The 47,439-nt window shown below is 61.2% G+C and carries 43 protein-coding genes and 4 pseudogenes (1 of these 47 only partly in view); 28 read left to right on the top strand and 19 right to left on the bottom strand.

Features of this window, described 5'->3' with window-relative positions:
- Positions 1–386 precede the first annotated feature (386 nt).
- Positions 387–837, top strand: a pseudogene (locus B5P46_RS24350) (helix-turn-helix domain-containing protein); the annotation flags it as partial.
- Between the two features lie 85 nt (positions 838–922).
- On the opposite strand, the gene B5P46_RS24345 reads toward B5P46_RS24350, so the two are convergent.
- The 3 genes from B5P46_RS24345 to B5P46_RS24335 form a co-directional block, all read right to left on the bottom strand.
- Positions 923–1,945, bottom strand: coding sequence for an ABC transporter permease (locus tag B5P46_RS24345; protein ID WP_129420943.1), 1,023 nt, complete (start codon positions 1,943–1,945; stop codon positions 923–925).
- 44 nt (positions 1,946–1,989) lie between these two features.
- Positions 1,990–3,531 (bottom strand): sugar ABC transporter ATP-binding protein, encoded by a 1,542-nt coding sequence (locus tag B5P46_RS24340; RefSeq protein ID WP_129420942.1) that lies wholly within the window; start codon positions 3,529–3,531, stop codon positions 1,990–1,992.
- Positions 3,532–3,610: 79 nt separating this feature from the next.
- Complete coding sequence (locus tag B5P46_RS24335) at positions 3,611–4,573, bottom strand: sugar-binding protein (RefSeq protein WP_129420941.1); 963 nt, start codon at positions 4,571–4,573, stop codon at positions 3,611–3,613.
- Positions 4,574–4,922: 349 nt separating this feature from the next.
- On the opposite strand from B5P46_RS24335, the gene B5P46_RS24330 reads away from it, so the two are divergent.
- Both B5P46_RS24330 and ilvB read left to right on the top strand, forming a co-directional pair.
- On the top strand, positions 4,923–6,011 hold the full coding sequence (locus tag B5P46_RS24330) for a LacI family DNA-binding transcriptional regulator (RefSeq protein ID WP_129420940.1): 1,089 nt from the start codon (positions 4,923–4,925) through the stop codon (positions 6,009–6,011).
- Between the two features lie 417 nt (positions 6,012–6,428).
- Positions 6,429–8,135 (top strand): biosynthetic-type acetolactate synthase large subunit, encoded by a 1,707-nt coding sequence (gene ilvB, locus B5P46_RS24325; protein ID WP_129420939.1) that lies wholly within the window; start codon positions 6,429–6,431, stop codon positions 8,133–8,135.
- A gap of 210 nt (positions 8,136–8,345) precedes the next feature.
- Here ilvB and B5P46_RS24320 read toward each other — a convergent pair whose 3' ends face one another.
- Complete coding sequence (locus tag B5P46_RS24320) at positions 8,346–8,696, bottom strand: type II toxin-antitoxin system RelE/ParE family toxin (protein WP_129420938.1); 351 nt, start codon at positions 8,694–8,696, stop codon at positions 8,346–8,348.
- Between the two features lie 2 nt (positions 8,697–8,698).
- Positions 8,699–8,950 (bottom strand): ribbon-helix-helix domain-containing protein, encoded by a 252-nt coding sequence (locus tag B5P46_RS35410; protein WP_129420972.1) that lies wholly within the window; start codon positions 8,948–8,950, stop codon positions 8,699–8,701.
- 230 nt (positions 8,951–9,180) lie between these two features.
- Between B5P46_RS35410 and B5P46_RS24310 the strand changes: the two genes are divergently transcribed.
- A complete protein-coding gene (locus B5P46_RS24310; RefSeq protein ID WP_129420971.1) occupies positions 9,181–12,423 on the top strand; it encodes an adenylate/guanylate cyclase domain-containing protein in 3,243 nt (1,080 codons plus the stop codon).
- 72 nt (positions 12,424–12,495) lie between these two features.
- Positions 12,496–13,176 (top strand): peroxiredoxin-like family protein, encoded by a 681-nt coding sequence (locus B5P46_RS24305; protein ID WP_129420937.1) that lies wholly within the window; start codon positions 12,496–12,498, stop codon positions 13,174–13,176.
- A gap of 71 nt (positions 13,177–13,247) precedes the next feature.
- Here the strand turns inward: B5P46_RS24305 and B5P46_RS24300 are convergent, their stop codons facing one another.
- Positions 13,248–13,802 carry a cytochrome c gene (locus B5P46_RS24300; protein WP_129420970.1) on the bottom strand — a complete coding sequence of 185 codons (555 nt, stop codon included), beginning with the start codon at positions 13,800–13,802 and terminating at the stop codon, positions 13,248–13,250.
- Positions 13,803–14,142: 340 nt separating this feature from the next.
- Between B5P46_RS24300 and B5P46_RS24295 the strand changes: the two genes are divergently transcribed.
- Positions 14,143–14,646, top strand: a complete 504-nt coding sequence (locus tag B5P46_RS24295) for a cytochrome b (protein WP_129420936.1) — start codon at positions 14,143–14,145, stop codon at positions 14,644–14,646.
- Here B5P46_RS24295 and B5P46_RS24290 read toward each other — a convergent pair.
- Positions 14,629–15,068 (bottom strand): annotated as a pseudogene (locus B5P46_RS24290) (YqaA family protein). The gene B5P46_RS24295 and the pseudogene B5P46_RS24290 sit on opposite strands and share 18 nt — an antisense overlap.
- A 160-nt stretch (positions 15,069–15,228) precedes the next feature.
- Here B5P46_RS24290 and B5P46_RS24285 point away from each other — a divergent pair.
- The 10 genes and pseudogenes from B5P46_RS24285 to B5P46_RS24240 all read left to right on the top strand — a co-directional run bounded on the left by B5P46_RS24285 (position 15,229) and on the right by B5P46_RS24240 (position 21,596).
- Complete coding sequence (locus B5P46_RS24285) at positions 15,229–15,627, top strand: hypothetical protein (protein ID WP_129420935.1); 399 nt, start codon at positions 15,229–15,231, stop codon at positions 15,625–15,627.
- 92 nt (positions 15,628–15,719) lie between these two features.
- Positions 15,720–15,947, top strand: coding sequence for a hypothetical protein (locus B5P46_RS24280; protein WP_129420934.1), 228 nt, complete (start codon positions 15,720–15,722; stop codon positions 15,945–15,947).
- On the top strand, positions 15,944–17,410 hold the full coding sequence (locus B5P46_RS24275; RefSeq protein ID WP_129420933.1) for a TolC family protein: 1,467 nt from the start codon (positions 15,944–15,946) through the stop codon (positions 17,408–17,410). Before B5P46_RS24280 ends, B5P46_RS24275 begins: the two co-directional genes overlap by 4 nt.
- Positions 17,411–17,423: 13 nt before the next feature.
- Entirely contained in the window at positions 17,424–18,770 is a 1,347-nt protein-coding gene (locus B5P46_RS24270) for a multicopper oxidase family protein (RefSeq protein ID WP_129420932.1), read from the top strand.
- 34 nt (positions 18,771–18,804) lie between these two features.
- The gene (locus tag B5P46_RS24265) at positions 18,805–19,284 is read left to right on the top strand and encodes a cupredoxin domain-containing protein (RefSeq protein ID WP_129420931.1); all 480 of its coding nucleotides are present in this window, start codon (positions 18,805–18,807) and stop codon (positions 19,282–19,284) included.
- Positions 19,285–19,306: 22 nt separating this feature from the next.
- Positions 19,307–19,594, top strand: coding sequence for a copper-binding protein (locus B5P46_RS24260; protein WP_129420930.1), 288 nt, complete (start codon positions 19,307–19,309; stop codon positions 19,592–19,594).
- Positions 19,595–19,650: 56 nt separating this feature from the next.
- A complete protein-coding gene (locus B5P46_RS24255; RefSeq protein ID WP_129420929.1) occupies positions 19,651–20,112 on the top strand; it encodes a DUF411 domain-containing protein in 462 nt (153 codons plus the stop codon).
- A gap of 112 nt (positions 20,113–20,224) precedes the next feature.
- A pseudogene (locus tag B5P46_RS24250) lies at positions 20,225–20,380 on the top strand (AhpC/TSA family protein); the annotation flags it as partial.
- Between the two features lie 166 nt (positions 20,381–20,546).
- Positions 20,547–20,888: a hypothetical protein gene (locus tag B5P46_RS35070; protein WP_129420969.1), complete on the top strand. Its 342-nt coding sequence runs from the start codon at positions 20,547–20,549 to the stop codon at positions 20,886–20,888.
- A 174-nt stretch (positions 20,889–21,062) separates the two neighbouring features.
- Positions 21,063–21,596 (top strand): YidB family protein, encoded by a 534-nt coding sequence (locus B5P46_RS24240; protein WP_129420968.1) that lies wholly within the window; start codon positions 21,063–21,065, stop codon positions 21,594–21,596.
- Positions 21,597–21,624: 28 nt separating this feature from the next.
- Here the strand turns inward: B5P46_RS24240 and B5P46_RS24235 are convergent, their stop codons facing one another.
- Entirely contained in the window at positions 21,625–23,133 is a 1,509-nt protein-coding gene (locus B5P46_RS24235) for a winged helix-turn-helix domain-containing tetratricopeptide repeat protein (RefSeq protein WP_129420928.1), read from the bottom strand.
- A gap of 125 nt (positions 23,134–23,258) precedes the next feature.
- On the opposite strand from B5P46_RS24235, the gene B5P46_RS24230 reads away from it, so the two are divergent.
- The 3 genes from B5P46_RS24230 to B5P46_RS24220 all read left to right on the top strand — a co-directional run bounded on the left by B5P46_RS24230 (position 23,259) and on the right by B5P46_RS24220 (position 25,764).
- Positions 23,259–24,479, top strand: coding sequence for an MFS transporter (locus B5P46_RS24230; protein WP_129420927.1), 1,221 nt, complete (start codon positions 23,259–23,261; stop codon positions 24,477–24,479).
- A gap of 116 nt (positions 24,480–24,595) precedes the next feature.
- Positions 24,596–25,084, top strand: coding sequence for a MarR family winged helix-turn-helix transcriptional regulator (locus tag B5P46_RS24225; RefSeq protein ID WP_129420926.1), 489 nt, complete (start codon positions 24,596–24,598; stop codon positions 25,082–25,084).
- Positions 25,084–25,764 carry a GNAT family N-acetyltransferase gene (locus B5P46_RS24220; RefSeq protein WP_129420925.1) on the top strand — a complete coding sequence of 227 codons (681 nt, stop codon included), beginning with the start codon at positions 25,084–25,086 and terminating at the stop codon, positions 25,762–25,764. Before B5P46_RS24225 ends, B5P46_RS24220 begins: the two co-directional genes overlap by 1 nt.
- Positions 25,765–25,778: 14 nt before the next feature.
- Here B5P46_RS24220 and B5P46_RS24215 read toward each other — a convergent pair whose 3' ends face one another.
- Positions 25,779–28,697: a M16 family metallopeptidase gene (locus B5P46_RS24215; protein ID WP_129420924.1), complete on the bottom strand. Its 2,919-nt coding sequence runs from the start codon at positions 28,695–28,697 to the stop codon at positions 25,779–25,781.
- Positions 28,698–28,876: 179 nt separating this feature from the next.
- On the opposite strand from B5P46_RS24215, the gene B5P46_RS24210 reads away from it, so the two are divergent.
- Positions 28,877–29,872, top strand: a complete 996-nt coding sequence (locus B5P46_RS24210) for a substrate-binding domain-containing protein (protein WP_129420923.1) — start codon at positions 28,877–28,879, stop codon at positions 29,870–29,872.
- A gap of 47 nt (positions 29,873–29,919) precedes the next feature.
- Here B5P46_RS24210 and B5P46_RS24205 read toward each other — a convergent pair whose 3' ends face one another.
- The 6 genes from B5P46_RS24205 to B5P46_RS24180 form a co-directional block, all read right to left on the bottom strand.
- On the bottom strand, positions 29,920–31,185 hold the full coding sequence (locus tag B5P46_RS24205) for an ABC transporter substrate-binding protein (RefSeq protein WP_129420922.1): 1,266 nt from the start codon (positions 31,183–31,185) through the stop codon (positions 29,920–29,922).
- 26 nt (positions 31,186–31,211) lie between these two features.
- Complete coding sequence (locus B5P46_RS24200) at positions 31,212–32,048, bottom strand: carbohydrate ABC transporter permease (RefSeq protein ID WP_129420921.1); 837 nt, start codon at positions 32,046–32,048, stop codon at positions 31,212–31,214.
- Entirely contained in the window at positions 32,045–32,968 is a 924-nt protein-coding gene (locus B5P46_RS24195; RefSeq protein WP_129420920.1) for a carbohydrate ABC transporter permease, read from the bottom strand. Before B5P46_RS24195 ends, B5P46_RS24200 begins: the two co-directional genes overlap by 4 nt.
- Complete coding sequence (locus tag B5P46_RS24190; RefSeq protein WP_129420919.1) at positions 32,961–34,166, bottom strand: ABC transporter ATP-binding protein; 1,206 nt, start codon at positions 34,164–34,166, stop codon at positions 32,961–32,963. Before B5P46_RS24190 ends, B5P46_RS24195 begins: the two co-directional genes overlap by 8 nt.
- Complete coding sequence (locus B5P46_RS24185) at positions 34,163–34,993, bottom strand: metallophosphoesterase family protein (RefSeq protein ID WP_129420918.1); 831 nt, start codon at positions 34,991–34,993, stop codon at positions 34,163–34,165. Before B5P46_RS24185 ends, B5P46_RS24190 begins: the two co-directional genes overlap by 4 nt.
- A 219-nt stretch (positions 34,994–35,212) precedes the next feature.
- Complete coding sequence (locus B5P46_RS24180) at positions 35,213–35,608, bottom strand: hypothetical protein (RefSeq protein ID WP_129420917.1); 396 nt, start codon at positions 35,606–35,608, stop codon at positions 35,213–35,215.
- A 157-nt stretch (positions 35,609–35,765) separates the two neighbouring features.
- Between B5P46_RS24180 and B5P46_RS24175 the strand changes: the two genes are divergently transcribed.
- Together B5P46_RS24175 and B5P46_RS24170 are read left to right on the top strand one after the other, a co-directional pair.
- Positions 35,766–36,068 (top strand): hypothetical protein, encoded by a 303-nt coding sequence (locus B5P46_RS24175; protein ID WP_206735395.1) that lies wholly within the window; start codon positions 35,766–35,768, stop codon positions 36,066–36,068.
- A gap of 144 nt (positions 36,069–36,212) precedes the next feature.
- The gene (locus tag B5P46_RS24170) at positions 36,213–36,401 is read left to right on the top strand and encodes a hypothetical protein (protein WP_029875172.1); all 189 of its coding nucleotides are present in this window, start codon (positions 36,213–36,215) and stop codon (positions 36,399–36,401) included.
- 19 nt (positions 36,402–36,420) lie between these two features.
- On the opposite strand, the gene B5P46_RS24165 is transcribed toward B5P46_RS24170, so the two are convergent.
- Complete coding sequence (locus tag B5P46_RS24165; protein ID WP_129420915.1) at positions 36,421–38,793, bottom strand: alpha-amylase family glycosyl hydrolase; 2,373 nt, start codon at positions 38,791–38,793, stop codon at positions 36,421–36,423.
- Between the two features lie 263 nt (positions 38,794–39,056).
- Between B5P46_RS24165 and B5P46_RS24160 the strand changes: the two genes are divergently transcribed.
- The 6 genes and pseudogenes from B5P46_RS24160 to B5P46_RS24140 all read left to right on the top strand — a co-directional run bounded on the left by B5P46_RS24160 (position 39,057) and on the right by B5P46_RS24140 (position 45,020).
- A complete protein-coding gene (locus B5P46_RS24160) occupies positions 39,057–40,919 on the top strand; it encodes a calcium-binding protein (protein ID WP_129420914.1) in 1,863 nt (620 codons plus the stop codon).
- A gap of 131 nt (positions 40,920–41,050) precedes the next feature.
- Positions 41,051–41,453, top strand: a pseudogene (locus B5P46_RS35550) (hypothetical protein).
- 77 nt (positions 41,454–41,530) lie between these two features.
- Positions 41,531–42,037: a winged helix-turn-helix transcriptional regulator gene (locus tag B5P46_RS24155; RefSeq protein WP_129420967.1), complete on the top strand. Its 507-nt coding sequence runs from the start codon at positions 41,531–41,533 to the stop codon at positions 42,035–42,037.
- A gap of 13 nt (positions 42,038–42,050) precedes the next feature.
- Positions 42,051–43,316: a beta-ketoacyl-ACP synthase II gene (gene fabF / locus B5P46_RS24150; RefSeq protein ID WP_129420913.1), complete on the top strand. Its 1,266-nt coding sequence runs from the start codon at positions 42,051–42,053 to the stop codon at positions 43,314–43,316.
- A gap of 81 nt (positions 43,317–43,397) precedes the next feature.
- Entirely contained in the window at positions 43,398–43,826 is a 429-nt protein-coding gene (locus tag B5P46_RS24145; protein WP_129420912.1) for a DUF4864 domain-containing protein, read from the top strand.
- Between the two features lie 108 nt (positions 43,827–43,934).
- Positions 43,935–45,020 (top strand): acyltransferase family protein, encoded by a 1,086-nt coding sequence (locus tag B5P46_RS24140; protein WP_129420911.1) that lies wholly within the window; start codon positions 43,935–43,937, stop codon positions 45,018–45,020.
- A 2-nt stretch (positions 45,021–45,022) separates the two neighbouring features.
- Here B5P46_RS24140 and tgt read toward each other — a convergent pair whose 3' ends face one another.
- From tgt to B5P46_RS24125, 3 genes are all read right to left on the bottom strand, one after another.
- Positions 45,023–46,153 (bottom strand): tRNA guanosine(34) transglycosylase Tgt, encoded by a 1,131-nt coding sequence (gene tgt / locus B5P46_RS24135; protein ID WP_129420910.1) that lies wholly within the window; start codon positions 46,151–46,153, stop codon positions 45,023–45,025.
- A complete protein-coding gene (gene queA / locus B5P46_RS24130) occupies positions 46,150–47,235 on the bottom strand; it encodes a tRNA preQ1(34) S-adenosylmethionine ribosyltransferase-isomerase QueA (protein ID WP_129420909.1) in 1,086 nt (361 codons plus the stop codon). Before queA ends, tgt begins: the two co-directional genes overlap by 4 nt.
- A 69-nt stretch (positions 47,236–47,304) precedes the next feature.
- Positions 47,305–47,439, bottom strand: the 3' end of a protein-coding gene (locus B5P46_RS24125; RefSeq protein WP_129420908.1) for a peptidylprolyl isomerase. The gene runs 375 nt beyond the window's last position; the window shows 135 of its 510 coding nt (coding positions 376–510); its start codon lies off the right edge, out of view; it ends in the stop codon at positions 47,305–47,307.

Below are 47,439 nucleotides of genomic sequence, written 5' to 3'. Positions count from 1 at the left end.
ACGATCCGGCGGTGATTGAACGCCGCAACGCGGCACTCGCAAGGCTCGACGCTGCAGAGTGAGGGGTCGATCGCATAGTCTCAAAGCTAAAGCCGAAAGCTGTCCCTCACCCGCCCCGATCTGATCTGGCAACCCGGACCAGCCGGTCAGATCGGGGCTGGTCGTCGGGCCGTGCACCAACCCAAACTGACATTTCTACTTTGCACAGAAGCGGACATTCCAACTCCTCCGCCACAATGCATGTATGTAAGGGCTATTTAGTAATGCGACAGTTGGGCCAGTTAGAGATGCGACAGTCTCGCCTCTCGACGCGCTGGTCAATGTCAACGTTGGGAGCAAGGATGACGACCTTCAGCCTGGTCGAGACCATGAGCGTCGTAGTCGTCATGTCCTGTTTGATCACCATGTCGCAGACAGAATTGCATCGCCTCGAAGTTGTTCAGAAGATCCGTGATCAGCGCCTGAGCGTCGTCCAGGCCGCCGAACTGCTTGGGCTCAGCCGAAGTCAGGTCCACAGGCTGCTGCAGGCCTATGATGAGTCCGGTGCAGCCGGGCTGGTTTCGAAGAAGCGATCGCGGCCGAGCAATCGGCGCCACAGCGAGGATTTCCGCAATGCGGCGCTGGATCTGATCCGCGAGCGCTATCTTGATTTCGGTCCGACGCTGGCTCGCGAGAAGCTGATCGAACTGCATCAGATCTCGGTCGCCAAGGAGGACGCTGCGGCAATGGATGACCGAGGCCGGCATCTGGGTATCGCGACGCGAGCGCAAGAAGCGAGTTTTCCAGCCGCGCGGCCGGCGCGATTGTTTCGGTGAGCTCATCCAGATCAACGGCTCGGTGCCCTCACCCGCGCCGATCTGATTTTGCAAAACAGATTATTTCAACGGCGCAAGGTCACAACACGCATGGCCCATGCACGGACCTAATCCTGGGCAACCACAGGCAAACTGCCTTCGTTGGAAAGACGGGTATCGGTCTGCCGGGCGGCCGAGACAAGGCGGCGCTTTGCGCGGATCGCGTGCCATTGTTGGTCGATCAGGACGCCGATGAGGATCACGCCACCCATGACAGCGAAATTCAACGACGAAGGTATACCAAGTAGATTCACGAGATTCTGCAACTCCTGGAGCAGGACCGTGCCCAGCACGACGCCGACGATCGACCCCTCGCCGCCGCGGAGCGAAAAGCCGCCGAGTACGGCAGCAGCAATCGCGTAGAGTTCGTAGAACTGGCCATGGCTCGCCGGCGAGATCGAGCGCGTGTACATGGCGAAATAAATCGCCGAAAGCGCCGTCAGCAGCCCGCAGATGACATAGGCCGACATGACCATGCGGCCGGTGCGGATACCGGAATAGCGGGCCGCCTCCTCGTTCTTCCCGATCGCGTAAAGATAACGCCCGAAGACAGAGCGATGCAGCATGATCCACATGACCACGGCAATGATGACGAGTGCGATGAAGGTGTTGGGAACGCCGTAAAACCGCCCAGCGGTCAGGAATTCGAGGTCTGGGAAATTTTGGCCGAAAGCAAAGCCCGCCGTTCCGTCGGCCGTATAGAAGCGCGCTGCCCCACGATAAATCAGGAGGCCGCAGAGGGTGACGACGAAGGGCTGCAGGTTGAGCCGGGTGATCAGCCAGCCGTGGACGGCGCCTATGACTGCGCCGAGCGCGAGAATGAGCGGCAGCGCCAGCATCCAGGACATATCCTGGACCGCGATGAAATCGACGAAGAGCACGCCGAGAAGTGCTACGAGCGAGCCGACGGAAAGCTCGATACCGCCTGTGATGATGACGAAGGCCTGGCCGATCGACAGGATGCCGAACAGGCCGATCAGGTTGGCGGTGTTGGCCAGGTTGATCGGCAGCAGGAAGCGCGGGTTGATGATGGCGACGACGATGCCGACGACGACGATCAAAAGCAGCAGTCCGAGATCTTTTTTGATCATTCGAGATCCATCCCCCGATACCTTATTTATATGGGCCGCAGCCGCTATTTTACCCTTTTGCCGACAGCAAGCAAAAGGACGCTTTCCTGGCTGATTTCGTCCTCTTCTAATATGCCGGCGATCTGGCCCTCGTGCATGACGGCGATGCGGTCAGAAACGCCGATCACCTCTTCCATGTCGCTGGAGATCATCAGGATCGCCACTCCAGCATCGGCAAGCGCTCGCATCAGGCCGTAGATCTCGTTCTTCGCGCCGATATCGATGCCGCGTGTCGGCTCGTCGAAGATCATCACCTTCGGGCTCATCGACAACCATTTAGCAAGCACCACCTTCTGCTGGTTGCCGCCGGACAGAGTGCCGGTTCGCGTCGAAACGGAGGGCGCCTTGATACCAAGGCGAAGGCGCTGCTTTTCGGCCGCCGCCCTCTCCCGCTCAGCAGAAAGCATGAAGCGGCTGGAGAGCTTGGGGAGATCGGCAAGGCTTATGTTCTGGTCGATCGGGAAATCAAGAAGAATGCCGTTGCGCTTGCGATCCTCCGGTACCAGGAAAATGCCACGAGCGACGGCGTCCCGGGCAGACCTGACCGCAATTTGCCGCCCGTCCTGCAGAATTTCTCCGCCGTAGCTCCGGTCGATGCCGAAGAGTACTTTTGCAAGCTCGGTGCGGCCTGACCCCACGAGACCTGCAAGCCCCATGATTTCGCCATACCGGATTTCCAGATCGACGGGACGGCCGGGATAGGCCTCGGTGCGCACGCCGCTTGCCTTCAGCGCAACCGAGCCGGGCGAGCGCTGCGGTTTTGCGGTCCGGGCCGCAAGCACCCGGCCGATCATCAGCTTGACCATCTGATCGTGGCCGATGTCTTTCTTGGCGAGCGTGCCCACAAGCGTGCCGTCGCGCAGGACCACGACGCGGTCTGCGACGCGCTCAACCTCGTGGAGGCGATGCGAGATGAAGATGACACTGATGCCATCGGCTTTCAGCGATTTGATAATGCTCAGGAGCCGCTCGGTTTCTGCCAACGGCAGGCTGGACGTGGGTTCGTCGAAGATGACGAGCCTGGCGTTGATGGACAGCGCCTTGGCGATTTCCACCATCTGCTGCTCGGCAAGGGAAAGCGACGCCACGGGTGTGTCGGCGGAAAAATGAGCCCCTACCCGCTTCAAGAGCGGCTTCACCATGTCTCGCAGCCGATCGCGATCGACGAGTTTGAAAGGTCCGGCCTTCAGCGGTTCGCGCCCCAGGAAGATATTGGCGGCAACGTCGAGATTCTCAAAGAGATTGAGTTCTTGGTGCACGAAGGCGATGCCGGATGCGATGCTCGATTCCACTGTGAGGAAACGTAGCTCTGCGCCGTCGAGCAGGATCGTGCCTCGGTCGGGTGCGATCACGCCGCCGAGAATCTTCATCAGCGTCGATTTTCCAGCCCCGTTCTCGCCGACGAGGCCGATGACCTCGCCCGGCATGATGTCGATCGACAGGCCCTCAAGCGCAACGACGCCCGGATAGGTCTTGCCAACGCCGGAAAGCGACAGGAATGGCGTTGCAAGCGCGTCCGGTGGCGGGATGTCGGAGCTGTGGTTCATCGCCTGTCCATGGCTGCTAATACTGTCGGCATGAGACGTCTTTCGCGGCAGCGGCAAGTGCCGCCGCCGCGAAGGAGGCTTATTTTCCAGACATAGCCTTCAGGCTGGCGGCATACTTGTCAACGTCATCCTTGCCGATGATCACCGTCGGGATGATGATCAAGCCGTTGCCGGGAACGCCGGACTTGTCGCCCTTGAGGTAGGCCGCCATCAGCTTCATGCCCTGATAGGCCCACTCGAACGGCTGCTGCACGACGGTCGCTGCGATCGTGCCCTCCTTGACGCCACCGAGCGTGATCGGATCGTCATCAAAGCCGACGACGGTGATCTGGCCGAGTTTGCCGGCGTCGCGCAGCGCCTCATAGATGCGCGGCGTATTGTAGGAGTAGAAACCGACCATGCAGGTGACGTCGGGGCTGGCCACCAGCGCGTCCTCGACGTTCTTCTTTGCGCGCGTCTGGTCGATATCGTCGCCGCGCACATCTGTCAGCTCGATCTTCGTGCCCTTCAGGCCGTCCGTCATGCCCTGGATGCGCTCCTTGGCATTGTCGGCACCGAGCAGGCCGACGAAGCCGATGCATTTGCCGCCGTCCGGCATCGCTTTCTTGGCAATTTCGGCGGCCTGCATGCCGGCGTCGATATTCGATGAGCCGATATAGGCGACGCGGTTGGTTTGCGGCGCGTCACTATCGGTGGTGAAGAGAGCAGTCTGCGAGCCGATCTTATTCAAGCCGTCCGTCTGGGTCTTGGGGTCGACTGCGGAGACCATGACCCCTTTGACGCCGGCACTGACCAGGTCTTCCATCAGGCGTTGCTGAACGGCGACCGATGCCTGTTCAGGGTATTTCAGCTCCATCTGGTAGTCCGGCATCTCGGCCTGCGCCTTCTTCACGCCCGCCTCTGCGGCTTTCCAGAAGTCGGATGCGCCATTGACGACAAATGCGAGTGTCGGCTTGTCGGCAGCATGCGATACGGCAATCGGCGCCGCGCTCAGCATCAACCCGGCGAATAACAAGGCTGCATTGCGTTTCAGCTGTTTCATAATACACCTCCCGAGGGGCCGCAGTTGCATGGGCCCGTTTCCGATTTACGGCCGGCCGGATGCGCGCCCCCTCCCAGGGCCGTCGCAAAGCGACGAGTGGCATAGGTTCCGATCGCTCCCTGACGGTATACAAGAAATTTAATTAGTAAATAGTATTATCAATGCAGATCAAAACATTTCATCGCGCAGTGGCTAGAATGGCAATTTTGTACTGGCATTTGCCAATAACCGACAGCATTGCAACAATTCATGCAATTGCCAGCGCTTTCAGATAGATGCTAATATTAATTATCTAAAACGACGATCAATCACCCTGACCCGTTATCCCGAGCAGAGACAGTTTCCACGAATGCGAAAACCCAAGACCCAAAATAAGCCTGTGCGCGTGACGATGATGGACATCGCCGCGGCGGCTGGCTGCTCGCAGGCAGCCGTCTCCTTCGTCCTCAACGACACGCCCGGCACCCGCATCTCCCAGCAGACGCGCGATCGTGTATTGGAGGCGGCGCGTGCGCTCGGTTATATGGAGAAGATCTATACGACGAAGGCCTCTTATTCGGGACTGGACAACGTCATCGGTTTCGCCGTGGATCAACTCGCCACCAGCCCGGAAGCGATCGTTGCGATCGAAGGCGCGCGGCAAGCCTCCTGGAACGCCGGCAATGTCCTTCTGGTAACCCAGACGCTCAGTGACCCCGTCATGGAGCCGAAAGCAATCGAGGCGTTGACGAGCGGAGGCATATCGGCCCTCATATATATGACGATCTATACCCGCCAGGTGGAGCTTCCATCCTATGTCAGCAAGCTCAACATCCCGACGGTCCTGCTGAACTGTTATACGGCGGACCATGCCTTTCCCGCCGTGGTGCCGAGCGAGATCGCTGGAGGGCAGAGCTCCACCCGGCATCTGATCATGCACGGACACCATCGCATCGCGACGATCACCGGTGAAATCTGGATGCAGGCTGCGCAGGACCGGCTGACGGGATATCGCCGAGCGCTGGCGACCGCCGATATACCCTTCGATCCGGAATTGGTCATTGAAGGCGACTGGTCGGCCAGTGCCGGCTATGCCGCCACGATGAAACTGCTTGCTCTGAAAGAGCCGCCCACCGCGATCTTCTGCCAGAACGACCGCACTGCCATCGGTTGCTACGAGGCGCTCAAGGATGCAGGGCTTCGCATTCCCCAGGACATGTCGGTGGTGGGTTATGACGACGAAGAAATTTCACGACATCTCGTCCCCCCGCTGACGACCTCGGTCCTTCCACATCTTGCCATGGGGCAATGGGCGATTGAACATCTCAACCCGGAAAGTACACCCGGCAAGCGCTATCCCATTGCGAAGCTCGAATGCTCGCTCGTTAAGCGTCATTCCGTCGCCGCGCCACGGGCCGAGGCGCGACAGATCCTCGATGGCGCACATACCTCGCCATAGAACTTGGGTCGCGCCGGGACCGAACGCCGGCGGCTGGCTCGGAAACCCTGACCGGGGCGCACTGGAAGACGTGGTCGAAATCGCTTAGCGGGTCGATGGAACGGGCAGAGTTTGCCTTGTCGATAGGTTGCGAACGGGTTGCCCCCTGCCCTTGCCACTCCCTGACCAACCAACCGATCTCAAATATTCTCAACCACAGATACAATCTACGTAGAAGCAACGTTGACGACGTGTAGATTCGGAGGTAGCTCTATCGTCCATGAAAATCGCAATGGTTCTCGTAGTGGTGATATCGCGCATGGGCAGGACGGTCTGATCGTCCGGCAATAGCCACCCATGCGCCGAAAACAGGTCCCTGACGGGGCCTTTTTTTATGCCCCGTCGCACCTATCACCTCACTTACGACGGAACCCTGATATGACCGGCGAGACAGCCAACTCTTCCCTCAATAACCCCTCTGATCGTCGCATGAACGGTGGCGAGATCGTTCTGCAAGCCCTGCGCGACAACGGTGTCGAGCACATCTTCGGTTATCCAGGCGCAGCGGTGCTGCCGATCTATGACGAAATATTCCAACAGGAGGACATCAAACATTTCCTGGTGCGCCATGAGCAAGGCGCCGGACACGCCGCCGAAGGCTATGCCCGTTCGACGGGAAAAGTTGGCGTCATGCTGGTGACATCGGGACCAGGGGTCACAAATGCGGTCACGGCGCTGCAGGATGCCCTTATGGACTCCGTTCCGCTCGTCTGCCTCGCCGGCCAGGTGCCAACAAGTCTGATCGGCACGGACGCTTTTCAGGAATGCGATACGGTCGGTATCACCCGCCCCTGCACAAAGCACAACTTCCTGGTCAAACACATCGACGATCTGGCCAAGACGATCCATCTGGCTTTCCGGATCGCGGCGGCCGGTCGACCCGGTCCTGTTCTCGTCGAAATGCCGAAGGACGTGCTCTTCGCGAGCGGGACATACGTCTCACCTGACAAGGTAGCTCCGTTGCCGAGCTACCAGCCGGCAATGCAAGGCGATCGAAACGCGATCCGAGCGGCGGTCGCATTGATGGCCGAAGCCCGGCGCCCCATCATCTATACCGGCGGCGGCATCATCAACTCCGGACCGGAGGCGTCGAGATTGTTGCGTGAGGTCGTCGACCTCACCGGCTTTCCCGTAACGTCCACCATTATGGGGCTTGGAGCCTATCCCGCCACCGGGCGAAATTGGCTGCGCGTTGCCGGACAGGACGGATCGCATGAAGCCAATATGGCAATTGGCGCGTGCGATCTGATGGTCGCCATCGGCGCGCGGTTTGACGATCTTGCGATCTCGCGCATCCATGAGTTTTCGCCTCACTCGAAGAAAATCCAGATCGATATCGATGCCTCGTCGATCAACAAACGCGTTCTCGTCGATATCGGCATTCAAGGCGACGCCGCGCATGTGCTGGCGGATATGCTCCATGCCTGGCGGTTATTTTCCTCTGTCCCCGACCAGAAGCGGTTGCGGGCGTGGTGGACACAGATCGATCACTGGCGAGCCCGCCATTCGTTTTCCTACGAGCAGCTGGACCATGCAATCATGCCGCAACATGCGCTGGAGCGTCTGCATGCGCTGACAAAGCCGCACGACCCCATCATCGCTACGGAGATCGATCAGCAGATGTGGGTGGCGCAGTTCTTCGGTTTCGACAGGCCCAATCGCTGGATTACCTCTGGGGGATTAGGGACGATGGGCTTCGGTCTTCCTGCCGCGCTGGGGGCGCAGCTCGCAAATCCCGGCCGCCTTGTCATCGACATTGCCGGCGACGCGTCGGTGCAGACGACGATGAAGGAGCTGTCGACGGCGATACAGCATCAAGCCCCGATCAAGATCTTCATCTTGAGCGATGAGCATCCTGGCATGGCGCGAAAATGGGAAGAAATGCCGGATGGCAATGTTCGATCGCGCTCCTATTCGGCCTCGCTGCCCGATTTCACCAAGCTCGCGGAAGCCTATGGCGCCGTCGGCCTTCGCTGCGAGAGCCCGAGCGAACTCGATGCCAGGATCGAGGAGATGATCGACGTGGACCGGCCGGTGCTCCTTCACTGCCGAGTTGCAAGGCTCGCCGACACCCTTCGGCAGTAACGGCCGGTGATCGAACACCCCAAAAGCAAGCCGTGCGATCCTGCAGGCCGCAGTCATCGTTTATGCTAGCCCAGGACCTCATGATCGAGGCTGGCGTCTCGATCATGTATCTATGCCGCTCTATGAGATCGATTTTCTTCAGGCCGCAGAGAAGCCGAATTGCGGTCCGAGGAATTCCAGGTACGCGCCGTTCCGACCAAAGATACTATGTCACGACTCTTTGTTTGAAAGAGCGGCCAAGTCCTCTTTAAGCCGCACCGGTAAATCCATCCGTTCGTGAAGAATGCTCATGACGCCAAGATCACCGTTCTCAAGCTCACGAAAGAACAGGTAGTGATGCTCATAGCGGCTGAAATAGGCCCGACGCCTGATGTCAGCGGGAACTGCCAACTGTTGCGGAAGCCGTCGCCAGATCAGGCGATCCTCGCACAAACGCTGCAAATAAACATGCAGCCCGAGAATGTACGCATCTGCCTGTTTTTCTCCCCACGCCTCGAAAGTGTCACGCCAAATCTTGTCCTGCGCGGCGTCAGCGCGTGGATAAAACCGATAGGCTACCATGCTCAGCGGCGCTTGTTGCGGCGGATAACGTCTTCAGCGGAAACGACGACAAACTCGCTGTCGTCGGCACGCATCGCGGGTGCAAGTTCCTTTTGCAGGGCATCCCATGCCTCGTCGCGCGTTTGCAAATCGCGTCGGATCAGTGCACGAATGTACTCGCTCGCATTCTCATAGAGGCCGTCGTCACCGATCTGCTGCTGAATGTGATCTTGCAGCACGCCGCTGACCTTCACATGAATGCTGCCCGATGCCATCGGCCTACCCTTTCGTTCTTCCTCTATCGTGGGACCAGCGTAGCATATATTGTCAATATTCATCACAAAGAATTTAATCGTGTCATGGTTTCTCGAGATCATCATAGTCGTTCCGCCGCTTGTGTTTAGTGCTTGCGGGCCTGGGGCAGCAGGTTCATGCTTGTCCCTGTCTGAGGCCTGCTGGTTGCGGCTGAAATAGCCGTACATCGGGGTTTCGTGAGATGCGTCCGATGGAGTGCAGCGGCTGCGGGTTCGATATTCAGAGCGGTTTTGCTTTCTGTCCGCGATGCGGCGCAAGGCAGCCTATCGTCTGCGCCGCCTGCGGCTATCCTTGTCAGCCCGATTTTGCCTTTTGCCCCCAATGCGGCGCGCCGATTTCCGGTAAAGTCCAACCCGCAACGAAGCCGAAGATTGAGGCGCAACCTCAATCGGAGGGCGATGCCGACCGGCGGCCGGTGACCGTGCTCTTTGCCGATCTCTGCGGCTTCACGACGTTGAGCGAGCAGATCGACCCTGAAGTCATGCGGGTGCTGCAGAACGAATTGTTCGAAGAGATGACCCAGGCGGTCGAAGCCTATGGCGGCTTCGTCGACAAGTTCGTCGGCGATGCGCTGCTGGCGCTGTTCGGCGCGCCGGTCGCTCATGAGGACGATCCGGTCCGGGCGCTTGGTGCTGCACTCGATATGATCGGTCGGGCCACTCAGGTCGGCGAGCGCTGGCACGCCCGCGCTGGCGTGCCGCTGCGTCTGCATATCGGTATCAATAGCGGCCCTGTCGTCACCGGCGGCTTCGGCGCGGTCAGTACAAAATCCTATTCGGTGACCGGCGATACGGTGAACACCGCCCAACGCCTGCAATCCATGGCCGGCGAAAACGATATCCTTGTCGGGCCGCTGACCTATCGCCTCACCCGCCATGCCTTTGCCTTCGACAGTCTCGGCGCGCAGACATTGCGCGGCAAAAGCGGAAACGTCCTTGTCCATCGGCTGACAGGGCTGTCGGAAGCGCCGCATACGGCGCGCGGGCTCGAAAGTCTCGGCCTTCAGGCACCGATGATCGGACGGGATACGGAGCTGTCGCGGTTGCTGACATGCCTCGACCTTGCCTGCGGCGGTGCAGCGCAGCTTGTCCGCCTGATCGGCGAAGCGGGCATCGGCAAGTCGCGGCTGGTCAACGAATTCGTTGCAATTGCCGGCAGTGCTGCCCGTTTCCAGGGCCTCGCCATCCGCAAAGCGACCTGCTCTCCGCTCGGCGAACAATCCTATGGCACGCTCGGCGCGGTCGTGCGCAGCGCCTACGGCATCGGTGAGCGGGATGATCTCGAGAGGGCGCGGCAATTGCTGGCAACGGGGTTCCGCGCGCTCGATCTGACGCAGGATGAGGTCGAGGGACTTTTGCCGCTGTTTCTGCATGTCCTCGGCCTCGGCGATCCCGATGGCGCTTTGCGGTACATCGAGCCGGAGCAGTTGCGGCGGCAGCTCTTCTATGCCGTCCGCACCGTCTTCGAGCGGCGGCTGGCGCAAGGTCCCCTGCTGCTTGTGATCGAGGATCTGCACTGGGCCGACGCCGCCTCGCTGGAAGTGCTTCGCTTCATGATGGACCGGCTGGAGCGCAGCCGGTTGATGCTGCTGGCGATCTACCGGCCGACATCGCAGACCGACCCACTGGACTCCAATCGTGTCAGCGTCACCGTGCAGCGTCTTGCCCCACTCTTTGCGGCCGACGGGCAGAAGCTGCTTGCTGCGTTTTTTGGCGTGGATCATGGCAAGTTGCCGGTAACGATGCGCAAGCGCATCCTCGACCGCGCCGGCGGCAATCCGCTTTTCATCGAAGAAATCCTTCGGGCACTGATCGACATGGGCACGTTGCGCAATGACGGCCAACGCTGGCATGTCGCAGCCGAAGACACGGACGTCGACATCCCGGTGAACCTGCAAGCCCTGCTGCTTGCCCGCGTCGATCGTTTGCCACAGGAGATAAGACGGTTGGCGCAAGAGGCGGCGGTGGTCGGCCCGAAGTTCGATACCGCCCTGCTCCGCACCGTCGCCACCGACCCGGCCGCCATCGATGCTGCATTGGATCATCTCTGCGATGCCAATATCATCGAGGAATTGCGCGGGCCCGATGCCGGACAATCGCCGGGCTATCGTTTCAGCCAGACGCTGATGCACGACGTCATCTACCACAATCTCCTGCTGCAGCGGCGCATGGAGCTTCATCAACGGATCGGCCGGGTTCTGGAACGTCAATATGGTGTAGCACCCGACCGGCCCGAGCATCTGGCGCAGCTCGGCCATCACTTCAGCCTGACCACCGAAAAGGCCAAGGGGGCCAGCTATCTGATGGCGGCGGGTGATCTGGCGCGCAAAACCTACGCCAATGACGATGCAATGCGCCTCTACCGGCAGGCCCTCGCGGCCTTCGCAAATGAGGCAGAGGTGACTCCAGAGCAACTGGCGCTGCTGGAGCGTCTTGCCGATCTCTGCGGTCCTGCGGGCCTGCGCGACGCCGCCGTAAACCATTATCAACGAGCACTTGCGATTCACCGGACCAAAGACAACCCTATTGCCGCAGCGCGGATATTGCGCAAGGTCGGCCGTTTGCATCTTGATGCAGGACGCCGCGATCAAGCGGAGACACATTTAGCCGCGGCCGAAGCGATAATCGCAACAATCGATGCGCCGGTCGAACGTGCACATGTCCTGCAGGAGCGCGGCCATCTGGCCTTCCGCATGGGGGATCAGGCCGCTGCCGCCGAGTGGGCGACGCAGGCATTGCAATGCCTGCAAACGCTGCCGATCGACGGAACGACCGAGACCGGACGGGAAACAGCGCGAGCGATGGCGGAGGCGCTGAACACCAAGGGGGCCGCCTTTGCGCGGCTCGGGCGTCGCCGCGAGGCCGTGCAGGAAGTGGAGCGCAGCCTCTCGGTCGCCGAAAGGGCCGATCTGCAAAGTGCTGCCTGTCGCGCCTATTCCAATCTCGGCGTTCTCTACACGATTGTCGACCCGGCCAACGCCATCAAGATCTGCCGGCGCGGGCTGGAGCTTGCTACCCGTATCGGCGATCTCGGCTTCCAGGCGCGGCTTCTCGCCAACCTCGCCGTTGCCTGCTGCACCTTCACCGATCGCTGCGCCGCCGAGGGTGTACCGGCCGCGGAAAAAGCCGTCGAAATCGACCGGGCGCTCGATCAGCGCGACCATCTCTCCGTGCCGCTGATCGTGCTGGGCCAAATTCATCAATGCCACGGGCAGCCGAAGCTAGCCCGTAAGTATTACGAGGAAGCCCTTGAGGTTGCGAAGGAAATTGACGAGCCGCAACTGCTGTTTCCGTGCTATGATGGCTTGGCGACACTCAGCCTCGAGCATGACGACATGGACGAGGCAGAACGGTATTTCACGCTGGCACAGGATGTGTGCATCCGCCACAACCTCGATCCAGGCACGCTCGTCGTCCTGCCGTTTCTCGACTGACTGTCCCCGTTCAACAACCGCAGGAGATCGATTAGGCAAATCGATTCAAAAGCATAAAGGGAGGAACGAAACATGCAGGAGAACCACGCCGCAAGACCATTGCAGCCGGGAGATCGCGCGCCGAACGTGGTGCTGGATGCGATCACCCGCCAGGGCAAGGTTGCCATCGACGATTTTCGCGGCCAGAAGCCGGTGTTCGTCGGGTTGTTCCGCGGATTGCATTGCCCCTTCTGTCGCCGGCAGATCGCCGCCATGGCTGAACTCACCGGCGCATTGCAAGAGAAGGGCATCGACAGCCTGACCGTCGTCAACACGCCGATCGACCGCGCTCGCCTCTATTTCCGCTACCATCCGCTTCCCAATCTGCTGGCGGCCTCGGACCCGGAACGGGTATCGCACAGGGCCTTCGGCCTGCCGAATCTTCAATTCACCGAAGATGAGAATGAGTGGCCGCGCAAAGTCAGCATGAACACGGTGATGTCGATGCGCATCGACATGCCGGGCGAGCTTCCAGCGCCTATGGACCCGATGGCGGCGTCGGAATTCCTCGACAAGGCGGACGGCTATGAAATCACCGAGGATGACAAGCAGATGATCGCCACCGGCCACGGCCAGCTCGTTGGCGAATTCCTGCTCGATCGGGATGGGGTCGTGCGCTGGTGTTTCACCGAAGTCGAGGATGGTGGTCGCCATATGTTCGGCGGTCCCGCCCCTCGGGAAGTGATGTCGGCAGCGTCGAATATGGCTGTTTGAAGCGAATGAGGCCGTGCTTGAAAGTCGGACGCTTGAACAAGGCGAGCAATATCCGGTCCCGCGTGATCGCCTTATTCCATCCTGAACTTGGCGTGGCAGGTCGTGCAGGTCTGAAGCATGAGGTGGAACGCGTGTTCCGCCGGCATTGCCAGCAGCTCCTGCTCGTTGCGGACGTGGGTGCCGAGCGGGCCGCCGCCCATGGCCTCTCCAGGCTTCATGCGCATGCTGGCGGACATCTGTCCTGGGTTGTTCTGCGCGGCGGCGTCCAGCGCGACGGCGTAGTCGCGCAGATCGTTGGCGATGCTGTCAAACCGTTCGCGCTCCTTAAGGATGTTCGGCCCGGCCTTCGACTGCCGACTGTCGGCCTCGGACACGAAATGTACAGACAGAACGCCACCAGACCTGTCGCGGATGGTGTCGGCCGCCCATTTGAACTCGTTGGCCTTGTAGGTCGTCGGATCTTTGAACATGCCGGAAATCGTCTTCGCCGCTGCGGCCATGGCTTTCATGTCCGCCTGCCGAATGGCGACGACGTCCTCCGCGGCCGAAGACATGGCCGCTGTCATCAGGATCGCCGTCATGAAGGCGAACAGTCCGAATTTGTTCGCGTCAGCTGTTAATCTCATCCACGCCGCCGCTCGGATTGATGACCATGGTTTTGCAACGGATATCCGATGCCGTGGGCGGATATCCGTCTTTATCTGGGCCGCAAGAGGGCGGATGCGCACCCCGTCAGCCGGCCACCATATTCGCTCACAGCTCTCGGCGCGCAATAGCGACAGGCGTCGACGCAGCTCTACATATCGCCGACGCGTTCACAGTCCTTGGCACAGTGGGCGCAGATTTCGGAGCATTCCCGGCTTCCGATCGACGGTTGATCTGTAGCACTCAGATCTTTTGGCAACCCGCAATGAGAAAGCATTAACTGTCGCCAGTTAGGCTGCACCTCTCGCTCGGAGAGGATCAATGAAACGTGGCTACTCGCTGGCCCAGATTGGACTTCACTGGCTGGTCGCCCTGTTGGTGCCGGTGCAGTATCTGACGGGCGGCAGCATCGAGAGAACCCACCACGCCGTCCACATGGGCATGACGCCGGCATACTGGGACGTCGCCCAGCACCAAGTTCACAACTATGCCGGAATGGTGATCGGCTTGCTGATGGGCGTGCGGCTGGTTCTTCGTCTCCTTCAACCGCCCGAAACCAGCGGGCCTAGTTCATGGGCCGGGCGGGCCGCAACGGCTCTTCACCACGCCTTCTACGCCGCAATTATCGGACAGGCCTGCATGGGGTTCGTCGCGAGCTATCTCTGGTTCGCCATCGCGCCGTATCACGTGATCGGGTCGAGGATTATCCTGGCGATGGTCGCGCTGCACCTCGCAGCAGCGGCCTGGCACACGCTGGTCGCCCGTGACGAGACGGTCGACCGGATGGTGTTGCCGCGTCGGGCGCAATCAGCCGAAAAATTGTAAAGTGACCGGGGTCAGAACGACGTAGCGTCCTGTCTTGGCAATGAACACCAGGGTCATGAACGGAAGCAGCGGCTCCCTCAGCACGCCGGCGACAACGGTCAGAGCGTCGCCGAAGAGTGGCATCCAGGACAAGAGCAGCGTCCACTTCCCGTATTTCCTGTACCAGCGGGACGAACGTTCGAGTGCCTCCTCCCCGACTGGAAACCAGCGCCGACCCCGAAACTTTTCGATGCTGCGACCGAGGAACCAATTGACGATGCTTCCAAGCGTGTTTCCGACGCTGGCGACGGCGAGCAGAACCAGAACGGACAATTGCCAGTAAGAAGAAGGCCCACCAGCACAGGCTCCGACTGCATCGGCAATATCGTTGCCGCCCCAAAAGCCGCGGCGAATAGGCCGAAGTAGGATGCGAAATCGATCACGGTCAGAAAAGAACAGCTCCTGTTGACCTTACCACGGTTGGAAGCTCTAGCCTGGGCGCAACGTGATGTTCGCGCCACATAAAGGACTCGAACATCGACGACACATAGGTCTTAATTGAAATCGGGCTGCATTGCATGTAGGTCATTGGGAATGGGCAAGATGTACCGAATCACAGTGAGCAGGCTGCTCGTGATGATGCGGCTGGTGATCATCGTATCACTGGCGGGGTACTCGCTGTCGAACGCCAACGCCGCGATGCATGGCTCCTCGTTCCCCGATCTGAAAGCCGTCGTCTCGGACGTGACACCATCCCACGAAGGCCACGACATGACGGAGGCGGCCCATCACGACCACTCGCATGGCGACGTATCCGATGATGGCGATAGTGCTTCGAAGCTCGTCAAGCAGGAATGCTGCAAGGATTTCTGTGGCGGGCTTGGCATCATTTGTGAAGGCCCCGACGTCGGCGGACCCGTCGTGACCTCGATCCGGCAGTTCGTCGACGACCGGACGACCGTTGGCGAACTGCCGCCCCTCCACCGTCCCCCGAATATCTGAATAGAGACATACCCGCTTGATCGGGTCCAGCCGGACACCCGCCTTTGTTCAGGCGAGCGCCCGTAGGCTATCTCTTATTTGGAAATTTCATAATGAAACCCTCGCTTTTCGTGGTGGGGCTGCCGCTTGTCATCGGCGGCTGCGCATCCACGCTTCCTCCCGACGTGGTGGCGTCCTCCGCCACGGTCGAACAGCCTTCCGCGCGCCCGGTCGTGTACCGGTCGCCGATCTCGGGCTACGTCGTCAGGCAGCCGGTCGACCCCAAGCCGTGGCGTAGGCAGAACGATCTGCAGTCTCCAACGAATGGAGACGCCTCGTGAAGAACCTTAGAAAATTAACGGCCGTGCTGGCGTTCCCGTTGGTGCTGAGCGGCTGTGTCCCGGGCGCCGAATATTCCAGCAAGCAAGCAGGCTTCGCTTCCGTTGCCGACAAGACCGCGATCGTGACGGCGAAGCGGACGGTCTGGATCCAGAACCAGAACCAGGCCCGGTCGGCCGCCGCTGAGGTCAAAAGCCTGCTCGCGCGAAGGAAAGTCCTCGATGTCGAGACGGCCGTCCAGATCGCGCTGCTCAACAATAAGGGCCTCCAGGCCGCCTACGCCGATCTCGGCGACAGCGCGGCCGACGCCTGGCAGTCGACGATGCTCATCAACCCGACCGTTTCCATCGGTACGACAGGCATGGGCACGCCGGAACTGGAGGCGTTCAAGACCATCGAGGGGATGATCACGACGAACATCCTGGCGCTCGCGACGCGGAACAGGGACATGGCGATCGCCGACACCCGCTTCCGGCAGGCGCAACTGACCGCCGCCGTGAAAACGCTTCAGGTCGCCGCCGATACGCGGCGTGCCTGGATCGGGGCGGTGGCGTCATGGGAGAACGTCGGGCAGCTCCAGCGTGCCCAGGCGGCGGCGGACGCGGCTTCGGAGCTCGCCGAGAAGCTGGGCGAGACCGGTGCGATGGCCAAGGGCGCCCAGGCCCGCGAACATGTGTTCGTCGCCGAACTCGCCGGAGAGACCGCGAAAGCCCGCCTTGCGGCCCGTCTCGCCAAGGAGGAGCTGACGCGGCTGATGGGTCTCTGGGGCTCCGACCTGGATTACCAGGTTCCGAACAGCCTGCCATCGCTGCCCAAGTCCGTCGTCAGACGCGATACCATCGAGGCCGAAGCACTCCGAAACCGGATAGACCTCCAGGTCGCAAAACTCGAACTCGAGGCCACTGCCAGGTCCTACGGCCTGACCGAGGCGACCCGCTATGTCACCGACCTCGAAATCCTGACCGGCTTCGAGACGGAACGGGAGATCGAGGACGACAAGAAGAAGACAAGGACGACCGCCCAGGTCGAGCTTGAGTTCGCCATCCCGATCTTCGACACGGGCAAGGCCCGCATGCGCAAGGCCGAGGTGGCATACATGCGAGCGGCGAACCAGCTCGCGGAGAAGGCCGTCAACGTTCGCTCGGAAGCGCGCTCAGCATACGAGGCCTACCGCTCGAACTACGACATCGCGCGGCATTACCGCAACAGCGTCGTGCCGCTGCGCACCAAGGTCGAGGAGGAATCCCTGCTGACCTACAACGGCATGATCTCGAACACCTTTGAGCTGCTGACCGACACCCGCGACAAGATCAACTCCACCCTGCTCTCCGTCAACGCAAAGCGCGACTTCTGGCTGGCCGAAGCCGACCTCGCGCCGGCGATCTACGGCGGCGGCGCGGCGAAGGCGTCGGCAGAGACGGAGGTCGCCGCTGCTTCCGAAGGCAGCGCTGGCGGCGGTCATTGAGAAAGGACATACCATGTTCAACAGACGACAACTTTTTGGAGCCAGCGCCGCTCTGCTCACTACAGCCGCCTGGACGAAGACGTCGGCGATGGGCCTGCCCGACGCCCCGACGATGGAATCGGCGGACATGCAGCCGCCGCTTCACCCGACCTCTGGTCAAGACTACCAGCCGGTCGTCACCCTCAACGGCTGGACCCTGCCGCACAGGATGAACAATGGCGTCAAGGAATTCCACCTCGTCGCCGAACCGGTCGAACGCGAAATGGCCGACGGCATGACCGCCTATCTGTGGGGCTACAACGGACAGTCACCGGGACCGACGATCGAGGCTGTCGAGGGAGATCGCGTCCGCATCTTCGTCACCAACAAGCTGCCCGAGCACACGACGATCCACTGGCATGGCATGATCTTGCCGTCGGGCATGGACGGCGTCGGCGGCCTGACGCAGCCGCATATTCCAGTCGGCAAGACCTACGTCTACGAGTTCGACCTCGTGAAATCCGGCACCTTCATGTACCACCCGCATTCCGACGAGATGGTGCAGATGGCCATGGGCATGATGGGCATGTTCATCATCCATCCCAAGGACCCGAAGTTCATGCCGGTCGACCGGGACTTCGTCTTCCTGCTCAATGCCTACGACATCGATCCTGGCTCCTACGTGCCCCGCATCATGGAGATGACTGACTTCAACATGTGGTGCTGGAACAGCCGCGTGTTTCCGGACATCAGTCCCCTCGTCGTTTCCAAGAACGACAGGGTGCGGGTCCGTGTCGGCAACCTGACGATGACCAACCATCCGATCCACATGCATGGCTACGACTTCGAAGTGACATGCACGGACGGTGGCTGGGTGCGGCCGGAAGCGCGGTGGCCGGAGGTGAGCATCGACATCCCGGTCGGCGCGATGCGGGCTTACGAGTTCGACGCCAAGTACCTCGGCGACTGGGCGATCCACTGCCACAAGTCACACCACACGATGAACGCCATGGGACATGACATCCCGACATTCATCGGGGCCGACAAGTCGAAGGTCGCCGAGAAGATCAAGAAGCTGCAGCCGGAATACATGCCCATGGGTACCAAGGGCATGGCTGATATGGGCGAAATGGAAATGCCTATCCCCGAGAACACCATTCCGATGATGACCGGCTGGGGCCCGCATGGCCCCATCGAGATGGGCGGCATGTTCTCGGTCGTGAAGGTCCGCGAGGGCATCTCGGCGGGCGACTACTCTGATCCGGGTTGGTACGAAAACCCGCCCGGGACCCAGGCTTGGGAATGGACCGGCGAACTGCCGGACGCAACCAAGGCCAAAGACGCGAAAACGCAAATCTCGCCGAAGCCGACAAACGGCTGAGGCCCAATCTCCGACATCAAAAGAGGATCTACTCATGAAGAACTATGTATTGGCACTGGCGCTCGTCGCCCTCGCGACCCCTGCCACGGCCTCCGGCAATCATGCCGGCGGCCACGGCGAGAAAATGGCCATCGGCGAACCCGGCGACAAGGCCAAGGCGACGCAGACAATCCGCGTCACGATGAAGGAAACCAACGACGGGAAGATGCTATTCACCCCCGCGGTCTTCAACGTCCGCAAGGGGCAGACGGTCAAGATCGCGATCAAGAACGCCGGAACCGTCGACCACGAATTCGTGCTCGATCAGGAAGACAAGATTCTCGAGCACAAGGCGGTCATGGAGAAGTTCCCCGAGATGGAACATGACGATCCAAACTCGATCCGCCTTCCGGCCGGCCAATCCGGCGAGATCGTCTGGAAGTTCACCACCGACGGCGAGTTCAAGTTCGCCTGCCTGATCCCCGGCCACTATGAAGCCGGCATGCACGGCGACGTCACCGTCGATGGCAAGTAATCCGCAAAAAGGAGCGATGGAGATGAAATCCGCAATGATCAAAATCGGCGTAGCCGCCCTGCTCTCTGCCAGCGCGGCCTTCGGTGCGTTCGCCCAGGAATTCACCAAGGGCGTCGTCAACAAGGTCGACGCCAAGGCGAAGAAGGTCACCATCAAGCATGAAGACCTGAAGGGCCTCGACATGCCGGCGATGACGATGGTCTTCCGGGTCGAGGACCCGGCTCTGCTCGAAAAGCTGAAGGAAGGCTCGAAGATCGAGTTCGTCGCCGAACGCCTGAATGGCAAGTTGACCGTCACCGAAGTAAAATAGTGGGCTCCTGCCGCCCGATCTCGATCCGGGCGGCAGGACATAAAGGAGTGGAGACGATGCACAGGAGAAGCTTCATTACAATGGCGGCATCCGCCCTGGCGTTCCTTGGCGGCGGGACACGCGCCGCCGCGCCAGCGAAGATGACGGTCTACAAGGATCCGAACTGCGGCTGCTGCCGTGAATGGTCGAAGGCGATGGCAGCGGCAGGATTTTCCGTCGACGCTCGCGACACCGACGATCTTGCCGCCGTCAAGGCGCGGCTTGGCGTACCCCCCGAGGTGGAGGGCTGCCACACCGCCGTTGTCGAGGAATACTACCTGGAGGGACATGTGCCGCTCGAGGCCGTCCAGCGCCTGCTGCGAGAACGGCCGCCGGTCCGAGGGCTAGCCGTTCCGGGCATGCCGCCTGGCTCGTTGGGAATGGGCGACGACCCGCAGGCGTCCTATGACGTGTATGCGATCCCGTCGGGAACCGGCGCGCCATACGTGTTTATGGAGGTTCGTCCCCGGAAGGGCTGACGTTGCGATCAATCAGGCCAGAGCCGGGGGGCAGATCAGGAAACCGGAGCGGAACCGCCCTCCGCAGACTGAGACTGATCGACCGGTTGCCGCCGAACGACGCTGCGTAATCGCCACCGGCCACGACCAGCTTGTCGGCGAATTCCTGCTCGATCGGGATGGGGTCGTGCGCTGGTGTTTCACCGAAGCCGAGGACGGCGGCTGCAATATGTTCGGCGGTCCCGCCCCTCGGGAAGTGATGTCGGCAGCGTCGAACATGGCTGTCTGAAGCGAATGATCTTTAAAGCGGGTCGCATCGAATTGAATTCATGCGACCCGCTTTCCATGAGACGAACGACATGTTCGGCGCCCGCACCGAGTCCTCTTACCTCAAGGAACAAATCTCGCATGGCGATGTTGTCATTAGGATAAGCATAGGACCATGGGAGGAACTCATGCGGAAATCTCTTCAGTTCGTACTGGTCGGCTTGGCTGCAATAAGCGGATTGACGATCTCGCCGACAATCGCGGCCGCGCAAGACTTGGAGTTGCGGGTCGGCCCCGGTGGCGTCGGCGTTTACGACCGTAATCGCGATCGTGACCGATATGACGGATATGATCGGCGCGGACCGCGAGGATGCGACCCGGATGATGCTCTCGACATCGCACGCAGCGAAGGACTTCGCAGGGCGCAGATCGTACGCATGTCTCCCCGCAGTATCGTTGTGCAAGGGATGACGCGCCGTGGACCGGAACGAATGACCTTCGCAAACCGGCGAGGCTGCCCGGAAATCTGACCGCGGCGTGAGCAAATGAGGTGGACGGCCGGGGCCTTCGAGATCGTCGAGGGAATGCGGTCGCGCAGCCTTGTTTTCAAACCGGCGGAACCTTTGGCCACCTTGGACATTGCTGCCCATGCCGCGCTCTGCTTTGGGTCGCGTGCACCTTTGAGCACCATAGGAGGATTCATCATGATGAGCGGTCAATTGAAGGCGCTTCTCGCCGTCCTTGCCGTTGCCGGCTACCAAAACAGAGACAAGATCGGGGAGCTCCTACGGGGCATTCAGAACCCTCAGCAGGGTGGCGCGGGAAACCAGCAGCCCGGCGGGCTTGGCGGCATTCTTGGCGGACTGGGCGGTTCGGGTGGCCTCGGCGGCCTTCTCGGCGGGCTGACGTCCGGCAGCATCGTCAGCGGCGGTCTCGGCGATCTGTTGAAGACGTTTCAGCAGAATGGTCACGGCGACAAGGCGGAGTCGTGGGTAAAGCCCGGTCCAAATGCGGACATCAATGACGGCCAGCTCGCAGAAGCACTGGGACCGGACGTTCTCAACGAGATCGCTACCAATACCGGCCTTTCGCATCAAGAGATTCTTGAGCGACTGAAGCGCGATCTTCCCAAAGCGGTCGACGACCTGACACCAAACGGAAAACTGCCCACCGCCGAAGAGGATTTTTTGTCTTCCGCGAGCCAATCAACCACCTCCGCCCGGCCCGGCACCATCTAACCTCGGCCTCTATGAGGCGCACCGGGTATCACTCCGGAAGTCCCGCCTTGTGGTAGCCGTCAATGAAATGCTTAAGCGTCCGAGCGTCGCGGAATGGCTCGGTCGCAGCCCAGTGGCGGGTTGAAAAATGCGGGTTGGCAACGAGGAATAGTTCGGCCTCCGCGTTCGCCTCTTCGAGCCGGCCGAGTTGGGCAAGGCTTGCCGCCAGGAAACGGCGTGAGCTCGTGCGATAGGTTTCGTCGCTGCGCAGCGTCTCGACGGCGGCTGCATATTGCCCGGCGGCATATTGTGCCTGGCCGAGCGCCAGATAGTACCAGCTCGCCGGAAACGGGTTCAGTCGGAAGGCCTTGGCAATGTGCTCGAGGCCCTCGTCGACCCGCCCGGCGAGGACAGCGATGTCGGAGAGTGCCGCAAAGGTGTCGGCCTCGTTCGGGTCGAGTTCGATCGCCTTGGCAAATTCCGCTTCCGCCTCGTCGAAGCTGCGCTCATAGGCAAGCAGGTAAGCCAGGATCCAGCGGCAGCCTGCATCGTTGGGATCGATCCCGACAGCCTTGCGCGCCAGCCCCAAGGCAAGGTCACGGGTGGGGTGCGTTGGTCCGCCGGAATGGACCCATCCCATCCAATGGTTCATGGCAAGCCAGCGATAGGCCTCGGCATAGTCGGGATCGAGGGAAATCGCGCGCGTCAGCATCAGATGCGCTTCTCGCGCCGTCTGCGGCGAATCATCCATCAGCCTGCGCGCCCGTACGCAGAGATCGTAAGCCTCGAGATTTTTGGGCCGGTTGCGCGGCGGCGGTGCGCGCAGCCGGCCGAGCAGCGCCTCGACGATCATGGCCGTCACCTCGTCCTGAACGGCAAAGATATCGTTCAGGCTGCGATCGAAGCGCTCCGCCCATAGATGATCGCCACGCAGCGTGTCGACCAGCTGGGCGTTGATGCGCACCTGTCCCGCTGCGCGTCTTGCGCTGCCCTGCAGCAGGTAGCGCACGCCGAGTTCCTCGGCGATCTCGCGCACATCCCTCGCCTTGCCCTTGTAGGCGAAGGCCGAGTTGCGGGCGATGACGAACAGACCCGGCATCCTGGAGAGGTCGGTGATCAGGTCTTCGGTCAGCCCGTCCGCGAAGGATTCCTGCTCGAGATCAGTGCTGATATTCACGAAGGGAAGCACTGCTATTGATGGTTTGTCAGGCAGCGGTAAGGGTTTTCGCTTGACGCCGCCGAGCTGTTTGATGGCGCCAATGAAGCGGTAGCCGACGCGCGGCACCGTGGAGATCCATTCGCCGCCGTCGGCGCGCGGACCAAGCAGCTTGCGCAGCTGGGCGATCTGGACAGTGAGGTTGCCTTCCTCGACTGATATCCCCGGCCACGCCGCGTCCATCAGTTCGGCTTTGCCGAGAATTTCGCCGGGTCGTTCAACGAGTGCAGCGAGCAACTTGACCCCGCGGTGGCCAATGGCAACGGGATCATCGTTCCGAAGGAGCGTTCCCGCCACCGGATCAAGCACGAACGGACCAAAGGCAAAGCGCGATCCCTGCATGGGGCGCATCTATAATCGGTTTGGACGTTTTTGAGAACTTTTTGGGAAAGCTTAAGTACGACGCTCACCCTATCCTGCAGAATTCATCCTCTTTCAGGTAGAAGGCCCTCGGTCCTTCAGACCCTATGGAGGTCACTGTGAACGATACTTCCTGCGTGGAACCGGCTGACCTGTCGCATCGGCACTTGCACGGCACGACATCGCCGCGAGAGGAGCGGATCCCATGGGCCGCGATGGCGGGCATCATCGCGACGGTCACGGTGTTCGCCGTGGCGCAGGGGCTGACCTATCCGCTGCTCAGCTTCATCCTGGAGCGGCAGGGAACGACATCGGGCCTGATCGGATTGTCGGCGGCGATGACGCCGCTCGGTTTCATTCTATCCGCACTCTTCATTCCGGCGCTTTCGCGGCGCGTGGGTGGGGCGCGGCTGGCGATCCTGTGTTCGATCCTGGCCGCCCTCACCCTGATTGCGATCGCCTGGGCTGAGGACGTGTGGGCCTGGATGCCATTGCGCTTCCTGCTCGGCGTCTTCGCCAATCCGCTTTACGTGATCAGCGAGACCTGGCTGATCGCGATCACGCCGGCGCCGCGCCGGGGCCGGATCATGGGACTCTATTCGTCGATCGTTTCGGGCGGCTTCGCCATCGGCCCGCTGTCGCTCTGGCTCACCGGCACTGAGGGTTGGCCGCCCTTCCTGATCGGTATTGCGGCCCTCCTCCTCTGCGGCCTGATCGTGCTTGCGGTCGTCCCACGCCTGCCCGACATGCCTGATGAAGGCGAGGCAACATCGGTGGGCCGCTTCTTCGCGCTGGCACCGCTGCTGTTGTTTGCGGTTTTCACCGCTGCCGCCTTCGAGCAGATCCTGCTTTCCCTGTTCGCGGTCTATGGCGCAGCACTCGGCAGCGCCGAGGAGCGCATCGCTTCGCTCATCACCTGTTTCATCGCCGGCAATGCCGTGCTGCAGATTTTGCTTGGGCGCTTGGCCGAACGGTTCGGCTCGACGGGGATGATGCTCTTCTGCGTCCTGGCTTGCCTCGCCGGTTGCCTTCTGCTGCCGTCGGCCTTCACCACGTGGCTCATCTGGCCGCTCGTCTTCGTCTGGGGTGGGGTCTCGTTCGGGATCTACACCCTGTCGCTGATCCAACTCGCCGAGCGTTTCACCGGTCAGGCCCTGATCGTCGGTAACGCCGCGTTCGCCTTGGTATGGGGCATCGGCGGCATCATCGGCTCGCCGGCGACAGGACTGGCGATGCAACTGATCGGACATCAGGGTTTGCCATTGTCCCTTGGCCTGCTCAGCTGCGTGCTGGCGGTGTTTCTGATGGCCAGGAAATGGCGGGGCTGATTGAAGCACTTCCTCGTGCCGCCCTGCCCTGGCCTCATCTGCGGGCCCGTTGTGCAGAAGAATTGCCATTTAATCTATAACACGTTATATAACACCCAATACAAATGGAGATCGGCATGGTCGAGGATGTGGTCCGGACGCTCGGGTTTCTGTGCATGGGCAGCCGGCTGCGGCGCATCGGAGAAAGGCTGCAGGCCGATACGCAGCAGGTCATCGACGAAGCGGGCCTTGGCATCCAGGCGGGCCAGTATCCATTCCTTGCAGCGATCGACCGGTCTGGGCCACTGACGATCGGCGAGCTTGCGCAGGCGGTGGGTATCACCCAGCCCGGTGCAACGCGTACCATCGGCCAGCTTCTCGAACTCGGTTACGTCGACATGCAGCCCGCCCCAGATGATCAGCGTCGCAGACTGGTCTCGCTGACCGACAAGGGACAGGACCTCGTCGATCATTCGAAAAAGGTGATCTGGCCGCGCATCGCCGCCGCCGTTGCAGATCTCTGCGGCAATCTCGACGGGCCGATCCTCGAACAGCTCGCGGCCATCGAGGACGGGCTTGCGGCGGTGCCGCTTGCGCGCCGCAACGCCGCCAAGGAGGAAAGATAATGCCCCATATCCTCGACCGGCCGATCTGGAGCGCATTGGAGACCGCTCATGCCAATCTTGCTGAAGGCAATGAAAACGCGCGGCGATACCCACCATCCATTGTCCCCTTCGCGGCGCCTGCCGACGATGCGCTTGAGAGCCTCGACGCCTTGGAGAAGCTGCCGGCATCGGAGGAGAGCATGATTCTCGTCGAGGCGGGGCCGATCGCCATCCCACCGGGTTTAGCCGTCGTCACGGAGGCATCAGTGGTCCAGATGGTTGCCGCGCGGCCCCACGAAAGAATTTCCGATCCCCGCATAGAGCCGCTGACGGAGGCCGATGCCGCCGACATGCTGGCGCTGGCGACGCTGACCAAACCCGGGCCGTTCACATTGCGAGCCCAAAGCCTCGGCAGCTTCTGGGGGATCAAGAGCGAAGACCGCCTGGTGGCGATGGCCGGGCAACGGATGCGGCAGACAGGCTTCATCGAGCTCAGCGGGCTTTGCACCCATCCCGATTTCCAGGGACGCGGCCTCGGCACCCTGCTCTTCCGCTTCGTTGCCGGCGAAATCGCATCGAGCGGCGACACCGCCTATCTGCACGCCTATGCGGCGAACACATCGGCCATTTCGCTCTACAAGACCCACGGCTTTGCGCTTCGCTCGGAGATGAATATGCGCGTGGTCAAACGCCGTTCCTGAGCCGTGCCCACGACCTATCGCACCGCCGGCGGCAGCACTTCGAATTTCCAGAATTTTTCCGGGCTGAAATAAGTCGTGGCAAACGCGCGGATATCTGCGGCGGCGACCTTGTCGTAGCCGCCGAGATTGTCGCGTATCCGGTCTAAGCCGCGCGAATCCGCCTGAGCGCCGCGCAAATATTCAATCCAATATTCGTTACCCTGCTGCTGATGCTTCAGTGTCTCGATGATGGGTTCCCGGGCGCGCGCAAGTTCGTCCGGGGAGACATCATGCGATCGCAGATCCTTGGCGATCTCGTCGACGAGTGCGTAGAAGCGCGCGACCTTTGCCGGGTCTGTCTCGACGTAGAAATATGCGTAGCCGTAGCCAGGGACTTCACTTGACAGGTCAGCATCGCCCTCCAGCACATAGCTTGCTCCTTCTGCGATGCGAAACTGGTCGATCAACCTGTTTTGGAAAATCTGGGTGGCGAGATTGGCGGTGAAGGACCGCGGCAGGTCGGAAAGCAAATCGCCAATCGGAGCCCCTACCGCGGCGGCGGCGTTATCCGCCCTGCCGTTATGGGTCTCCACAACGGGCTTCCCGGTTGTCGCCGGAAAACGCACGTCGGCCCGATCGTCGCTCGACGTCGTCTCCGGGCGCGGCTGCAAGGCGCCAAAGGTTTCAGCTGTCAGCCGGATCGCGTCGTCCACCGTCACGTCGCCGACGATGGTGATATCGATCGGACCGTTGGAGACCACAGGCCGGAACAGCGCCTCGAAATCGTCTGGATGAGCGGCCGACAGCTGCCCGCGATCGGGGAAGGTCCAGCGCGGGTCGCCCGAATGCACGAGACCTGGGAAATCGCGGCTGACAATGCCGCCGGGCGTCGCCTCATACTGATCGAGACCGCTCAAATAGGCTTGCTGCACGCGCTTGAACGCCTCGGGGCGATAGGCGGGATCGGAGGTGTATGCGGTCATGAGCTGCAGTTGCGTCGCAAGATCTTCAGTCCTTGTATGACCGTCGAACCTGAAGGAGCTGTCGCCTACCGAGAAATCGATGCTGACGATGTTGGCCGTCAGCGCCTTCTGGATATCCTGGTAATCCATGGCCTTCACGCCGGACAGCACGACGGCCGGAGATGCCCAGATCGGGGTGGAACGGTCGTGCGGCAGGTCCAGCCGACCGCCGCCGATATCTTCGCGCACCAGCACTTCGTTGGCACGCAGCTTGGTTGGCTTGACGGTAAGCCGCACGCCGTTGGAAAAGCGCACCATGGTCAAGCCGAGATCGTCGACGGCGCGGCGTTCGACCACAGCGCCCGGCGCGCCGAAATGGGCGTAGGGCCAGGCAACGTCAGCTGCACTGGATAGTGCCGAGACGGCAACGGCATTTGACGCATCGTAGATTTGCCGAACCGCGTCGGCGCCGCCCTCAGGTGATTGGGCCGCCTGTAGCACGACCTGTGGACCGTTGCCGGAGAAAGCACGCTGCAGGGCCTGATTGACCTCGGCCGCCGTGACGCCGTTCGTCATCGTCTCGAACAGCGAGAGGTCTTCGGCAGGAGAGGTGAAGACTTGATCGTCATCGACGCTGCTCGCCAGCATGGAAGCGACGTCGGTGGTCGTGCGCGTCGCGGCTCCGGCCGCAGCAGCCTGCAGGGCCGAGCGATAGTCGAGAATTTCGCGATCGATCTCCGCCTGCGTAGCGCCGAACTCCTGGATACGACGCCGTTCCTGGTTGATGGCCGTGAGCGCCGCCTGCCATTTGTCCGGCTCGGAGTTCGCCGCGATCAGGACGACATGAGCGGCATCGAGGAGATCCTGAGAGCCGATGCCCGCACTGATGAATGGAGCATCCGCCTTGCCGGCGATGGTGCTCACCCGGCGATTGAGCACCATGAGACCGAGATTTTCAATAAGCTCAGCGCGGCGCTTGGCGAAGGTGTCAGGCGCCGCGTCATAGAGACGCGTCCAGGCGACCTGTACGCTCGTCATGCCGCCGGGAACAACGATGAGGTCGGCGCTTTCGCCTTTCGTCGCTAGCGTGCCGAGATCCGGTTTTGTCGGCGTCGGATCCACAGCCTTCCAGTCGCCGAAGCGCTGCCGGATTTCCGTTTCCATGGCGGCGGGGTCGATATCGCCCACCACCACCAGCGTTGCCCGATCGGGTCGGTAATTGGCCCGGTAATAATCACGGACAAGGGCCACAGGCGCATTGCTGATGATGTCGGCTTTACCGATCGGCGCCCGCATGGTCGCGCGCTTGCCGGCGAGCAATGAATTCATGATCTCGAGCGCCGCGTGATACTGCGGCGTGTCGCGCAGCCGCTCCTCCGACAGGATGACGCCGCGTTCGCGATCGAAGGCGCCGGCGTCGAGGGTCAGCTCGCTCGCCGTTTCTCGCATCAGCATCAGGCCCGTCGAAACCGTGTCTGCATCGACCTCGGGCAGATCGAGTGCATAGACAGTCTCGTCATAAGAGGTATGGGCGTTGGTGTCCGGCCCGAAGGCCAAACCCTTGCGCTGCAAGATACGGATCATCTCGCCTTCGGCGACATGTGTCGAACCCTTGAAGGCCATGTGCTCGAGAACATGCGCCAGACCCTGCTGGTTGTCGTTTTCATCGAGCGAACCGGAGCCAATGCGAAAGCGGATCGCTGCCTGTCCGGGTGGCGTGACATTGCGCATGATCGCAAACCGCATGCCGTTGGCGAGCATGCCGAAACGCACATGGGGGTCGGCTTGAATGTCGCTTTGCGTTTGTGGCCAGGGCACGGACGGGCTGTCCGCATAGGCTGGCGACGTGAAGTTTGCGACGAGGAAGACCGTCGCGAGAAACCAGCACACCGTGGAGCATTCCATTTTTTTGTGAGACATTCTTGCCCAGATGATGAGAATGAAGAGGGTAGATGGCGTCAATCTGACTATTCCACAGGTTGCATTTCCCATCAACTTCCATGTGTGTAATGAATAAGAAGTAGATAACTCTGCCTAGAACAGGATGATTTTAGGCCCGGTCGTCCGAAAACCGCTCACACTTTTCGGCATCATGCTCTAGGTGTCAGACCATTGTCATCGAACCCGCCTAAAGGATTGCGCCTCGATGCTGTCACCAGGAGGCGCTTTCGATGGCGACATTGGAGCAGGTCGCGTTCCGGGCAGGATGCTCGCTGGCGACCGCAAGCAGGGTTCTCAACCGCAACGGACCCGCCAGCGACCTGATGGTGCGCAAGGTGCGCCGTGCGGCCGCCGAACTCGGCTATCGCCCGGCCGGCCTGTCTGCAGGGCGGCTGGGACGCAGGCCTGTGGTCGGCGTGCTGATCCCAAGCATCACCAATCCGGTCTTTGCCTCGTCGCTGTCGAGCATCCAGAACCGCATGCTGGTAGCCGGGCATGGCGTCTTGATCGCCCAGTCGAATTACGATCCGGCGCGCGAGGCCGATGCCGTCGCCGCACTCTTGAACGACCGGCCGACCGGGCTGATCCTCACCGTCTGCGATCCATCCACCAGCAAGGCGCTGCTTGCGAAGCTGCCGCCGACGGTGCTGCTCAACAACCTGCCGACAGCGCAGTTTCCGGCGGCTGTCACCGCCGACAATCGTGGCGCCGGCCGCGAGATCACGACCTTCCTGATCGGCATGGGCCATCGCCGCATTCTGTTTCTCTCCGGCAATTTTGCTACCTCCGACCGCGCCCACCTTCGCTACCGCGGTTATCTCGACGCCATGGCCGAGAACGGACTGACATCCCTCGATGCCGTGCAGATCCCCTTCGTCAGCGGCTATGACCAGCTCGATCTTGGCGTCGCGATGACTTCGCTTGCGCCGACGGCGATCATCGCCTCCAACGATCTCCTGGCGCTCGGCGTCATCGGCGCGCTGAAGCGCGAGGGGCTTTCCGTGCCTGGGGATGTTTCGGTCGCCGGCTTCGACGGCATCGCCATCGGCCGGCTGATCGATCCACCGCTGACGACCATCGAAATGCCGGATGCCAGCATGGGGGCGACGGCCGCCTCGCTGCTTCTCGACATGGCGGAGAATGCCGCCCCCGCGCGCCATCTCGATGTCGCCTATACGCTGCGCCGCGGCGGCACGGTGCGCGCCATTACCCCCGCCCCGGAATAGAAAAGCCGCCGCGTCTTCGCGGCAGCCCAATTCTTGACAGACGGCGATCAGCTGCGCGGCAGCATGCCCTCGACATCGGCGGCTGCGTCGTCGAGCGCTTCCTTCGGTTCGGCCGACTGGTCGACGATACGCGAGAGATTGTCGACGATCGTCTGCGTGACCTTGACGCCGTTCGAGCCTGGGAAGGCATACCAGGGGATCATCACCGGCATCTGGCTGAGGCCTGCCTGGAACAGCGGGTTCTGCTTGTAGAAATCGCCGAGATAATCGGCCGACTTCGCGGCCAGCTCGTTGTTCGGGACATAACCGGTGCCGGGCACGACGACGGAAGCGCCATAAGGGCCGGCGGCGAATTTGGCGAACTTCCAGGCGGCACCCTGCTTGGCGGCATCATGCGTCAGGATGACGACGGCGTTGCCGCCGGTCGGCAGGCGGCCGTTCACCGGATCGATCAGCGGGATCTTGGCGGTGCGCAGATCGAACTTGTTGCCGACATTCTTGATCGTGTTGCGCAGCGCGCCTGTGGTCTGGAACTCGAAACCGACCTTGCCGGCTGCGAAAGCCTGTTCGCCGGCGGCCTTGGTGAAGACGGGCATGCCGCCTTCGGTGACCAGACGATGCAGGACCTCGACGGCCTTCTGACCTTCCGGGCCGTTGAAGGCGACCTTGCTTTCGTCATCGCTCAGCATCTTGCCGCCGGCGCCGAAGAGCAGTGCCGAAAACATCCAGTCATCGCCCTGCCAACGGAAATCGATGCCGTCGACGCCATTGCCGAGCGCCTTGATCTTGCCGCCGAGCGCGATGACCTCATCCCAGGTCTTCGGCGGATTTTCAGGATCGCCGCCGGCCGCCTTCACGAGATCGGCGTTGTAATACATGATCGGGTTGGAAGTCGCGAAAGCCAGGCCCACCTGCTTGCCCTTGACCTGGGCGAGCTTGAGGATCGTGTCGGAGAAGCCCTGCTCGGCCATGTTGCCGTCCTTCTTGACGAGCGGGCCGAGATCGACGGCGACGTCGCGTTCGTCGAGCATGCGCAGGCGGTTGAGGCCGATGAAGGTGATATCGGGCATTTCGCTGGTGCCGACCTGGCGAAGGATCGTCTGGATACCTTCTTCATAGGTGGCCGAGGGGCTGGCGAACTGGATCTTGATATCGGGGTTTTCTTCCATGAACTTCTTCGAGATCGTGTCCATCACGTCCTTGAAGAAGCCCGGCATCGGGTAGTGAACCGTCAGCGTCGTCTCGGCATGCGCGGGAAGCGCGATTGCCATCGAGACGGCCGCTGCGGCGAGAAGCTGGGTGATATGTTTCATCGCTCGTTCTCCTGGGTTGAAACCGGTCAGCCTTTGAGACCGGTCATGGTGATGCCCTCGACGAAGCGCTTCTGCGCAAGCAGGAAGGCGATGACGAGGGGAAGGGTAATGATGAGTGTCGCCGCCATCAGCGCGCCGTAGTCGTCGCCGGCCTCGGCGGCGCGGAAATACATCAGACCAAGCGGTGGTGTGGCGTAGTCCTGCTTGCTGATGACGATCAGCGGCCAGTAGAGATCGTTCCAATGGGCGACGACCGAGAAGATGGCGAAGGCGGTGACCGCCGGCCAGGCATTCGGCACGATGACGCGGGCGACGATACCGAGTTCCGACATGCCATCGAGACGCGCGGCATGAATGAGATCGTCGGGCATGGCGCGGAAGAACTGCAGGAACATGAAGATCGCAAAGACCGAAATGGTGAAGGGCGCGACAAGGGCGGCATAGCTGTTGAGCAGCGAGGCACGATCGAAGGCGACATAGAGCGGCAGCGCTGTCGCATGGATCGGCACCAGCAGGCCGAGCATGACAAGCACCATCATGGCGCGGGCGGCGCCGAAGCGCAGCTTCGCCATAGCGTAGGCACAGGGGATCGCCACCAGCACCTGGAAAAAGAAGATCAGCCCACAGACGACGACGCCGTTCCACAATAGCTGCGCCATCGGCACTCGGCTCAAGGCCTTGGCGAAATTCTCGGCATAGGTGAAGTGTGCCGGGATCAGCGACAGCGACGAGGTGAAGATGTCGCTTTGGGCCTTGCCTGCCGTCGAGATCATGAAGACATAGGGCGACAGGAAGATGATCGCGCCCAGGGAAAGTAGCGTCAGGCGGATGATCCTGCCGAGGGAAAAAGCGCTCGTCATCATGTGTAATGCACCCGGCGATCGAGAATGCGGTACTGCAGGAACATCAGCACCACCAGGATCAGCAGAAAGACCACAGTCATTGCCGAGGCATAACCGACGCGCAGGTACACGAAGCCCTCCTGGTAGATCGTAAAGAGCAGCACCTCCGACGCCTTGTTCGGGCCGCCCTCGGTCAGCGTTTTGACCGTCTCGAAGACCTTGACCGCGTTGGTGATGCTGATGGTGATGACGAAGAGCGTCGTCGGCCCGAGCATCGGCCAGGTGACGAGCAGAAAACGGTCGAGGGAGGATCTGGCGCCATCCACCTCGGCTGCCGCATAAAGCTCGCGCGGGATCGCCGTCAGCCCGGCGAGGAACAGCACCATGTTGAAGCCGGCCGATTGCCAGACGCCGATGATCGAGAGGCTGTAGAGCACCGTGGCGGAGCTACCGAGCCAGTTCGGGCCTGGAAGCCAGACGAGGGCCAGCAGCGCGTTGAGCGGGCCGATTGTGGGGTGGAACATATATTGCCAGACGGTCGCCATGGCGACGATCAGCGAAGCGACCGGCAGGAAATAGGCGGTGCGGAAGAAGCTGCGCGCCTTAGTCTCACTCTCGATCAGCATGGCGATGCCGAGGCCGAGAAGGATCGAGACAGGTGCGACGAGCGCCGTGTACACAGTCGTATTCCACAGCGACTTGCGGAATGTGCGGTCGGTGATCAAGTGCGCGTAATTCTCGAAGCCGACGAAACGGAACTTGCCGTAGCCGAGTTCGAAATCGGTGAAGCCGAGCACGATGACGGCTGCGACCGGCAAAAGTACGAAGAGGAACAGCAGGATCATAGCCGGCATCACCAGCATCCAGGCGGTGCGGGCCTCGCTGCGCCGATGCGCAACGGCGGCATCGTGTGGCACGGCCATGGAGACGATGCTAGCCATGCGCTCTCTCCCGCCCGGCATCGCTTGCAGCGAGCCCGACATCGCCTATCGCGAGCCCGGCATCACCCGTTGCAACGCCGCCGGCCAGCCGGCTGCCGTCCTCGGCAAAGATCAGCGTGCGGCCGGGCGAAAGCCGCAGCCCGACCGGATCGCCGGCCACCAGGCCGGAGGCTTCGGCCGGTTGAACCTTGGCAACGATAGTCTCGCCGATCGCCTCGAGCCGGCAATGTAGGATGACTTCGGAGCCCAGGAATTCGACACGTTCGATCCGGGCGGCAAGGCCGTCATGCCGGCTCTTGGAAAGAAAGACGAATTCGGGGCGAATGGCGAGCGTGACCGGCATCTTCCCGTCGTGCGCATTTTGAAGCGTCAGGCGCAGGCCGCCGCAGAGAATGACGCCGCCTTCGGCAAAGGCCGGCAGCAGATTGATGCGCGGCTGGCCGATGAAGCGGGCGACCTCGATATGGGCGGGATCGTCATAGATGACCTCGGGGCTGGCGATCTGCAGCAACTTTCCGCCCATCATCACGGCGACACGGTCGGCCATGGAAAGCGCTTCCGCCTGGTCGTGGGTGACATAGAGCGTCGGCACGCCGGCGCGACGATGCAGGTCGACGATCTCGCCGCGGGCGTGGACGCGCAGATTGGCGTCGAGATTGGAGAGCGGTTCGTCCATCAGGAAGATGCTCGGCTGGCGCACCATGGCGCGGGCAAGCGCCACGCGCTGACGCTGGCCGCCCGACATCTGGCCGGGCTTGCGGTCAAGCAGGTGATCGATCTTCAGCGACGTCGCCATATCCCTGACGTCGCAGGCGATCGCCCTGCGGGTGGCACGCTGGCCCGGCATCAAAGACCCGATGAAGGGCAGCCGCTGCATCCGCGACAGCCGGCGCATCGCCAAGGGCACCGCGATGTTCTCAGAGGCCGTCAGATGCGGATAAAGCGCGTAGGACTGAAAGACCATGGCGATGTTGCGGTCGGCGGCCGCAACGCCGGACATATCCTGCCCGCCGATCAGGATTTCGCCCTGGTCGGCATGGTCGAGGCCGGCAAGGACGCGCAACAGCGTGCTCTTGCCGCAGCCGGAAGGGCCGACCAGCGCGATGAATTCGCCGGCGGCGATATCCAGGCTGACGCCACTCAGGATCTGGTTGCCGCCGAAAGCCTTGGTGATGCCGCGAAGCGAGAGCGCGCTCATTCGACGGGTTCCCGCTGCTTGACCGCCTGGGGGTAGACTTCGTGCGCGACATCGTCGAGCACATAAGCGGTCATGCCGGGAACGGCGACGATCGTGCTTTCGACAGCAGTATCGAACTCGTGCACGACGGCGCCGATCATGCGCTCGCCAGGCATCTCCCGCTCCATCTTGTCGATGATAAAGGCGGCCGACGGCCCCCATGTCAGCTGGGTGTTATCAAAGCGCCCCTGCCAGGCCCAGTGGAGATGGCCGCTCGCAAACAGCGCCACGTCATGGGCAGCAATCAGATCATAGAGCCGCCGGCGCTGAGCCGGGCGAACGCTCCAATATCCGGTATCGCCTTCGTCGGGGGCATCGACGAAGAGCGGCTTGTGCGCAAACAGCGCCACGCGCCGCCCTGCCCTGCCGGACAGCGCCTGATCGAGCCATTCGAACTGGGCCTCCTCCTCATCATCCTCATGACCGAGGAGCAGCGCGTTCAATCCGATGAAGCGCCAGCCGGCCGAATCCTCCAGCCAGCGGTCGTCGCCGGCAAGGCTGCGCCAGCGGGACAGCCGCTCGGCATTGACCGGCTGGTCCGATTCTTTGAGATGGCCGACATCGTGATTGCCGGGGACGATCAGCATCGGGATCGACACCTGACGCATCAAGTCCATCGAGAAGGTGATATCCGTGCCGTTGTCGGCGCCATCGACGGTGAGATCGCCGGTATGGACGATCAGGTCCGCGCCGGTCTCTTCGATCCAGCTCAGAAGCGGCGCCCAGTTGCCGTTGAAATGCGGCTTGTCGGGGCTGAAATGGGTGTCGGTGATCTGAATGATTTTCATGGGGCCCGTCTCCGAGACGTCGGCAGCGCCTCACCGGCGCTCCCTTCTCGTGCCCTCTCTAGAAGGCTCCCATGTCAATCACACAGCTGAAGTTTTCAGCTGTTTCTCAGTTTTGACATCAATCTGTCATGCTGGTGAAGACCGCCTGCCGGAACCGGGACATCCTTCACCTGTATTTGGAATTAAGAACATGCGGGCGTTTGCAAGATTGTGTTGCAATCAGTGCCGTGGCGCGTTGGCGGGAATGGACGATACCGTTGCCGAGACAGGGTCGCTTGCAGGAAAGCTGTCCTCGAGGCCTTCATCGAGTTCCTCTTCCAGCGTTTGCCTGTCGCCGGCCGAACGCGCACTCGGCTGGCCGATCAAGCCCTTGCTGCCTTCGTCGAAATTGCCGTTGCTCAAGGCATCGTAGCGGTTGATGCTGCCGTCTGCTTCCGCGCCGGCAAAGGCGGTCAGCTGAACCATCATGACCTTGGCGCGGTCGACCGCCGTCGTATCATCGAGTTCGCCATGGGAGTTGTCGATTTTGACGGAAATCGATTCTCCTCCCTCGCCCAAGAATTCGACGGTAAAGATGTCGCCGGCCTGTGTAACTCGCGTATCGATCAGCTGCATGGAAGCCTCCTATGTTCATGCACCTCAACGGCCTTCCAGGTCCCGGAGTTCCACGGCAACGCCATTTCCACTGAAGGAGAAGGGGCATCGAGCAATGGGCCAGCTCGGAACAAAAAACGCCTATGCGAGTTCACACGCAGTTCGACAGGTCGCATCCATGCCGAAATTGCCGCTGTCGCCTTCCGAGAAACGCTCATTCTCCACTATTCCCGCAGATCAGAAACTCGCTTTGATATCGAGCTATTCGGAGGCGTTGCGCAAGCTCGCCAGATCGACTGAGGCGGTCGGATGGGCCGATATGCTGCCGAAACTGATCCAGGTGGCGGACGGACTGGACGGTATGGCAACCGCGATTGCCGAGACGGAGGCCGGAACCGAGGTGATGGCGCGCACGGCACGGCTGATCCGGGCGACCGAGGGGATGCTGGCGTCGATGTCCTCGTCATCAATCATCCACTAAATGTCACCTTTCGCGAGGGACCGGATCGAATGCCGCCGCGCCCCTCGCTCCTAAGTTTTATGGTTAATTTATTAATAATTCTGGATTTATAAAAGGAACCGGACGCCCTTTCCAAATGTTGATGCTCCGCCTGGAGGAACCCCGATGATCCTGAAAATCCTTGCCCCCAAGATCGACGCCGATTGCCATGACACCGGCACCTGGCCCGACGGAATTTTCGCCGAAAACCGGATCGATCTTTCCGCTCGCCGCGACGGCCGCCGTCGCTCGCCGCATGAGCGCGACTACGGCAATGACAGGAAAGTGGAAAATCTGCCGCTCGGGTTTGTCTGACCGTTCCGGGCGTGGCGCATCACAGCCTGCGAAAAACCAGAACGCCTGATGCCGGCAACACGGCATTCAGCACTCCCGCCGTTGCTCTGATTCTTCCGCCGCTGTTACCGACGTTCCAGCCGCCATATAGGTGAGCATCGGTATTGAAGATCTCCTCCCAGAGATCATTCCCCAGACGTTCGCTGTGCAGCTGATAGCCGTGTTCGAAGGGAGCGTCGTTCAGCGACCCCACAACAAGGAAATCCTCGCCGTCATTCCATCGATGAAAGGCGATCACGCGATTTTCGTCGTGAACCAAGGGAATGGCGATGTTGCGCGAACGAATGGCATCCTGATGGACGCTGAGCGCGATCAGATCGCGATAACAGCTGAGCATCCCTGCCCCGCTACCATCAGCTTCGCCGAGAATATTCTCCCGGTTCTCAAGGAAATCATTGTAGCGATAGGGCTTCCGGGCGCCGATTTCCTCACCCATGAAAAACATCGGCGTGCCGGCCGATAGCAGCGTCATCGCCGCCGCAAACCGGGATCTCGCCTCAGCCCACGCCCTTGTCTCACCGACGATCGGCGCGAAATTGACGGCGATAACGGCGGTTCGCGCCGATCCTTCACGATTGCCGCAATCGTCATGCGACTGGTTGTAGACCACCTTGGATCGCGCGCTCGTCTGCAATGCGCCGGCAAGAGACGACATGGTCAGCGCCCGCTTGTCCCCGAAGCCGGCATTCTTCAACAGCTGCGCCTGCGCGCCGCCGTGATATTCGACGAGGTTGTGATGAAAATCGCCGTACCAGGTCGCATCGAAGCCGAGCCCGTCGCCAGTCAGGCTCGGCTCGGTCATCGCCGACCAGTCCGAATAGTCCTCGGCCGTCAGGAAAAGCTGCGGCTTGATCAGCCGCATCGTCCGGGTCCATTGCTTCAGGAATTTGGCGCCGAAGGCTGCGGCCCGATCGGCGCGCCGGCCGTCGGCATGCAGGACCGGATATTGATGGATCGAACTTGTCTGATCGAGCCGGAAACCATCGATATGGCAGACGGAGACGAGAAATGCCGCGCTGGAGATGAAAAGCTGGCGCACAGCTTCCTCATCGAAGCGGGGCGCCCATCCCGTAGAGATGTTGTCGATGTAGCCGCCTGTCGGATCGGCGTAATCGCTGGGGCGTCCCTCGTACCAATAATAGATATTGCGGGTGTGATCGTTGGAATCATAGGCCCATTGCGCCCGTTCGCCGTCCGGGTCGAAGTGATTGTAACAAACATCGAGAATGACGGCGATGCCGCGCTGGTGGCAGGCCTTGACGAACATCTTCAGCCGGTCGGTGCCGCCAGCCCCCTGGTCGGCGGCAAAGAAATGCGAGGTGCCGTAACCCCAGTTGGCCCGCGTTTCGAATTCCGCAATCGGCAGCAGTTCCACGGCGTTGACGCCGAGTGCCGAAAGATGCTCGATGAAGGCGATGGCATCATCAAGCGTGCCGGGAGCGGCCTTGCCGAAACCGAGCGCGCCGACGTGCAGTTCATAGATCACCAGATCCTCGAGCCGCTCCGGAAGTGTTCGACCTCCAACGAATTCGTCAGCCCAGAACGTCTCGGCGGCGACCTCCTGCCCGGATGGAAGGACGACCCGCTTCGGATCGCAGACGACCGAGCAGCTTTGCGGTCCGTCCAATGCGGCCGGCGATCCGTGATAGATCGCTCCATCCGGATCGAAGTCTCCGGCGCCGATCTGCATGAGCGACCAGATATCGGTGCGGTAGGCGAGCGATCCATCATCCCTGGTGATGCGGTACATATAGGGCGTGCCGACCATGCTGTCGAAATCGGAAAGTCCGTGATCCTCGCCGGTTTCAACGCTCCAGAAGCCATCAACGGTCCTGCGCATCCTGATGGTTGCAACCGTTCCGGTGCCGTCGTCGGCGATATAGCCAATGGCGGGATCGGCCAGGACGAGCAAGACATCTCGCGCATTCGGCGCCCAGACCGAAAAGCGAATGCCGTCGGCGCTGTTGGGCCTTTCAACCCGGTTGGCCCCCAGACGGCCGATCCATGTCAGATAATAGGTCTGCGGCGCTATCCCCTGCTGGAGCTCGAAGGAGCGTTCGCGACGCGCAGAGGCCTCGTCGTCCAATTCGGCGGCGATCGCCCACAGGCTTGAAGCGCCGGGTCGATCGAGTTCGATCCCCCAGCGAAAATGCGTACCGATCTCGTCATCGGGAAAAGAAACCCTGGCGACGAAGACATCATAACCATCCTCGTCGCGAGAGCGCTGCATCGGAACAGATGTCCACTCGTTCGAGGGACGGCCCTGCTCGTCCCAACTGCCGCGGAGACGGACATTGTCGAACGCCGTCGACAGCAAGCCGCTGCGAAACCGGAATTGAACATTAACGGTCATCGGATCCTCCGGGCCATGTTGGACTTCACCAGATTCTGCCTATGCGTCTGTTTCACTGGGTCATGGTCGGCCGGCTGGATGCAAATATGCAAGCACAGGTTCGGCATTAAAAACCCGATCCGGCGCGGGCCACATTCAGGACAATTTATCATGGTTAACGGGCAGCACTGCACGGCCCTCCTCGTGTATTAAATCGAATTGGCATCAGAAATGTGAAGAATAAATTCCCATCGCCAATTCCCTCATAAACTGGGAGAAAAACTTTGGCTCAAGCCGTTCGAATAAACGATATTATTCGTTCCTTTGGAATTGACACGCATATCGACTACACCGACGGAAAATATTCCAATGTCGGAGAAGTTGTTAAGGCTCTCGACTATCTTGGCCTTGATACAGTTCGCGATCACGCCCCCAACTCCGCTTCCGATCCCAACGGTCAAACACATCTCGGCGATGCAGCCGAAGCCGGCGTGCAATTCGTCTTCAGCGCCCAGCGAGAGGTGGACCCCGCGACCGTCGCCCAGCGGCTGCATGACTTCGTGCAGGCCCATCCCGGATCGGTCGTCGGCATCGAAGGACCGAACGAAGTCAACAACTGGCCGGTCAGCTATCATGGCCTGAGCGGTCAGGCTGCAGCGCTCGCCTATCAGAAAGACCTCTCTGCCGCCGTCAACGCCGATCCCTTGCTGAAAAATATCCCGGTCCTCGGCTTTACCGGATATACGGTCGCTTCCGCCTCCGACTACACGACGATCCATACCTATGCGAAGGATGGCGACCAGCCATTCTCGTGGCTTTCCCGAGAAGCCGGCGTTCAGCGCGCTGCCGATCCGGGCAAGCCGCTGGCGATCACCGAGACCGGGTACCACACCTCGCTCACCGCCGACACCAATGGCGGCTGGGAGGGCGTCAGTGAGGCGACGCAGGCAAAGCTCCTGCTCAATACGCTGATGGACGGCGCCGCACTCGGCTCGAAACAGACCTTCATCTACGAGCTGCTGGACGCCTATTCCGATCCGCAGGGCACCAATCAGGAAAAGCATTTCGGCCTTTTTCATCTCGACTATTCGGCCAAGCCGGCGGCGACGGCGATCCACAATCTGACCGAAATCCTTGCCGACGACGGCGCTGCGAAGGCGAGCTTCAGCGCGGGAACCCTCAATTATTCGATCGACGGCCTGCCGTCCTCGGCCCGCAGCTTGCTCACGGAAAAATCGGACGGAAGCTACCAGATCATCATCTGGAACGAGCCTGATATCTGGAACCAGTCCTCTGACACGGCCATTCAGGCCGCGACGACAGCCGTCAAAGTCAATCTCGGCGCCTCCTTCGGCTCCGTTAAGGTCTTCGACCCCCTGACCGGGACGACGGCGATCAAAAGCCTCAGCAACGTGTCGTCCCTGACGCTCAATGTCATCGACCATCCCGTTATCATCGACATCGAACGCGGCAGTACCAGCACGCCGCCGAGCACCAATCATCTCTATGGCGGCACCGGCAACGATACCTTCACCGTGACTAATGCGAATCAAATCGTCGACGAAAGCCGGGGCAGCGGAACGGATACCGTCAAGGCTTCGATCTCCTTCAGCCTCGCGGACACGGCGCATGCGATCGGAACAATCGAAAACCTCACCTTGACCGGGACGGCCAATCTCAGCGCGACAGGCAACAATACGGCCAACATTCTCACCGGCAACGACGGAAACAATTTTCTCAACGGCGGGAAAGGGAACGATCGATTGGTCGGCGGACTCGGGAACGACAAGCTCATCGGCAAGGCCGGTGCTGACGTTCTCACCGGCGGAGCCGGAGCCGATTCCTTCGTCTTCGATGTGAAGCCCAGCAATACGAGCGTCGACAAGATTGTCGATTTCTCTTCAGCCGCAGGCGATAAGCTGGTGTTCGATGATGGGATTTTCACCGGGCTCAAGCCATCGAGCTTTTCGGCCGAGAATTTCGTCCTGGGAACGAAGGCGCTCGAGGCTGATGACAAGCTGATCTACGATCAGGCCAGCGGCATTTTATCCTATGATGCGGATGGAAGCGCAGCAGGCGGGGCAATCCACGTCGCCGATCTCGACAATTCCGCCGCACTTCACTTCAAAGATCTCTTGCTTGTCTGAGCCGGTCGGCCCGTCGCCTTTCAGGCGGCGGACCCACAGCGTCACGGGCAGTCGTGTCTCCTCCTCTTGCCGGAGCCGGAATCCCGGCCACATTCTCCGTTGACGCCACCCGTGCAGGTCAGGAGAAGCCTTTGCCCTGGATCGCCTATATCGTCCATTTTATCGCCGCAGCATTTCTGACCAACGGCATCCCGCATTTCGTCAACGGGTCAGCGGCAGGCGCTTCCGCATCCCCTTCGCGCAAGGGGCAAAGCTCGGCTCGCCGACGGCGAATGTCGTCTGAGGCTGGGCCAATTTCCTCATCGCCTTCCTGCTGTTTGCCACTGCATAATTCCTTAAATCGGAGTCGATTTAAGGATAAAATTATGCCAATTCAAAGTGTTACAACGTCCTTTGCGCGTCTGAAAAGACGCGCGGCGCTGTAATATCGGGCCGCTCTATATCGGCACGCCGGGCGACACGATCTTCGTGGCAGCGGGCATGCTCGTCGCCGGCATCCTGCTCGCCCGGATTTTTGAGGGCGACGCGATCTAAAACATGTCGCGCAAAAGTGTCCGGCGGCGTTGGAAGTAACTTGCATGATGATAGTCACTGCTGTAGTGACATCAGCCATGCAGCGAACGAGCTTCAGCGATTTCAAATGCCCGGCGGCGCGCGCGCTTGACAGTGTCGGCGACTGGTGGAGCATGCTGATCCTGCGCGACGCCTTCCAGGGGCTTTCGCGCTTCGACGAATTCCAGAAAAGCCTCGGCGTGGCGCCGAATATCCTGACGCGGCGGCTCAAACATCTGACGGAAAAGGGGCTGTTCGAACGGCGGCTCTACCATCAGCGCCCTGCCCGCTACGAATATCGGCTGACGGACAAGGGCCGTGACTTCTTTCCCGTTCTGATGACACTGTTTTCCTGGGGAAGCCAGCACATCCCGGAAGAGGATCTCGCCTTTCTCTTGGGCGACGCCGCTTCCGGCAAAAAGCGCGAGACGATGCTGGTCGATGCGCGGACGGGCGAAGAAGTGACCCCCGAAAACACCAGCCTGCTTGCGGGTCCCGCCGCCGACGACGAGGTGCGCGAACGGATCGCCCGTATGCGCGCCTGGTATCTCGGCATCGACGGATAGAGAGGAAAATACAATGGATCGCATCGTTGTCACCGGCATGGGACTTGTCTCGCCACTCGGCACCGGCGTCGAGCCTGCCTGGAAGCGCCTTCTCGGTGGCGGTTCGGGGCTGAGAGTGCTGGCGGAGGATATCGTCGGCGAACTCTCGGCCAAGGTCGGCGGCATCGTTCCCGGTATCGCGGAAGATGCAGAGGCCGGTTTCGACCCAGACCGTTACATCACGCCGAAGGACCAGAAGAAGATGGACCGCTTCATCCACTTCGCCATGGCGGCGACGGAGGAAGCGGTGAGGCAGGCCAGTTGGATGCCCGTTGATGAAGGCGAGCGCGAGCGCACGGCAACGATCATCGCGTCGGGCGTCGGCGGCTTCCCGGCGATCGCCGAAGCGGTGCGGATCGGCGAAACGCGCGGCGTCCGTCGGCTGTCGCCCTTCACCGTTCCCTCCTTCCTCGTCAATCTCGCCGCCGGCCAGGTCAGCATCCGCTACGGCTTCAAGGGGCCGCTCGGGGCTCCGGTGACAGCCTGTGCCGCCAGCGTCCAGGCAGTCGGCGATGCGGCGCGGCTGATCCGCTCCGGCGAAGCGGATGTGGCGATCTGCGGTGGTGCCGAGGCCTGCATCGACAAGGTGAGCCTCGGCGGCTTTGCCGCTGCGCGGGCGCTTTCCACCGGCTTCAACGAAACACCGGAACTTGCGTCACGGCCCTTCGACACGGCCCGCGACGGTTTCGTCATGGGCGAAGGCGCCGGTATCCTGGTCATCGAAACGCTGGAGCACGCGCTTGCCCGCGGCGCCACACCGCTCGCCGAACTCGTCGGCTACGGCACGGCTGCAGACGCCTACCACATGACCTCAGGCCCCGAAGACGGCGACGGCGCGCGCCGGGCGATGGAGGTGGCACTCAGGCAGGCGAAGATCCCGGCTTCGGAGGTCGGGCATCTCAACGCGCATGCGACCTCGACACCGGTCGGTGACAGGGGTGAGATCGCGGCGATCGGCACGGTCTTCGGTCGCAATGGCGGTATTGCCATCAGCGCGACGAAATCGGCGACCGGCCACCTGCTCGGCGCGGCCGGCGGGCTGGAGGCGATCTTCACCATCCTTGCACTGCGCGACCAGATCGCACCGCCGACCAGCAACCTCGATGAGGCCGATCCGGCCGCCGACGGCATCGATATCGTCGGCAGGACGGCGCGGCCGCTGGCGATGGACTATGCGATCACCAACGGTTTCGGCTTCGGCGGGGTGAATGCCAGCGCCCTGTTCCGCCGCTGGTCGTAAAGTCCACTTTCCTTGCGCTGAAAATCGCCTACACTTCTACTCTATCGGCGATCCTTTCCCCGATAGAGCCGGAGATACCCCATGCGCGCCTTCTTCGCAGTTCTTATTCTGTGTGCCGCGTCCTTCCTCTCCCCCGTATTGGCCCGCGCCGAAGATCCGATCGAAACGACGCGGACGATGATCGAGGACCAGATCAACGCCTTCCTCAAGGACGATGCCGAGACCGCCTATTCCTTCGCCGCCCCCGGCATCAAGGCGATGTATCCCGACAAGAACCTGTTCTTCGCCATGGTGAAGAAGAGCTACGAGCCGGTCTATCACCCTGGCAACTACGCCTTCGGGCGCAGCCGCTCGATCGACAACGGCGCGCTGATCTATCACGAGGTGCTGATCTCAGGCCGCGACGGCAAGGACTGGACGGCGATCTACCAGATCATGCGCCAGCCGGACGGCAGCTACAGGATCAACGGTGTGCAGATCATGCCGCACGCGGACAGCAAGGGCATCTGACGCGCTGTTCCTCTTTTCGGTGGAAACTCAGCCGATTGCACGGTCTCGTTGCACCAACGATTTCGAAATCCTCCTGGAGTAACAAAGTGCCAACGGAGGGTTGTTGCGTTGAACGCTGGCAAACAATTTTTTACAGCTCTTGAAGCGTTGCGAGGAATTGCGGCTATCATGGTCATGTTCCTCCACACGGCTGGTACGCTGGGTCCGATCCCGGCGAATATCAGTTACCTTGCCGTTGACCTCTTCTTTCTGTTGAGCGGCGCCGTTCTTGCAAATTCATATGAGAAGCGACTGACTACGGGGCAGATTTCGCCCACCGGGCTTCTGCTACAGCGTATCATTCGGCTCTATCCCCTTTATCTTCTTTCGCTTCCGATTGGTCTTTTCAGCTATGCGCTTAAAAATGGGTTGGACTACTCCACGCTGGCGGACCTTCTGCTGAGGGCAATCCTGTTCATTCCAAGCGCAAACCAGGAAGGTATCTTTCCCTTCAACGGGCCTAGCTGGTCGCTCTTCTTCGAGCTCTGGGCCGGAGTGCTGTTCTCCGTGCTTCTGATACGACTGTCATTCAGAAGCTTGCTCACCATCGCGCTGGGGGCGGCGGGCATCACCATGTACGGAGCATTGGTCGCAGGTAACTTCGATATTGGTCCCGAGGCGGGCGACTTCCGATTTGGCTTTTCACGAGTGCTGTTCTCGTTCTCGCTCGGAATCTGCCTTTACAGGTTATATGAGGTCCAGAAACCGAAGACAGCCAATAACGGCAACATTGTCGGCCTTCTTCTCTGTGGTTGTCTGATCTTCATCACCAACATACCAGCCCGCATATTCTTCGGTTTCCCGTATTTTGATTTTTTAATATGCCTTGTGGTCTTCCCGGCCATTGTCTGGCTTGCGATGCGCACGAGACAGACCGGCCTGGTCGAGCTGGTATTCCGTTGGCTGGGAAGGCTTTCCTATCCGATTTATATCCTGCATGGCCCCATCTTCAGTCTGCTGCAGTCACTGCGGCAAAGAGGCTTTGACCTTCCTGCCTCTCCGGCAGCCGGTATGGTCGTCGTAGTCGCAATTTTCATTGTGGCTGGCATCGCCGCCGTTCACTTCGACGAGCCAGTGCGCAAGAAACTTAAAATGATGGTTGCGCCAAACCCGGCGTCCCCAGTCCCCGCGGCAAGCAACGCGGGAACGGAGTAGCTTTACACCGGTTCGAGATCGCCCCTCGCCCATTCCTCCTGCGTTTCCGCCATGAAATCGGCGAAGCGGCCTTCGGCGATCGCCTTACGGATGCCCTGCATCAGCTCCTGGTAATAGGCGAGATTGTGCCAGGAGAGCAGCATGCCGCCGAGCGCCTCGCTGGAGCGGACGAGGTGGTGCAGATAGGCACGCGAATAATCGCGTGAGGCCGGGCAATTCGACTGTTCGTCGAGCGGGCGCATATCCTCCGCATGGCGGGCATTGCGGATGTTGACCTTGCCGCGGCGGGTAAAAGCCAGGCCATGGCGGCCGGAACGGGTCGGCATGACGCAATCGAACATGTCGATGCCGCGGGCGACCGATTTCAGGATATCGTCCGGCGTGCCGACACCCATGAGGTAACGTGGCTTTTCCAGAGGAAGGACCGGTAGCGTCGTTTCCAGCATCTGCAGCATGACATCCTGCGGCTCGCCGACGGCAAGGCCGCCGATCGCATAACCCTTGAGGTCGAGCTGGCTCAACGCCTCGGCCGAACGGATGCGCAGCGCCGGAATGTCGCCGCCCTGGACGATGCCGAACATCGCCTTGCCGGGCTGCTCGCCGAAGGCGACCCGGCAGCGCTCGGCCCAGCGCAGCGACATTTCCATGGCGCGCTCGATCTCCTTCGGCTCGGCCGGCAATGCCACACATTCGTCGAGCTGCATCTGGATATCGGAGCCAAGCAACCCCTGGATTTCGATGGAGCGCTCCGGCGACATATGGTGCAGGCTGCCGTCGACATGCGACTTGAAGGTGACGCCCTGCTCGTCGAGCTTGCGCAGACCGGACAGCGACATGACCTGGAAGCCACCGGAATCGGTCAGGATCGGGTGCTCCCAGCGAATGAGCTTATGCAGGCCGCCGAGACGGGCGACGCGCTCGGCCGTCGGGCGCAGCATCAGGTGATAGGTATTGCCGAGGATGATGTCGGCGCCGGTCTCGCGCACTTGGTCGAGATACATCGCCTTAACCGTGCCGACGGTGCCGACCGGCATGAAGGCCGGCGTGCGGATCTCGCCGCGCGGCATGGAAACCTGGCCTAGACGGGCGCCGGCATCGGTCTTCTTCAGGGTGAATTGGAAATTGTCTGTCATCTGTCTTTCCGGAAAAGAAGGCTCGCGTCGCCGTAAGAGTAGAAGCGGTAGCCCGTCGAAATGGCGTGTTTATAAGCCGCGTGCATGGTCTCGAAGCCGGCAAAGGCCGAGACCAGCATGAACAGCGTCGAGCGCGGCAGGTGGAAATTGGTCATCAGCATGTCGACCGCCTTGAAGCGGTAACCAGGCGTGATGAAGATGCCGGTAGCGCCGGCCCAGGGCTTGATCTCTCCGCTTTCACCGGCGGCACTCTCGATGAGCCGCAACGAGGTCGTGCCGACACAGACGATGCGCCCGCCACTTTCCCGCACGGCATTCAGCCGGGCGGCGATCTCGTCGCTGACATAGCCGCTTTCCAGATGCATCTTGTGATCGTTGGTATCGTCAGCCTTGACCGGCAGGAAGGTGCCGGCACCGACATGCAGCGTAACGAAATGGCGTTCGATGCCCGCCCTATCGAGCGCCTCGAACAGGCCAGGCGTGAAATGCAGGCCGGCGGTGGGGGCGGCGACGGCGCCCTCCTCGCGGGCATAGATCGTCTGGTAATCCGCGCGGTCGCGCTCGTCCTCGGGGCGCTTGGCGGCAATATAGGGCGGCAGTGGGATATGGCCGACGGCGGCGATCGCCTCGTCAAGCGCCGGGCCTGAGAGATCAAACAGCAGCGTCACCTCGCCGGCCTCGCCCTTCTCCTCCACGGTGGCATCGAGCGAACCGAGGAAACAGCTTTCGCCGGAATGGCCGAAGGCGATGCGGTCGCCCTGTTTGATGCGCTTGCCGGGCTTGGCGAAGGCCTTCCAGCGGCTGGGGCCGGTGCGCATGTGCAGCGTTGCCGACACCTGCTGGCCGCCGGCGCCGTCGCGATGGCGGATGCCCTCGAGCTGGGCGGGAATGACCTTGGTATCGTTGAAGACCAGCGCATCGCCCGCTTGCAGGAAGGACGGCAGGTCGCCGACGCTGTGATCCGAAAGGCTGTTTGCCGCATTCGGATCGACGACGAGCAGGCGCGCACTGTCGCGCGGCTCGGCGGGCCGCAACGCGATGCGTTCATCGGGCAGATCGAAATCGAAAAGGTCTACGCGCATCAGGGCACTTTCAAAGCGAAACCCGCCCTCGCGCAGTCACGCAAGGGCGGGTTTCAGCAGAAATCACAATCAGACGTCGGCGGCAACCCGCATGGAGACGATCGAGTCCGGATCGGAAACCGGCTCGCCGCGCTTGATCTTGTCGACGTTGTCCATGCCTTCGATGACCTGGCCCCAGACGGAATACTGCTTGTTCAGCCAGGG

The sequence above is a fragment of the Rhizobium leguminosarum genome (assembly GCF_004123835.1).
In the GTDB taxonomy this organism is placed as follows: Bacteria; Pseudomonadota; Alphaproteobacteria; order Rhizobiales; family Rhizobiaceae; genus Rhizobium; species Rhizobium leguminosarum_M.
Note: the sequence above shows the minus strand (reverse complement) of the source record. Positions and strands in the feature narration are given on the sequence as shown.

Excerpts from the sequence above, each read along its gene's own strand:
- B5P46_RS24345 (WP_129420943.1), bottom strand. The coding sequence starts at position 1,945 with ATGATCAAAAAAGATCTCGGACTGCTGCTTTTGATCGTCGTCGTCGGC.
- B5P46_RS24340 (WP_129420942.1), bottom strand. The coding sequence starts at position 3,531 with ATGAACCACAGCTCCGACATCCCGCCACCGGACGCGCTTGCAACGCCA.
- B5P46_RS24335 (WP_129420941.1), bottom strand. The coding sequence starts at position 4,573 with ATGAAACAGCTGAAACGCAATGCAGCCTTGTTATTCGCCGGGTTGATG.
- B5P46_RS24330 (WP_129420940.1), top strand. The coding sequence starts at position 4,923 with ATGCGAAAACCCAAGACCCAAAATAAGCCTGTGCGCGTGACGATGATG.
- ilvB (WP_129420939.1), top strand. The coding sequence starts at position 6,429 with ATGACCGGCGAGACAGCCAACTCTTCCCTCAATAACCCCTCTGATCGT.
- B5P46_RS24320 (WP_129420938.1), bottom strand. The coding sequence starts at position 8,696 with ATGGTAGCCTATCGGTTTTATCCACGCGCTGACGCCGCGCAGGACAAG.
- B5P46_RS35410 (WP_129420972.1), bottom strand. The coding sequence starts at position 8,950 with ATGGCATCGGGCAGCATTCATGTGAAGGTCAGCGGCGTGCTGCAAGAT.
- B5P46_RS24310 (WP_129420971.1), top strand. The coding sequence starts at position 9,181 with ATGGAGTGCAGCGGCTGCGGGTTCGATATTCAGAGCGGTTTTGCTTTC.
- B5P46_RS24305 (WP_129420937.1), top strand. The coding sequence starts at position 12,496 with ATGCAGGAGAACCACGCCGCAAGACCATTGCAGCCGGGAGATCGCGCG.
- B5P46_RS24300 (WP_129420970.1), bottom strand. The coding sequence starts at position 13,802 with ATGAGATTAACAGCTGACGCGAACAAATTCGGACTGTTCGCCTTCATG.
- B5P46_RS24295 (WP_129420936.1), top strand. The coding sequence starts at position 14,143 with ATGAAACGTGGCTACTCGCTGGCCCAGATTGGACTTCACTGGCTGGTC.
- B5P46_RS24285 (WP_129420935.1), top strand. The coding sequence starts at position 15,229 with ATGTACCGAATCACAGTGAGCAGGCTGCTCGTGATGATGCGGCTGGTG.
- B5P46_RS24280 (WP_129420934.1), top strand. The coding sequence starts at position 15,720 with ATGAAACCCTCGCTTTTCGTGGTGGGGCTGCCGCTTGTCATCGGCGGC.
- B5P46_RS24270 (WP_129420932.1), top strand. The coding sequence starts at position 17,424 with ATGTTCAACAGACGACAACTTTTTGGAGCCAGCGCCGCTCTGCTCACT.
- B5P46_RS24265 (WP_129420931.1), top strand. The coding sequence starts at position 18,805 with ATGAAGAACTATGTATTGGCACTGGCGCTCGTCGCCCTCGCGACCCCT.
- B5P46_RS24260 (WP_129420930.1), top strand. The coding sequence starts at position 19,307 with ATGAAATCCGCAATGATCAAAATCGGCGTAGCCGCCCTGCTCTCTGCC.
- B5P46_RS24255 (WP_129420929.1), top strand. The coding sequence starts at position 19,651 with ATGCACAGGAGAAGCTTCATTACAATGGCGGCATCCGCCCTGGCGTTC.
- B5P46_RS35070 (WP_129420969.1), top strand. The coding sequence starts at position 20,547 with ATGCGGAAATCTCTTCAGTTCGTACTGGTCGGCTTGGCTGCAATAAGC.
- B5P46_RS24240 (WP_129420968.1), top strand. The coding sequence starts at position 21,063 with ATGATGAGCGGTCAATTGAAGGCGCTTCTCGCCGTCCTTGCCGTTGCC.
- B5P46_RS24235 (WP_129420928.1), bottom strand. The coding sequence starts at position 23,133 with ATGCAGGGATCGCGCTTTGCCTTTGGTCCGTTCGTGCTTGATCCGGTG.
- B5P46_RS24230 (WP_129420927.1), top strand. The coding sequence starts at position 23,259 with ATGGAGGTCACTGTGAACGATACTTCCTGCGTGGAACCGGCTGACCTG.
- B5P46_RS24225 (WP_129420926.1), top strand. The coding sequence starts at position 24,596 with ATGGTCGAGGATGTGGTCCGGACGCTCGGGTTTCTGTGCATGGGCAGC.
- B5P46_RS24220 (WP_129420925.1), top strand. The coding sequence starts at position 25,084 with ATGCCCCATATCCTCGACCGGCCGATCTGGAGCGCATTGGAGACCGCT.
- B5P46_RS24215 (WP_129420924.1), bottom strand. The coding sequence starts at position 28,697 with ATGGGAAATGCAACCTGTGGAATAGTCAGATTGACGCCATCTACCCTC.
- B5P46_RS24210 (WP_129420923.1), top strand. The coding sequence starts at position 28,877 with ATGGCGACATTGGAGCAGGTCGCGTTCCGGGCAGGATGCTCGCTGGCG.
- B5P46_RS24205 (WP_129420922.1), bottom strand. The coding sequence starts at position 31,185 with ATGAAACATATCACCCAGCTTCTCGCCGCAGCGGCCGTCTCGATGGCA.
- B5P46_RS24200 (WP_129420921.1), bottom strand. The coding sequence starts at position 32,048 with ATGATGACGAGCGCTTTTTCCCTCGGCAGGATCATCCGCCTGACGCTA.
- B5P46_RS24195 (WP_129420920.1), bottom strand. The coding sequence starts at position 32,968 with ATGGCTAGCATCGTCTCCATGGCCGTGCCACACGATGCCGCCGTTGCG.
- B5P46_RS24190 (WP_129420919.1), bottom strand. The coding sequence starts at position 34,166 with ATGAGCGCGCTCTCGCTTCGCGGCATCACCAAGGCTTTCGGCGGCAAC.
- B5P46_RS24185 (WP_129420918.1), bottom strand. The coding sequence starts at position 34,993 with ATGAAAATCATTCAGATCACCGACACCCATTTCAGCCCCGACAAGCCG.
- B5P46_RS24180 (WP_129420917.1), bottom strand. The coding sequence starts at position 35,608 with ATGCAGCTGATCGATACGCGAGTTACACAGGCCGGCGACATCTTTACC.
- B5P46_RS24175 (WP_206735395.1), top strand. The coding sequence starts at position 35,766 with ATGCCGAAATTGCCGCTGTCGCCTTCCGAGAAACGCTCATTCTCCACT.
- B5P46_RS24170 (WP_029875172.1), top strand. The coding sequence starts at position 36,213 with ATGATCCTGAAAATCCTTGCCCCCAAGATCGACGCCGATTGCCATGAC.
- B5P46_RS24165 (WP_129420915.1), bottom strand. The coding sequence starts at position 38,793 with ATGACCGTTAATGTTCAATTCCGGTTTCGCAGCGGCTTGCTGTCGACG.
- B5P46_RS24155 (WP_129420967.1), top strand. The coding sequence starts at position 41,531 with ATGCAGCGAACGAGCTTCAGCGATTTCAAATGCCCGGCGGCGCGCGCG.
- fabF (WP_129420913.1), top strand. The coding sequence starts at position 42,051 with ATGGATCGCATCGTTGTCACCGGCATGGGACTTGTCTCGCCACTCGGC.
- B5P46_RS24145 (WP_129420912.1), top strand. The coding sequence starts at position 43,398 with ATGCGCGCCTTCTTCGCAGTTCTTATTCTGTGTGCCGCGTCCTTCCTC.
- tgt (WP_129420910.1), bottom strand. The coding sequence starts at position 46,153 with ATGACAGACAATTTCCAATTCACCCTGAAGAAGACCGATGCCGGCGCC.
- queA (WP_129420909.1), bottom strand. The coding sequence starts at position 47,235 with ATGCGCGTAGACCTTTTCGATTTCGATCTGCCCGATGAACGCATCGCG.